This window comes from Aurantiacibacter flavus (assembly GCF_039710615.1).
Taxonomy (GTDB): domain Bacteria; phylum Pseudomonadota; class Alphaproteobacteria; order Sphingomonadales; family Sphingomonadaceae; genus Alteraurantiacibacter; species Alteraurantiacibacter flavus.
Window position 1 is genome coordinate 52356 of the sequence record NZ_JBDLBR010000006.1, and the last position, 55931, is coordinate 108286.

55 protein-coding genes, 1 tRNA gene and 3 pseudogenes (2 of these 59 cut by a window edge) are annotated in these 55931 nt (G+C 62.2%); 27 read left to right on the plus strand and 32 right to left on the minus strand.

Annotated features, from left to right (window positions below):
- Together ABDJ38_RS15385 and ABDJ38_RS15390 are read right to left on the minus strand one after the other, a co-directional pair.
- Window positions 1–1423, minus strand: the 5' portion of a protein-coding gene (locus tag ABDJ38_RS15385) for a glycerol-3-phosphate dehydrogenase (RefSeq protein WP_346786020.1). The gene continues 53 nt to the left of window position 1, outside the view; only the first 1423 of its 1476 coding nucleotides appear in the window; it begins with the start codon at window positions 1421–1423; the stop codon falls past the left edge of the window.
- The gene (locus ABDJ38_RS15390; RefSeq protein WP_346786021.1) at window positions 1420–2670 is read right to left on the minus strand and encodes a multidrug effflux MFS transporter; all 1251 of its coding nucleotides are present in this window, start codon (window positions 2668–2670) and stop codon (window positions 1420–1422) included. Before ABDJ38_RS15390 ends, ABDJ38_RS15385 begins: the two co-directional genes overlap by 4 nt.
- A 68-nt stretch (window positions 2671–2738) precedes the next feature.
- Between ABDJ38_RS15390 and dinB the strand changes: the two genes are divergently transcribed.
- Entirely contained in the window at window positions 2739–3851 is a 1113-nt protein-coding gene (gene dinB / locus ABDJ38_RS15395; protein ID WP_346786076.1) for a DNA polymerase IV, read from the plus strand.
- Here dinB and ABDJ38_RS15400 read toward each other — a convergent pair.
- The 5 genes from ABDJ38_RS15400 to ABDJ38_RS15420 all read right to left on the minus strand — a co-directional run bounded on the left by ABDJ38_RS15400 (window position 3848) and on the right by ABDJ38_RS15420 (window position 7077).
- A complete protein-coding gene (locus ABDJ38_RS15400; RefSeq protein ID WP_346786022.1) occupies window positions 3848–4309 on the minus strand; it encodes an NUDIX hydrolase in 462 nt (153 codons plus the stop codon). The genes dinB and ABDJ38_RS15400 overlap by 4 nt on opposite strands.
- Window positions 4297–4917 (minus strand): 6-phosphogluconolactonase, encoded by a 621-nt coding sequence (locus ABDJ38_RS15405; protein WP_346786024.1) that lies wholly within the window; start codon window positions 4915–4917, stop codon window positions 4297–4299. The genes ABDJ38_RS15400 and ABDJ38_RS15405 overlap by 13 nt, the downstream gene beginning before the upstream one ends.
- Before the next feature lie 69 nt (window positions 4918–4986).
- Window positions 4987–5448, minus strand: coding sequence for a Dps family protein (locus ABDJ38_RS15410; RefSeq protein ID WP_346786025.1), 462 nt, complete (start codon window positions 5446–5448; stop codon window positions 4987–4989).
- A 107-nt stretch (window positions 5449–5555) separates the two neighbouring features.
- Entirely contained in the window at window positions 5556–6110 is a 555-nt protein-coding gene (locus ABDJ38_RS15415) for a hypothetical protein (protein WP_346786026.1), read from the minus strand.
- A gap of 52 nt (window positions 6111–6162) precedes the next feature.
- Window positions 6163–7077, minus strand: a complete 915-nt coding sequence (locus tag ABDJ38_RS15420) for a hydrogen peroxide-inducible genes activator (RefSeq protein ID WP_346786027.1) — start codon at window positions 7075–7077, stop codon at window positions 6163–6165.
- A 102-nt stretch (window positions 7078–7179) separates the two neighbouring features.
- Between ABDJ38_RS15420 and ABDJ38_RS15425 the strand changes: the two genes are divergently transcribed.
- The 3 genes from ABDJ38_RS15425 to nhaA all read left to right on the plus strand — a co-directional run bounded on the left by ABDJ38_RS15425 (window position 7180) and on the right by nhaA (window position 9046).
- Window positions 7180–7335 carry a DUF465 domain-containing protein gene (locus ABDJ38_RS15425; RefSeq protein ID WP_346786028.1) on the plus strand — a complete coding sequence of 52 codons (156 nt, stop codon included), beginning with the start codon at window positions 7180–7182 and terminating at the stop codon, window positions 7333–7335.
- A 349-nt stretch (window positions 7336–7684) separates the two neighbouring features.
- Window positions 7685–7873, plus strand: coding sequence for a hypothetical protein (locus ABDJ38_RS15430; RefSeq protein WP_346786029.1), 189 nt, complete (start codon window positions 7685–7687; stop codon window positions 7871–7873).
- A 3-nt stretch (window positions 7874–7876) separates the two neighbouring features.
- A complete protein-coding gene (gene nhaA, locus ABDJ38_RS15435; RefSeq protein WP_346786030.1) occupies window positions 7877–9046 on the plus strand; it encodes a Na+/H+ antiporter NhaA in 1170 nt (389 codons plus the stop codon).
- 263 nt (window positions 9047–9309) lie between these two features.
- Here nhaA and ABDJ38_RS15440 read toward each other — a convergent pair whose 3' ends face one another.
- Window positions 9310–9900, minus strand: a complete 591-nt coding sequence (locus tag ABDJ38_RS15440) for a TetR/AcrR family transcriptional regulator (RefSeq protein ID WP_346786031.1) — start codon at window positions 9898–9900, stop codon at window positions 9310–9312.
- 132 nt (window positions 9901–10032) lie between these two features.
- On the opposite strand from ABDJ38_RS15440, the gene ABDJ38_RS15445 reads away from it, so the two are divergent.
- Window positions 10033–10788 (plus strand): SDR family oxidoreductase, encoded by a 756-nt coding sequence (locus ABDJ38_RS15445; RefSeq protein WP_346786032.1) that lies wholly within the window; start codon window positions 10033–10035, stop codon window positions 10786–10788.
- Between the two features lie 162 nt (window positions 10789–10950).
- Here the strand turns inward: ABDJ38_RS15445 and ABDJ38_RS15450 are convergent, their stop codons facing one another.
- From ABDJ38_RS15450 to ABDJ38_RS15470, 5 genes and pseudogenes are all read right to left on the minus strand, one after another.
- Window positions 10951–11505, minus strand: coding sequence for a tyrosine-type recombinase/integrase (locus ABDJ38_RS15450; protein ID WP_346786033.1), 555 nt, complete (start codon window positions 11503–11505; stop codon window positions 10951–10953).
- Between the two features lie 18 nt (window positions 11506–11523).
- Window positions 11524–11607: pseudogene (locus ABDJ38_RS15455) on the minus strand (hypothetical protein); the annotation flags it as partial.
- Between the two features lie 49 nt (window positions 11608–11656).
- Window positions 11657–12142 carry a VOC family protein gene (locus ABDJ38_RS15460; RefSeq protein ID WP_346786034.1) on the minus strand — a complete coding sequence of 162 codons (486 nt, stop codon included), beginning with the start codon at window positions 12140–12142 and terminating at the stop codon, window positions 11657–11659.
- Between the two features lie 128 nt (window positions 12143–12270).
- Window positions 12271–13668, minus strand: coding sequence for an amidohydrolase family protein (locus tag ABDJ38_RS15465; RefSeq protein ID WP_346786035.1), 1398 nt, complete (start codon window positions 13666–13668; stop codon window positions 12271–12273).
- Window positions 13669–13828: 160 nt separating this feature from the next.
- On the minus strand, window positions 13829–16204 hold the full coding sequence (locus ABDJ38_RS15470; RefSeq protein ID WP_346786036.1) for a TonB-dependent receptor: 2376 nt from the start codon (window positions 16202–16204) through the stop codon (window positions 13829–13831).
- A gap of 386 nt (window positions 16205–16590) precedes the next feature.
- On the opposite strand from ABDJ38_RS15470, the gene ABDJ38_RS15475 reads away from it, so the two are divergent.
- The gene (locus ABDJ38_RS15475; RefSeq protein ID WP_346786037.1) at window positions 16591–17670 is read left to right on the plus strand and encodes a TauD/TfdA family dioxygenase; all 1080 of its coding nucleotides are present in this window, start codon (window positions 16591–16593) and stop codon (window positions 17668–17670) included.
- Window positions 17671–17739: 69 nt separating this feature from the next.
- Here the strand turns inward: ABDJ38_RS15475 and ABDJ38_RS15480 are convergent, their stop codons facing one another.
- Entirely contained in the window at window positions 17740–18342 is a 603-nt protein-coding gene (locus tag ABDJ38_RS15480; protein WP_346786038.1) for a nitroreductase family protein, read from the minus strand.
- Between the two features lie 6 nt (window positions 18343–18348).
- On the minus strand, window positions 18349–19347 hold the full coding sequence (locus tag ABDJ38_RS15485; protein ID WP_346786039.1) for an oxidoreductase: 999 nt from the start codon (window positions 19345–19347) through the stop codon (window positions 18349–18351).
- 19 nt (window positions 19348–19366) lie between these two features.
- On the opposite strand from ABDJ38_RS15485, the gene ABDJ38_RS15490 reads away from it, so the two are divergent.
- From ABDJ38_RS15490 to ABDJ38_RS15505, 4 genes are all read left to right on the plus strand, one after another.
- Window positions 19367–20269 (plus strand): ribokinase, encoded by a 903-nt coding sequence (locus ABDJ38_RS15490; RefSeq protein ID WP_346786040.1) that lies wholly within the window; start codon window positions 19367–19369, stop codon window positions 20267–20269.
- Between the two features lie 180 nt (window positions 20270–20449).
- Window positions 20450–21703, plus strand: coding sequence for an MFS transporter (locus ABDJ38_RS15495; protein ID WP_346786041.1), 1254 nt, complete (start codon window positions 20450–20452; stop codon window positions 21701–21703).
- An 84-nt stretch (window positions 21704–21787) separates the two neighbouring features.
- Window positions 21788–23083: an MFS transporter gene (locus ABDJ38_RS15500; RefSeq protein WP_346786042.1), complete on the plus strand. Its 1296-nt coding sequence runs from the start codon at window positions 21788–21790 to the stop codon at window positions 23081–23083.
- A gap of 152 nt (window positions 23084–23235) precedes the next feature.
- Entirely contained in the window at window positions 23236–25569 is a 2334-nt protein-coding gene (locus ABDJ38_RS15505; RefSeq protein ID WP_429771122.1) for an acetamidase/formamidase family protein, read from the plus strand.
- Between the two features lie 180 nt (window positions 25570–25749).
- Here the strand turns inward: ABDJ38_RS15505 and ABDJ38_RS15510 are convergent, their stop codons facing one another.
- The 11 genes and pseudogenes from ABDJ38_RS15510 to ABDJ38_RS15555 form a co-directional block, all read right to left on the minus strand.
- The gene (locus ABDJ38_RS15510; protein ID WP_346786044.1) at window positions 25750–26097 is read right to left on the minus strand and encodes a serine hydrolase; all 348 of its coding nucleotides are present in this window, start codon (window positions 26095–26097) and stop codon (window positions 25750–25752) included.
- Window positions 26098–26201: 104 nt separating this feature from the next.
- On the minus strand, window positions 26202–26489 hold the full coding sequence (locus ABDJ38_RS15515; RefSeq protein WP_346786045.1) for a hypothetical protein: 288 nt from the start codon (window positions 26487–26489) through the stop codon (window positions 26202–26204).
- Window positions 26490–26506: 17 nt separating this feature from the next.
- Window positions 26507–27364, minus strand: coding sequence for a TauD/TfdA dioxygenase family protein (locus ABDJ38_RS15520; protein ID WP_346786046.1), 858 nt, complete (start codon window positions 27362–27364; stop codon window positions 26507–26509).
- Window positions 27309–28310: a bile acid:sodium symporter family protein gene (locus ABDJ38_RS15525; protein WP_346786077.1), complete on the minus strand. Its 1002-nt coding sequence runs from the start codon at window positions 28308–28310 to the stop codon at window positions 27309–27311. The genes ABDJ38_RS15520 and ABDJ38_RS15525 overlap by 56 nt, the downstream gene beginning before the upstream one ends.
- A gap of 82 nt (window positions 28311–28392) precedes the next feature.
- Window positions 28393–29394 carry a helix-turn-helix domain-containing protein gene (locus tag ABDJ38_RS15530; RefSeq protein WP_346786047.1) on the minus strand — a complete coding sequence of 334 codons (1002 nt, stop codon included), beginning with the start codon at window positions 29392–29394 and terminating at the stop codon, window positions 28393–28395.
- Window positions 29375–30466 (minus strand): acetamidase/formamidase family protein, encoded by a 1092-nt coding sequence (locus ABDJ38_RS15535; RefSeq protein ID WP_346786048.1) that lies wholly within the window; start codon window positions 30464–30466, stop codon window positions 29375–29377. Before ABDJ38_RS15535 ends, ABDJ38_RS15530 begins: the two co-directional genes overlap by 20 nt.
- A gap of 15 nt (window positions 30467–30481) precedes the next feature.
- Window positions 30482–31291 (minus strand): 4,5-DOPA-extradiol-dioxygenase, encoded by an 810-nt coding sequence (gene ygiD / locus ABDJ38_RS15540; RefSeq protein WP_346786049.1) that lies wholly within the window; start codon window positions 31289–31291, stop codon window positions 30482–30484.
- 199 nt (window positions 31292–31490) lie between these two features.
- On the minus strand, window positions 31491–31976 hold the full coding sequence (locus tag ABDJ38_RS15545; RefSeq protein WP_346786050.1) for a VOC family protein: 486 nt from the start codon (window positions 31974–31976) through the stop codon (window positions 31491–31493).
- A 146-nt stretch (window positions 31977–32122) separates the two neighbouring features.
- A complete protein-coding gene (locus ABDJ38_RS15550; RefSeq protein WP_346786051.1) occupies window positions 32123–33325 on the minus strand; it encodes an aromatic ring-hydroxylating oxygenase subunit alpha in 1203 nt (400 codons plus the stop codon).
- Between the two features lie 472 nt (window positions 33326–33797).
- Window positions 33798–33929, minus strand: a pseudogene (locus tag ABDJ38_RS17000) (IS6 family transposase); the annotation flags it as partial.
- A gap of 3 nt (window positions 33930–33932) precedes the next feature.
- Window positions 33933–34087 (minus strand): annotated as a pseudogene (locus tag ABDJ38_RS15555) (IS3 family transposase); the annotation flags it as partial.
- A 277-nt stretch (window positions 34088–34364) separates the two neighbouring features.
- Between ABDJ38_RS15555 and ABDJ38_RS15560 the strand changes: the two are divergent.
- Both ABDJ38_RS15560 and ABDJ38_RS15565 read left to right on the plus strand, forming a co-directional pair.
- Window positions 34365–34718 carry a hypothetical protein gene (locus ABDJ38_RS15560; RefSeq protein WP_346786052.1) on the plus strand — a complete coding sequence of 118 codons (354 nt, stop codon included), beginning with the start codon at window positions 34365–34367 and terminating at the stop codon, window positions 34716–34718.
- An 8-nt stretch (window positions 34719–34726) separates the two neighbouring features.
- Window positions 34727–35665 carry an AEC family transporter gene (locus ABDJ38_RS15565; RefSeq protein ID WP_346786053.1) on the plus strand — a complete coding sequence of 313 codons (939 nt, stop codon included), beginning with the start codon at window positions 34727–34729 and terminating at the stop codon, window positions 35663–35665.
- Between the two features lie 11 nt (window positions 35666–35676).
- On the opposite strand, the gene ABDJ38_RS15570 is transcribed toward ABDJ38_RS15565, so the two are convergent.
- Window positions 35677–36564 (minus strand): LysR family transcriptional regulator, encoded by an 888-nt coding sequence (locus tag ABDJ38_RS15570; protein WP_346786054.1) that lies wholly within the window; start codon window positions 36562–36564, stop codon window positions 35677–35679.
- An 81-nt stretch (window positions 36565–36645) separates the two neighbouring features.
- Here ABDJ38_RS15570 and ABDJ38_RS15575 point away from each other — a divergent pair, with 81 nt between their 5' ends.
- From ABDJ38_RS15575 to ABDJ38_RS15585, 3 genes are all read left to right on the plus strand, one after another.
- On the plus strand, window positions 36646–37671 hold the full coding sequence (locus ABDJ38_RS15575) for an aldo/keto reductase (RefSeq protein ID WP_346786055.1): 1026 nt from the start codon (window positions 36646–36648) through the stop codon (window positions 37669–37671).
- A gap of 132 nt (window positions 37672–37803) precedes the next feature.
- A complete protein-coding gene (locus ABDJ38_RS15580) occupies window positions 37804–38430 on the plus strand; it encodes a TauD/TfdA family dioxygenase (RefSeq protein WP_346786056.1) in 627 nt (208 codons plus the stop codon).
- The gene (locus tag ABDJ38_RS15585; protein ID WP_346786057.1) at window positions 38372–38785 is read left to right on the plus strand and encodes a TauD/TfdA family dioxygenase; all 414 of its coding nucleotides are present in this window, start codon (window positions 38372–38374) and stop codon (window positions 38783–38785) included. Before ABDJ38_RS15580 ends, ABDJ38_RS15585 begins: the two co-directional genes overlap by 59 nt.
- A 185-nt stretch (window positions 38786–38970) precedes the next feature.
- Here the strand turns inward: ABDJ38_RS15585 and ABDJ38_RS15590 are convergent.
- Window positions 38971–39044 (minus strand) — tRNA-Gly (locus ABDJ38_RS15590).
- A 284-nt stretch (window positions 39045–39328) separates the two neighbouring features.
- Between ABDJ38_RS15590 and ABDJ38_RS15595 the strand changes: the two genes are divergently transcribed.
- The 8 genes from ABDJ38_RS15595 to ABDJ38_RS15630 all read left to right on the plus strand — a co-directional run bounded on the left by ABDJ38_RS15595 (window position 39329) and on the right by ABDJ38_RS15630 (window position 50351).
- A complete protein-coding gene (locus tag ABDJ38_RS15595; protein WP_346786058.1) occupies window positions 39329–41014 on the plus strand; it encodes a BCCT family transporter in 1686 nt (561 codons plus the stop codon).
- 373 nt (window positions 41015–41387) lie between these two features.
- On the plus strand, window positions 41388–44027 hold the full coding sequence (locus tag ABDJ38_RS15600) for a TonB-dependent receptor (protein WP_346786059.1): 2640 nt from the start codon (window positions 41388–41390) through the stop codon (window positions 44025–44027).
- Window positions 44028–44109: 82 nt separating this feature from the next.
- Window positions 44110–46062 (plus strand): sulfotransferase, encoded by a 1953-nt coding sequence (locus ABDJ38_RS15605; protein WP_346786060.1) that lies wholly within the window; start codon window positions 44110–44112, stop codon window positions 46060–46062.
- 198 nt (window positions 46063–46260) lie between these two features.
- Entirely contained in the window at window positions 46261–47148 is an 888-nt protein-coding gene (locus ABDJ38_RS15610) for a class II fructose-bisphosphate aldolase (protein WP_346786061.1), read from the plus strand.
- On the plus strand, window positions 47148–47873 hold the full coding sequence (locus tag ABDJ38_RS15615; RefSeq protein ID WP_346786062.1) for an HAD-IA family hydrolase: 726 nt from the start codon (window positions 47148–47150) through the stop codon (window positions 47871–47873). The genes ABDJ38_RS15610 and ABDJ38_RS15615 overlap by 1 nt, the downstream gene beginning before the upstream one ends.
- A gap of 23 nt (window positions 47874–47896) precedes the next feature.
- The gene (dhaL, locus tag ABDJ38_RS15620; RefSeq protein ID WP_346786063.1) at window positions 47897–48559 is read left to right on the plus strand and encodes a dihydroxyacetone kinase subunit DhaL; all 663 of its coding nucleotides are present in this window, start codon (window positions 47897–47899) and stop codon (window positions 48557–48559) included.
- Between the two features lie 22 nt (window positions 48560–48581).
- Window positions 48582–49574: a dihydroxyacetone kinase subunit DhaK gene (gene dhaK, locus ABDJ38_RS15625; RefSeq protein ID WP_346786064.1), complete on the plus strand. Its 993-nt coding sequence runs from the start codon at window positions 48582–48584 to the stop codon at window positions 49572–49574.
- Between the two features lie 285 nt (window positions 49575–49859).
- Window positions 49860–50351 (plus strand): septal ring lytic transglycosylase RlpA family protein, encoded by a 492-nt coding sequence (locus tag ABDJ38_RS15630; protein WP_346786065.1) that lies wholly within the window; start codon window positions 49860–49862, stop codon window positions 50349–50351.
- Between the two features lie 9 nt (window positions 50352–50360).
- Here ABDJ38_RS15630 and ABDJ38_RS15635 read toward each other — a convergent pair whose 3' ends face one another.
- On the minus strand, window positions 50361–51314 hold the full coding sequence (locus tag ABDJ38_RS15635; RefSeq protein WP_346786066.1) for a TauD/TfdA dioxygenase family protein: 954 nt from the start codon (window positions 51312–51314) through the stop codon (window positions 50361–50363).
- 141 nt (window positions 51315–51455) lie between these two features.
- Between ABDJ38_RS15635 and ABDJ38_RS15640 the strand changes: the two genes are divergently transcribed.
- The 4 genes from ABDJ38_RS15640 to ABDJ38_RS15655 all read left to right on the plus strand — a co-directional run bounded on the left by ABDJ38_RS15640 (window position 51456) and on the right by ABDJ38_RS15655 (window position 53804).
- Window positions 51456–51731, plus strand: a complete 276-nt coding sequence (locus ABDJ38_RS15640) for an I78 family peptidase inhibitor (protein WP_346786067.1) — start codon at window positions 51456–51458, stop codon at window positions 51729–51731.
- Window positions 51724–52128 (plus strand): Rid family hydrolase, encoded by a 405-nt coding sequence (locus ABDJ38_RS15645; RefSeq protein ID WP_346786068.1) that lies wholly within the window; start codon window positions 51724–51726, stop codon window positions 52126–52128. Before ABDJ38_RS15640 ends, ABDJ38_RS15645 begins: the two co-directional genes overlap by 8 nt.
- Before the next feature lie 133 nt (window positions 52129–52261).
- Window positions 52262–53005 carry a 3'(2'),5'-bisphosphate nucleotidase CysQ gene (locus ABDJ38_RS15650; protein ID WP_346786078.1) on the plus strand — a complete coding sequence of 248 codons (744 nt, stop codon included), beginning with the start codon at window positions 52262–52264 and terminating at the stop codon, window positions 53003–53005.
- Between the two features lie 4 nt (window positions 53006–53009).
- Window positions 53010–53804 carry a sulfite exporter TauE/SafE family protein gene (locus ABDJ38_RS15655; RefSeq protein WP_346786069.1) on the plus strand — a complete coding sequence of 265 codons (795 nt, stop codon included), beginning with the start codon at window positions 53010–53012 and terminating at the stop codon, window positions 53802–53804.
- Here ABDJ38_RS15655 and ABDJ38_RS15660 read toward each other — a convergent pair.
- From ABDJ38_RS15660 to ABDJ38_RS15670, 3 genes are all read right to left on the minus strand, one after another.
- Complete coding sequence (locus tag ABDJ38_RS15660) at window positions 53801–54271, minus strand: low molecular weight protein-tyrosine-phosphatase (protein ID WP_346786079.1); 471 nt, start codon at window positions 54269–54271, stop codon at window positions 53801–53803. The genes ABDJ38_RS15655 and ABDJ38_RS15660 overlap by 4 nt on opposite strands.
- Window positions 54259–55587, minus strand: a complete 1329-nt coding sequence (locus ABDJ38_RS15665; protein WP_346786070.1) for an alkaline phosphatase PhoX — start codon at window positions 55585–55587, stop codon at window positions 54259–54261. The genes ABDJ38_RS15660 and ABDJ38_RS15665 overlap by 13 nt, the downstream gene beginning before the upstream one ends.
- Before the next feature lie 61 nt (window positions 55588–55648).
- A protein-coding gene (locus ABDJ38_RS15670; protein ID WP_346786071.1) for a phytase crosses the window boundary here: on the minus strand, window positions 55649–55931 show its 3' end. The gene runs 749 nt beyond the window's last position; the window shows 283 of its 1032 coding nt (coding positions 750–1032); its start codon lies off the right edge, out of view; the stop codon is at window positions 55649–55651.

The window sequence follows — 55931 nt, forward strand, 5'->3', positions numbered from 1 at the left end:
GCCCCAGCTTGGTGCGCCGCCAGAGAATGTCCTCGGCGGTCTGCGCCCATTCTTCGCGGTGCAGGTAGTCCACCTCGGCCTCGCTCAGCCCGCAGCCGAAATCGCGGCCCAGATCGGCGCGGGTTTTCGCCTCGCCCAGCCACAGCACCGCATCGAGCCCATAGGCGCGGGCGATACGCAGGGCCTCCGCCTCGCTGAGAAACGGATAATCCGCCTGCAATTCGCGCACGAGGATCGGCTGCGCGAGCTTCGGAAAATCTCCCCCAGGCAATGGCGCATCGGCGGTCCACGCGGGCTTAGCAAGGCAATCGAGGCGGGTGCCGAGCATGTCCACCGCCTCCTCCGCCACATGGCGATAGGAGGTGATCTTGCCGCCATAGATGCCGAGCACCGGCGCGCCTTCGCTCTTGGCCGACAGCGCAAGGCGGTAGCCGCGCGTGGCCGCCTCGGGCCGGTCTTCGCCCTCGTCAATCAGGGCGCGCACCCCGGCATAGCTGTGCACCACGTCAGCACGGGCGATGGGATCGGCAAAGTTCGCGTTGAAGGCCTCTATCAGATAGGCGATCTCGGCCTCGCTCGCCTCCACATTGTCAAGCGGCCCGGTGTGATCGGCATCGGTGGTGCCAATCAGGGTGAACTCGCCTTCGTAAGGAATGGCGAAGCAGATGCGCGTGTCGGGCAGTTGCAGGATATAGGCGCGGTCATGCCCGAAGCGACGACGCACCACGATATGCGAGCCGCGCACCCGGCGCAGGCCGAAGGCCGGTTTGCGGCCCATCGCACCGGCCACCTCGTCTGCGCCCGGCCCGCCAGCGTTGACCACGGCCCGCGCACGATAAGTGCCCTGCTCGGTGACAACCTGCCATTGCCCGTCGGCATCGCGGCGGGCGCTGGTTACAGGCTCACGGGTGCGGATTTCGGCGCCCTTGCGCGCGGCATCCAGCGCATTGAGCACCACCAGCCGCGCATCGTCGACCCAGCAATCCGAATATTCGAAACCGTGGGTCGGCCCCAGCAGCAGTTCCTTGCCCGCCGGATCGCGCTTCAGCCGGATCGTGCGCGTGGCCGAAAGGTCTTCGCGCTTGCCGATGTGGTCATACAGAAACAGGCCTGCGCGCAGCATCCAGCGCGGGCGCATCCCGTCGCTCACCGGCAACACGAAGCGCATCGGCCAGACGATGTGCGGGGCGATGGCCCACAGCCTCTCGCGCTCGACCAGCGCCTCGCGCACCAGCGCGAACTCGGCATATTCGAGATAGCGCAAACCGCCGTGGATCAGCTTGGTCGACTTGCTGGAGGTGCCGCCTGCAAGGTCGCCAGCCTCCAGCAGCAGCACCTTGGCCCCGCGGCCAGCGGCATCGCGCGCCACGCCCGCGCCGTTAACCCCGCCGCCGATCACGATGAGGTCGTAAAGCGCGCTCACCTCACGGGCACCGTTTTCTGCGGAGGATAGTGCAGGCGGCGGAACAGCACGCCCCGCTCGCTGAACAGCACCAGCAGCAGCGCCAGCACGGAGGTGCCGAGCAGCGACCAGGCGAAAGGCAATGCCGTGCCATCGTAAGCCTGCCCGATCAGGACACCGACCATGGCCGCGCCGAACATGCGGAAGAAGGTCTGCACGCTGGAAGCCGCGCCTGCGATGGTCGCAAACGGCTGCATGGCTATCGAGCTGAAGTTCGCGCCGAGGAACCCGAGCAGCCCAAGGTTCACGCTCATCAACGGGAGGAACCAGTAGATGTTGCCGGGGTGGGCATAGGATGACCACACCTGCGTCGCGCTTACCCCGATGAACATCAGGGTGCCCGCATGGCTCACCCGGCGCGCGCCGAAGCGCATCACGATGCGCGAATTGACGAGGCTGGAAATCGCCATCATCGCCGCCGTCCCGCCGAACAGCACCGGGAACCACGCGCCCACGCCGAAGAAATCCTGATAGAGCTGCTGCGCCGAGTTCACATAGCCGAACACCCCGCCCATCAGGAGTGCCGCGCCGAACACGTAGCCGACCGCCTGCCGGTTGATCAGCGCGAGCCGCATGTTGCGCACAATCACCGGCAGCTGGATATGCTGGCGGTTATCCTCGGTCAGCGTCTCGGGCAGGCGGAACCACACCCACACGGCCGCGATCCCGCCCATCACGGCCAGCCCCACGAAGATGAAGCGCCACCCGGCGAGCAGCGCAATGGCCGAGCCGAGGCTTGGCGCCACCACGGGCACAGTTATGAACACCGCCGAAACCAGCGACATCAGCCGCGCCATGGCATCGCCGTCGTAAATGTCGCGCACGATTGTCATCGGCATCACCATCAGCCCCGCGCACATCAACCCCATGATCCCGCGCATCCACAACAGCACTTCGAAATCGGTGAGGAAGGCGCTGATCAGCGACAGCGTGCAATAGGCGGCCAGCGAGGTGAGGATAACCGGGCGGCGACCGAAGCGATCGCCAAAGCTGCCCGGCAATAGCGCGCCGATCCCCATCGCAATGGTATAGACCCCGACCACCAGCTGCCGGCGGTTTGCGTCAACCACGGCAAGGTCGCGCGCAATCTCGTCGAGCAGCGGCAACATGGCGTCGATGGCGAGCGCGTTAAGGCTCATCATCAGGGCAAGGAGGACCACCAGTTCGCGGCGGCCAATTTGAATGTCGGAGGTTTTGCGCTTGGGCATCGCATAGCCCTTATCGGCTCTGTTGCATTGCCGCAAACGACAAAACGCACCATACTTGACCCGCCATGATGGACGACAATGCCGAAGCGCCCGACGAGAGTCAGGGCCTGCGCAAGATCATCCATGTCGATATGGATGCCTTCTTCGCCAGCGTCGAACAGCGAGACGACCCTGCGTTGCGCGGGCTTCCGGTGGCGGTCGGAGGGGCGGGTGGACGCGGCGTGGTGGCTGCGGCCAGCTATGAGGCGCGCAAGTTCGGGGTGCGCAGCGCCATGCCCTCGGTCACAGCCAAGCGGCGCTGCCCCGAGCTGATTTTCGTAAAAAGCCGGTTCGACGTCTATCGCGAGGTGTCGGCACAGATCCGCGCGATCTTCGATCACTATGCCCAGGAGGTCGAGCCGCTCAGCCTTGACGAGGCCTATCTCGATGTCACCGACGATATCCGCGGAATTGGCTCGGCCACGCGCATCGCAGAGCTGATCCGGGCACAAATCCGCCAGGAAACACAGCTCACCGCTTCGGCCGGGGTGTCATACAACAAGTTCCTCGCCAAGCTGGCAAGCGACCAGAACAAGCCCGATGGGCTGTGCGTGATCCGCCCCGGCGAAGGCGCGGCGTTCGTCGCCTCACTGCCGGTGCGCCGGTTCCACGGAATCGGCCCGAAGGGCGCGGAGAAGATGGCAAGGCTGGGCATCGAGACGGGCGCAGACCTCGCGACCAAGGATCGCGCATACCTCACGACCCATTTCGGCAGCTTCGGCGACTATCTCTTTCGCGCCGCGCGCGGGATCGACCTGCGGCCCGTGCGTTCGAACCGGGTGCGCAAGTCGATCGGCGGCGAGCGGACCTTTTCCGAGGACATCTCCGTGCCCGAAGACCTGCGCGAAACGTTAGCGCGGATCATAGATATCGTGTGGGAGCGCATCGCTGAAAAGCAGGCGCGCGGGCGCACGGTGACGCTCAAGCTAAAATACCGCGATTTCCAGACCGCAACCCGCTCGCGCTCGGTGCCGCAATGGGTGAGCGGGCGGGAGGAATTCACCCAGCTCGCCGAAGCGCTGCTCGAGGCGGAACTTCCGCTGGCCCAGCCAATCCGGCTGATGGGCCTGACGCTTAGCAACTTGGAGCGCACGCAGGAGCAGGAGCCCGCGAGCGACGACGCCCAGCTGAGCCTGCTCTAGATCCGAGCGACGCGAAGGCAGTCGTCGATGGTAGCCTTACGCCCTGCCGGAAGCTGCCTGCGAGCGAACCATCCGGCCTCCACGATCTCGCAGCCATCGACCCGGGGCCACCCGTCGGCCTCGCCAATCACGATATGGAATACGTTCGTAGCACCATGGAATTCGCGCCGCTGCGGCCCGAGCGAACGAGCGTGGTGGAGGGTGAGGCCGGTCTCCTCGGCAAACTCTCGCCGCGCGGCCTCGAGCGGGTCTTCCCCGCGCCCTCTGCCGCCGCCGGGGAATTGCCACTGCGACCCGCCGTAGCTCGGTCGGACCAGCAGCACCTCGTCCGCGTTGTTACGCGCGATGACCGTGCAGCCATTGACCGTGGGCTTGCGCAAGCGCCAGTACCACACTCGCAAGCGGTGGGCGATGCGATATGCAAGGCGCCCCAGTGCCCGTCGGATCAGGCGAAACATGTCACCGGCTGCCGCGCCGCGCCCAGCAACCGCGCCACGGGCAGGTCGTGCGCGCCGATCCGCGCTTCGTCGAACACCTTCCGCTTGTCGTCACCGCGGATCACGAACATCAGCTGGTCGGTGTCGAGCAGCGCGGGGATAGTCAGCGTCAGGCGGTCAAACGGGGCTTCGGGCGGGAGCGGATCGGGCGTGAGGCGGCGAACCGTGGCGGGATCGTCGACCTGCGGATCGGTGTTGGGAAACAGCGAAGCGATGTGGCCATCGGCACCCATGCCGAGCCAGACCAGCGAGAAATGCGGCGGCGCAGCGCCCTCTTCCAGCGCAACCACGCGCGCACCCAGCGGTTCGAGCAGCGCGCGAAGCTTGCCGGTGTTGCTGGCGGGATGATCTTCGGGAACGATCCGGTCGTCGCCCGGCCAGACCTCGATCCCGCCCCAGTCTGTCATGGTCTCGGCCAGCCGTTGCAGGATCGGAAACGGGGTCGAGCCGCCGGGCAAACAGATCGCTACAGGCCGGTTCTCCTCGCGCAACCGTGCCTTGAGGACGCCTTCAAGGAAGGCGGAAATGGCGGCATCGTCCGCCTGCTCGACAAGTTCTACGGTCGTCATGGGGCGGTGCCTACACCGCGGCGCACGCAATGGCGAGCCGCGGTGTGGACGCTCAGGCTGAAGTGAGGCTCAGCCGAGGAACGATTTGAGGAACCAGACGCGCTCTTCGGCCAGGTCGGTCCAGTCGTCGATCAGGCCGTCGGTGGCGTTGTCGCCTGCCTTGTCGGCCGCTTCCTTGAGCGCCTTCAGGCTAGCGACCAGCGCTGCGTTATCGTCGCGGAGCTGCTTGACCATGGCATCCGCATCGAGATCGGTGCCGTTCTCTTCGGCAACGTTGGTGGCGGCGATGATCGACGATAGCGAGGTTAACGTGTTTGCATCGTTCTTGCGCACGCGCTCGGCGATCACGTCGATCTGGCCCTGAATCTCAGCCGCCTGCTCGTCGAACAGCAAGTGCAGGTCGCGGAAGCGCGGGCCCTTCACGTGCCAGTGGAAGTTCTTGGTCTTGATATAGAGCGCGAAGTGATCGGCCAGCAGGCCGTTGAGTCCCTCGACCAGTGCCTGCTTCGAATTGTCGCCAGTAGTAGCCATTTGATAGTCCTCTTCTTCCTGGGTATGTTCACTTCATCAACGCGGAACCGGAGACGGCGTTTCCGCCAAATCGGCGATTGCACTGATCGGAATATCCGATTTTTCTTTCAGAATAATGCAAACCATCCAATAACCACGCCCGCGACCAAGAGTGCAACTCCCACACCCGGCCGCACGATGCCAAGTGGCAACCGCTCCCAGTCCTGGCCCGCAATCGCCGCCGCCGACAAGACCGCGAGCGCCCCCGTGAGGCCACCAGCGGCAATAAAGGCCGCGGGCGCCGTTCCGCGCGCAGCCAGCGCCAGCAACACAAAGCCCGAGGCGCCGGAGACCAGCCGCACGGCCAGCACCAGCGCAGTGGCCACAGTCGAGTGCGTAGGCTCGGCGGGTGTCGGCGCGGGACGCAGCACCAGCAGTTCCGTCCCGGCCACCAGCAAGGCCACGGCCACGAACAACCGCCCCGCCCCACCCGCGAGCAAAGCCGCCACCGAGCCTGCCAGCCAGACCGGCAGCGCGGCAAAGCACAATGCCGCGAGCGCAATGGCAGCATGGAGCCCCGGCGCACGGTGATGCGCCTGCGACAGCCGGGCCACGAACAGGGCATCACGACCGCTGGCGATCACCAGCGCCGAGGTCAGAAAGGCAAGGAAAAAGGCCGACATTCCGCAAGGTCCATAGCTGCCCAAGCCAAGGCGGACTAGGCCGGATCGCGGCTCATCCGGCGGGCCTTGTCATCGCTTCGCGCGCCGCCTTCCCGATTGCGGCGGCGACCACCCGGAACATCTCGGCGGCCGGCGAGCTGCGCCGCCAGATCAGGCCCACCGAGCGATAGGCTGACCAGTCGATTACATCGAGCCGCACGATTGACCGCTCGCCTCCCGCTTCCGAGCGCAGGTAGAGTTCAGGCAGCAGCGCCAGCGCGATCCCCGAAGCGACCATCTGGCGAATGGAATCGAGGCTGGTCCCCTCGTAATCCTTGAGCACTATCGCGCCGAGCCCGTCGCAGATTTCGCGAACCTGCCGGTGATAATGGTGGCGCAGGTCGAGGCTGAGAAACGCCTGGCCCGCAAGGTCAGCCTGCTTCACCGCCTCCCTGGCCGCGAGCGGGTGATCGGGCGGTGCCACCACGCTCAGAGGCTCGCGAAACAGGGGCTCGATCTCGAGGTCATCGCCAGCCACCGGCAAGGGCGAGAGGAGCAGGTCAAGCATCCCGTTGCGCAGATGTTGCACCTGCTCGTCGGGAATGCCGTCGCGGATATGCAGCTTCATATCCGGAAAGTCGCGATGGAGCCGGGCGATCACCTCGGGCAGCAGATAGGGACCGAGCGTCGGCGAGACGCCGAAGCGGAAGGTGCCCGCCATCCGCTCGGCGCTGCGTGCGGCAATCCGCTTCACATCCTGGACCTCGGCGAGGATCGCACGGACCTTGCCCACCACATCGCGCCCGATCGGGGTGAGCGCCACGCCGTTCGGCCCACGATCGACCAGCACCGCTGCCAGCCGCTCCTCAAGCTGCTTGAGCTGCTGGCTGAGCGTGGGTTGCGAAACGTGCAGCGCGGCAGCCGCGCGGCCGAAATGGCCGTGGTCGTCAAGCGCGACGAGATATTCGAATTGGCGCAGTGTTGGCATTACAGCGATAGGCTAGCTCTATTGAAACACTTATGCCAGTTCGATTGGCGTAAACGCTCCGAAACAGCCAGCTTGTGATCAGGCAACAGAAGGAAACGCACCATGGCTGATATGCACCTCGACCATCTGCTCAAGCAGCATCGCGCACTCGATCGCCTTATCGACACGACCAAGGCTCTCGCGCGTCAGGGAGACCTGCCACGGTTGAAACGCAAACGGTTGCGCCTGAAGGATCGCATCGCGCAGTTGTCCGCCTGAGACGACCGGCCGAGCGATAGGCTAAGCCGTTATTGCTTGATAGCTTTTGTCTATCGAGCGCCCTTGACCAACCAGCCGATCTGGAAATCCCCTTAAATTTCATTTGGATAATCCAGAAAGGCCACACATCGCCGCTTCGAGCGCCGCGCGGCAAAAGCGCGGTGCGATTGAAACCAACTCGAAGCAGCGTCATTGTTTTCATGCGGACCGGGCCCCTCTGGCAAGCGACTTCCTGATGCTTGCGATGTCGGACCGCATCGGACGGCCGATGCATGGGACCTGGCCTGCCCCTCTATGCCCCCGCCTGTGAACGGCCGTCCGATCGACTTTCCCCTGTTGGAGACACGATATGAAGGCCCGGATTTACAAGCTTACCGAATACCTGCAGCGCGTTGAGGAACGTCTGTCGCTGGAACAGCAGCGCAAGCAGCCAAACAGCCTTGCGCTGTTGCAGCTGCGGCATCTACGCCTGCGCATCAGGAACGCCCTGAGCCGCACGTTGCTGCGCCTTGCCAAGCCACATGCGCGGGCAACCTGATCGATGTTGGCGCGAGCAACCATTGCCCTTCGCGACTTCCTGAAACAGGAAAGCGCCGGCGGAATCGTCCTTATCGCATCGGCTGCCCTGGCGCTGGTTGCGGCCAACAGTGCGGCGGCGAACAGCTATTTCGGCGCGCTGGAGCTGCCCGTCGCGGTGACGGCGGGCGACTTCGCCATCGACAAGCCCCTGCTGCTGTGGATCAACGACGGGCTGATGGCGGTGTTCTTCTTCCTCGTCGGCCTCGAAGTGAAGCGCGAGGTGGTACAAGGTCAGCTCTCGAGCTGGAACAAGGCCTCGCTGCCGCTGTTCGCGGCGATCGGGGGCATGGCATTCCCCGCACTGGTGTTCCTCGCGCTCAATTCCGGCAACCCGGAAAACGTCGCCGGCTGGGCCATTCCCGCCGCGACCGACATCGCCTTTGCCCTGGGCGTGCTGACGCTGCTCGGGCCGCGCGTGCCGATCGCGCTCAAAGCGCTGCTGCTGGCGATCGCGGTGATCGACGATATCGGCGCGATCACCATCATCGCGCTGTTCTATTCGGGCACGATCGACATCGCCATGCTGGGCGGCGGCGCGCTGGCACTGGCCGGCCTGATCGCGCTTAACCGGCTGCGGATCGGTTCCTCGATCCCCTATGTTATCCTGACCGTGGTGCTGTGGGTTTTCGTGCTGAAGTCGGGTGTTCACGCCACGCTCGCGGGCGTTGCTGCGGCCATGACCATTCCGCTTTCCGCGCGCGACGGTTCGGAGCCGCTTGAGCATATGGAGCATGGTCTGCACCCGTGGGTCGCCTTCCTCGTGATCCCGATCTTCGGCTTTGCCAATGCGGGCGTGAGTCTCGCCGGCCTCTCCCCTGCCGACCTGCTGGCACCACTTCCGCTGGGCATCGCGCTTGGCCTTCTGATTGGCAAGCAGGTGGGTATCTTCGGGCTGGCCTACGTGGCGGTGAAGCTGAAGCTGGCGAGCCTGCCGGAGAACGTCGGCTGGCGACAGGTGCATGCGGTTTCACTGCTGGCCGCAATCGGCTTCACGATGAGCCTGTTTATCGGCAACCTTGCCTTTGCCGATCCGGCGCAGGTCGATGCGGTGAAGCTTGGCGTGCTTTCGGGCTCGCTGGTTGCTGCTCTGGGCGGCTATGCGCTGCTACGGACATCGCTGAAAAAGGAGTGAAATTAGCGCGGGTGAAGGGAATTTAATTGGACCGATTTTATCATTGCAAATCATCTGATTAATCATAGCCCGTCAGAAAAACCCCCATTTCAGGCCCGGGAATTTCTTGGCTGTAGTTGGATTGCCACGGACCGGGATGGCTGTGATTCGCGTTCGGCAATGACTGACAAGAAGATAACCGAAGCAAGGCACGGATGGAGCGTCAGCACCCGCCAACATTTCTGTCGTTGGGACCAGCTTACGGTCTTTCCGATAGCTGCCGATCATTCATCTGACGGACACAGGGGGCACGCGGACATTTTGAGGTAGCCCAGACAGGCCCGGGGCAATTCCTGGCGCAAACGCTCAAGGTCATCCTCCGAGGAGCCCGCCTCCATGACAACGCGCACCGTCCCGCCAAGCAGCGCAGCGAGCATGAAGGCCGTCACATCGGGATCGGCAAAGCGCGCATCGGGAATTGCTCTGAGCAACGGGCTGATCGCCTCAACCATGAGATTCTTGGCCCGGCTCATCAGTTCGGCCAGATCGAACTCGGCGGCGATGGCGTAAATGGCGCGCGACGAGACGAGGTCGGCCATCTTTGCGTCCAGCCATGCCGTCGCCAGCCCGTCCGAAACGGTCCGCAGATCGCACCCTTCCAGACGCTCAGCGGCCTCCAGCATGGCTCTTACTATAAGATCAAGCTGCCGCTCGACGATTGCGAACAGCAGTGCCTGCTTGTGCGGATAATATTGGTACATCGTCCCGACCGAAACACCCGCTCGTTCCGAAACGCGCGTTGTCGTGAGCCGTCCGACTCCGTCCGCCAGCAAAACCTGAATGGTTGCCGTGTGGATCGCTTCGATCGTTGCCATTGAGCGCGACTGTTGCGGCGCTTTCCGGGGCTTCAGGAGGTCAGGTGCTGGTCGGTTCATATGCGAATTCCAAACCTGAAGAATCCTTCATATCCTTAGCGCTGTAAACAAACGATCACAAGGACAGGCCCCATGAAAACCGTCTTCATCACTGGTTGCTCGACTGGCTTCGGCCGTGAAACCGCTTTGTACTTCCTTGAAAAGGGCTGGAGCGTTGTCGCGACCATGCGAGATCCCGCCGCCAGCACCTCGCCGCCCTCAGAGCAGCTCCGGGTCCTCCCGCTCGACGTCACCAGGACCGAGAGTATCGCAGCTGCCGTGGCAGAGGCCGGCGAGATCGACGTACTCGTGAACAATGCCGGTATAGGGTGGTTGAACGCCATTGAAGGAACGCCGATGGCTGTGGTGCATGGCATTTTCGACGCCAATCTTTTCGGCACCATCGCGACTATGCAAGCCGTTCTGCCAGGAATGCGCAAGCGGGGCTCGGGGGCCATCGTCAACGTGAGTTCGAGCTCGACTTACAAGCCCTTGCCGCTGCTCTCCGTTTACCGGGCGAGCAAGGCCGCCGTGACATCATTGACCGAGTCGGCGGCGCTTGAGCTCGCTCCGTTCAACATTCGCGCCAGGGTCGTCGTTCCCGGCATGGCGCCTTCCACCAGCTTCGCTTCGAATGCGCAGGAGCAGATCGCAAGGGGAGGCTGGTTCCCGCAAGCCTATCAGGACTTCGCCGATCAGACGATGGCTGCGATGCAAGCCGCCGGATCAGGTGACGTCACGACGGCGCGCGATGTAGCCGAGGCGGTTTTTCGCGCCGCGACCGATCCTGACTGTCCGATGGCACTTCCGGCCGGAGCCGATGCGATCGCATGGGCGAGGGGCGGGTGACGCCGACATTGGCGACATCGAGGCGTCAATCTGGGGATCGTTCTCTCGGCGAGGACAGGCTCTCCAAGCCAACCCGATCATCGCTATCAGTGTCGCACTCTGCGATGATCCTTGCGCATCTTCGTTTTCGTTGCGGGAATCGTCCAGAGCGCACCATCCAGGTCAAATTTTTCCCATTCTGCATGCCCGCAATTCACCGGGACGGACGAAGACATGCGGTGCAAGCTGCATGGCAAGCTTCGTCATCGGCAGCCCCTCATACCCGTCGATTGCGCGGAGCAATTGGCCCACTCGCTCAGGTTCGATGATCGCACCACAAGGAGTCACTGTGGGCGTCGTCAGCGCACCGCGAAGATTACACGTCGGGTCGGACGGTTTGCGCGCGGCCGCGACAACGTAGCGGAAAACCGCCCCTGCAAGCTGCAGGGTTCGTCGGGCGCTTTCCAATTGGCCCTTGCTCTCAATTCTTCGGACAGCGGCGAGTACATCGATCGGGAGGATATCTACGATCGGCATGTGTCCGATTGTGCCTCTGAGCAGCGAGAGCAGATATTTACTGCGCGTGGCGGTAGCCGGCGCCCAGCCCTTGGTACCATCGCGTTTGCGCTTGTCGCAGAACGCGGCAGCGACGGCGTTGAACGTATTTGCCGCCTGCATCTGAGAACGGATCTTGTCGCGCCGCTTCTCGACAGAAGGATCTTTCCCGTTGGCGAGCAACGTACGCGCATCGTCGCGTCGACGACGTGCCGCCGCGAGGCCAACGCCGGGATAGATGCCGATGGCGAGGGCCTTTTCCTTGCCGCAGATGCGGCAAGACAGCGCCTCTAAGACTGTCTATTCCGCAGTCAGCATTCCTGCATCGGCCCGCTCAAACCGAAACCTGCCATTTATCGCGCGCAGTTTCGAAGACGCCCTGATCGTACGAAAACTCGATTGTGTTCCCGTCCGGGTCCTTCAGGAAGCAGATGTAGCCGACATCTTCCTTGGGGAACTGCATCGGGCCGAGCGCCAGGCATCCGTCTTCCTTGCCCAATGCCGCCACGGCATCGACCGCCTCACGCGTCGGCAGTTCGATGCCGATATGCGCGAAAGGCCCAAGCGGAGGATGGGGTTGCGGAGCGAAAGGGTCCTTGCCTTCGAAGAACTGGCCGATAACCAGCACAAATGCGCGTTCCTTCTCGTCCGGATCGGCCAGCCAGGCATTCTTGCCATCATCATCCTCGCGCCGCTGCAGCGTGCGCATATGGGTAAACTTTTCGTACCACGCGACCGTGGCATCCACGTCTTTCACAGCGAGCGCAATATGGGTCCACATTGCACGCTTGGGGCCAACGGAATGGACAACCTGGATCACCGGCAAATCTCCTGACTGGATGAATTGTGCAAACAAACTAGCACCCCGCCAGAAATCTCACTTGGCTGCAAATGCCCCAATTCTGAACTCTAGGCGCACAAGGCACCGTTCGGCTCTTCGACCAGTGCTCAGGCAACCGGCCAGGGCGTGCGTACAGGCAGCCCGGTCCGCTCGACCAATGCCTTGCCGGCCTGCACGGCATCTGCGAGCAGTTTCTCCTCGTCCAGCAACAGGTTACGTCCGGCATCCAACACCTGCCGACCATTGATCCAGACGTGATGGACACCAGCTGGTGGAGCACATAGCGCAAGCTGGCCGACACTGTCGAAAACCGGCCCCCATTCCACGCGGCGCGTGTCGTGCATGACGAAATCTGCCTTGAAGCCCGGCGCGATCGCACCGATGCGGTCCTGCCAGCCCATGGCCTTTGCACCGTTGACGGTCGCCAGTTCGAGCAAGCTCGTCGAAGGCAGCAAGTCCTGATCGCCGCGTGCATCGCGATAACCGGCGGCCATGCGCCGCGCCGAGCTGAGAATGTCGCTCGCCATGCCATCGGTGCCCAGCATCACGGTCACCCCGCGGTCGAGCATTTCGGGGTGCAGACCTTGCCGGGCGAGGCCCATACCGCCCAGAAAAGCAGCATCGGGACAGTGAATGCAGCCAGCGCCGCTTTCGGCCAGCACCTGCAACTCGCTTTCATCGATCGCCGCAAGATGCGTGAGGAGCACGTTCGGCCCCATAGCACCGATGTCGGCAAGATGCTCGAGCGGGCGCCGGTTGTAGCTTTGCAGGAACCAGTCCGGGTCCGACTGGCGCGGGCTCATGTGGGCCGAAAGCTTTAGGCCTCTCTCGTCCGCAATATGCCTTGCGGCGAGCCATACTTCGTCGGGGTTCGTCGAGTGCCCGACCAGAACGGGCCAGGCCGCAAGCAGGCAGTCGCCATCATCGGGCCATGCCTCCACCTCTGACCGCAGCAAGCCGATGGCCTCGTCGATCTTGGCGCTCTCATTGCCGGTCGAGCCCCAGTCGCGCCCCTCGACCCATTGGCCCACGCGCCCGCGAATCCCTGTTTCGCCCAGCGCTTCCATCACCGCCTCCATCTGGATTACGGTTCCGGCTTCGAGAAAGGTCGTCGTGCCGTAGCGGATCATGGTCGCCGCCGAGAGTTGCGCGGCCAGCCGCTCGTCCTCGGCGGTCTGGCACTTGAACAGCGGGATGACCCATTTCGCTAGGTTATTGCCCCAGCTATCTTCGGGCATGCGGCGCACGAAACCGCGCGTGAGCGGATCGGCGGTGATGTGGATGTGCCCGTCGACGAACCCCGGCGAGATAACGAAGCCGGTGCCGTCCACGGTCTTTTTCGCGCGCACCGTGCGGGCAGCCTGTGCGCTCTTGCCGACCATGACGATACTATCGCCACGGGTGGCCAGCGCGCCATCGCGGATAACCTCGCGCGCACCGTTCATGGTGATAATCTCTGCGCCAGTGACAAGAAGGTCCGCTTCGATCATCTGCTGCTCGCTCATCGCCTATCTCCGCAAGGGCCTGCAGAGGCCATCACTGCCGCAACCTGCCTAACGACTCTTGATCGCAAGTGCACAGAATGCTGACGGTCCCTCTCCACTTCGAGGCAGAGAGGGACCGAAGCTCATGCCGGACGTGCCGGCCGACGCAAGAACGAAAGGATCAGAAGTTGAAGCCGACCGAGAAGATCACCTGCCGCGGCGGAATGTAAGTACGGAAACCCTGCGCGCTGCCATAGGGGTCCGAGAAGCTTGAGTTCACCCCGGCCTTGTCGAACAGGTTGGTGACCGAAACCGAAGTAAACAGCGGCGGGCCATCCAGATCGTAACGCAGGTAGAGGTTCACCTGCTCGTATGACGGGGTGAAGTCGTAAACCGGGTTGTTGAACACCCGGTAGTAGAAGTCGCCGCGATAGATGTATTGCGCCCGCGCGGTGAGCTCACCTGGCCCCACGGGAGCGTTGTAGGTGAGCGCCGCCGAGCCCTGCCACTCGGGCAGTTTGGGCACATCGTTCCCGTCGATGTCGGCGCGAGCAGCTTCGCGTGCCAGCACCGCATTGTAGAAGTTCACCCAATACAGGTAGTCGGGATAACCGGCAGCAATCTGCGCGGCCGAGGCGTCCGCCGGGTCGAGAGCCAGATATTTCTCCGTGAACTCACCGTGGAGATAGGCGACGGTTGCATCGAACCGCAGGTTGGGAGTGATGTCCCAGAAGCCTTCGAGTTCAAGACCATAGATCTCAGCGCTCGGCGCATTGGCGGTGCCTTCACCGAACAGCATCGCGTCCTCATCGAGGAACTGCATATTGGAATAGTCATAGTAGAATGCCGAGGCGTTGAGCTGGACCGACCCGTCGAAGAACTGGTTCTTGGCGCCCAGTTCAAAGGAGTTGACCGTCTCCGCCGCATAGGTCGGCCTGATACCGGTTTCGAAGCCCAGCGCCGAAAACGAAGTGTCGTTGCTGTTCAATCCGCCCGGTTTGTAGCCACGGGTGTAGCTGGCATAAATCATATTGTCAGGCGTGAGTTCATACTCCAACGCCAGCTTCCCGGTAACGTGATCTCCTGAAAGACCCGGCGAGTTGCTGGGCTGCAGGAAGGCTCCGGAGGTATAGGGAACCGTGCCGCCGCTCATCGAATCCGAGGTGCCGGAATACTTGTCGTAATTGTAACGCAGGCCAGCCGTGAGTGAGAGCCTGTCGGTCAGATCATAGGTTCCCTGCCCATAAGCCGCCCATGCCTCGCGCGTAACTGACTGGAGGGTAGCATAGGTGAGGTACTGGATCGCATCATCGTCCCAGGCCGTGTCCGAGGGAATGATCGGGCGCAGCAGATTGTCATCGCTGCCACGGTATTCGAGAACGTACTGCTCGTTCTTGGTCCACAGATAGACGCCGCCGACAATCCACTGGAACGGGCCATCGCCGTTCGAGGTCAGGTTAAGCTCCTGCGTCCAGCTTTCGTTGTTGCTCTGCCAGGTGGCGACGTGGTCGTACCTGATGCCGCCGAAGACCAGGGGATTATAGGTCAGATCGTAGAACAGGTCGGCAGTCAGGCCGTCGGCATCCCAGCGCTGGTCGCTGAACAGCTTCTGATAGCTGGTGATCGACTTGATCGTGGCGAAGTCGAACTCGTACTCCAGGTTGGCGTAGTACAGTTCGGTATCGATGATCGAGAGGCCCGGGAAATCCTGCGACAGCACCCTCGGATCGGGCTCCGGGTCCTCGATGTTCTTCTGCGCCGGTCCATGCGTGTCGCTATGGAACTGGATGGTGTTGAGTTGGGCAGTGAAACGATCGGTCGGCTGCCACAGAAGCGAGGCGCGCCATGCGGTCTCGTCCTGATCGTCAAGATCGTATTCGCCGATGCCCACGACATCGGTCGCCTTGGAATAGCCGGAGTGTTCGTAATGCTGCCCGGCCACGCGAACGGCCAGGGTGTCGGAAACCGGCAGGTTCAGACCTGCTTCAAACTGATAGGTGTCGTAGTTGCCGATACCCGCACGCCCGTTGGCCTGCACCGCCGTCAAGGAAGGCGCTCGTGTCACAACGTTGATTGTCCCGCCGGTCGAACCTTGCCCGAAGGTCGTGCCCTGCGGACCGCGCAGCACTTCGACCTGCCCCACATCGATGAATGCGGCATTCGCGGCGATCGAGTTGAAGATATAGACGCCGTCGACGTGATAGGAGACGCCGGGTTGGGCATTGAGGTTCTCGGGCGTTTCCGAACCGATGCCACGGATCGACACCATGCGTTCGCCGCCCCCGCTCTTGGCGACGACCAGGCCGGGAACCGTGCCGTTCAGGCCTGTGATCTCGGTGATGTTGGCGGCCTGCAGATCCTCGACAGACACAGCACTGACCGAGATCGAGGCTTCCTGAAGCGAAGTCCCCTGCTTGGTGGCGGAAACGATGATCGCATTATGGTCGGGCTCGGTCTCCGCAGCATCTTCGGCCCAGGCGGTCGCCGGGACGAGCATGGCAACGGCGACGCCAGCAAGCAGGCTCTTGCGGCAAGTCTTAAGATAGTAGTGATTCATGGCGTACCCCCAATGGTTTCGGTCCGCTCAAGGCACTCTCACCCCAAATGTGCGTGTTGTTGTATATTCCCGCCGCCGGTTGTCCCGATGTGCCCCTGCATTGAGCCACCAAGCGGTTTTCCAATCTTGAGGATGGGCGCAGAACTTGTTGACGCGGACCGGTCATATTCGCCAGATTCCGGCAGCGAGACGGCTGGATCGTCAGCCGGTCCCGTTCGGCACGCATGATCGTCGGTCAGGCCGATTCGCCGCCGGTACATATAATCTGCATGCCACGCCAAGACCGCCTGCCTGATCGCGCATATTGCTGACCAAGAAGGCGCATAGGAAGGCTCGCATCACCGGCCAGGTCCGGGCGCCAGACTGTTCGATCAAGGAGTAGCCGAATGTCCGTGATTACCGCACTCGAGCCCGTCCAGAGCGAAGCGGCCTGGCGCGGAGATGAGATCAAGGATCGGTCAGACTGGATTTACCGGCTTTCGGATGAACAGGTCGCCGAACTGGAGGCGCTGGGCGGCAAGTTCGTGAAGGACGATCCCGATCTGAGGTTCGTCCAGAAGGAAGACTATCCGCTGGTTGCCTGTGCCGAGGCGGTGAAGGAATGGGGCAAAGATGTCGACTACGGTCGCGGCTTCGTTCTCGTGCGGGGCCTGCGCACTCATCTTTATTCGGATGCCCTGTCCGGGGCGATCTATTACATCCTCGGGCTCTACATGGGCGATCCGATCCGCCAGAATGAAATGGGCGACCTGATCGACCACGTTTACGCCACCTCGGACAAGACCATGGACGATCCGACCGCAAAGTCTTCCAAGGTGCGCGGCGAGCTGGTCTACCACTCCGACAGCTCGGACGTGGTCGCGCTGATGTGCCTGCGCCCGGCCAAGGAAGGCGGCGCCTCCTGTCTCGTCTCCGGCGCGCAGATCTACAACGAAATCCTTGAGCGGCGACCCGATCTCGCACCGCTGCTGCTCGAACCGTTCCACTGGGACTGGCGGCGGCAGGACCCCGACGCACCGTCGGACACATACACCTCGCCCGTCGTCTCGATCGAGGGCGGAGTTTTTAGCATGTATGCCGGATCGCTCTATATCCTTACCGCGCAGGACTATCCGGGCGTGCCCAAACTGACGCCCGAACAGGTCGAGGTGCTCGAACTCTTCGACAAGATCACCTACGAGCCGGGCATGGCGATCGAGATGGATTTCCGTCCAGGCGATATCCAGTGGTTGTCGAACTATGCGGCGCTCCATGCCCGCACGACCTTCTACGATCACCCCGAACCGCAAAGGCGGCGCCACCTGCTGCGCCTCTGGCTGCATCGCGATGCGGGGCGCCCGGTGGTGGAGGGCTTCGGCAAGAACGGCGTCGTCCAGGTGCGGGAGGCTCCGCGCGATGGTGCCGCCGAGCATCCGGATGCACAGTTCAGCATTCGCGATATGGTGGTTCCACGTCTGCTCGACTGACCGCGGCGTCAGGGCACGCAAAAAGGCCGGCCACGGATAACCGCGCCGGCCTTTTACCATGCCGCTCGCTCAGACTTCGGGGAAGCTCCCGGCAAAGGCGAGTTTCGCGATCGGCATGCGATCAGACGGCACCTCGCGTTCGCGCAAAGGTTCGGGCAGGCCATCGACTTGCTCGTGCGTCCTGCCGACGGCGACCGCCATCTCGATCCGGTAGCCGTCCGGAACGCGCAACTCGGCGGTGGCTTTTTCGTAGTCGAGCCCCGCAATCCCGTGCGTGTGCAGGCCATCTTGCACCGCCTGCAAGGCCAGCTGCCCCCAGGCCGCCCCGGTATCGAAGGCATGGCTATAGGCCGGCTCCACAGCCTTGCCTGTTTCATCCCGCATGAAGCAATCCGACAGGATGAATACGATAGCCGAACAGTTGCAGGCCCATTCCCGGTTGGCCGGGACAAGCAGATTCAAAAAGCGCTCCCAATCCGGCCCGTCGCGAAGAGCAAACAGGAAACGCCAGGGCTGGATATTGAAGGCCGAGGGCGCCCAGCGTGCGGCCTCGAACAGGCGCATCAGATCCGCCTCCTCGATCTGGCTGCAATCGAACGCTCGCGGCGACCAGCGCCGGGTGAACACGTCGGCAATCGGATATTCGGTGTTGCGATAGGTGTGTTCGGTCATACGAACCTAGGCATCTGCGGTTTCGGGGAACGCAATGCTGGTGGAATATTCCTTCCAGCGCTCCATCTCGCGCTGCAGCAGCTCGATCTGTCCTTCGGCATAATGCAGAGCGTCGTCACCGAGAAGCAAGTGCATGGGCGGCTCGTCCATGCCTAGCGTATCGATGATTGCCCTGGCGGCCCGCTTGGGATCGCCCTTCTCCTTACCCTGCCCTGAGATAAGGGATTGTTTAGCAAAATGGGCTGTCTGCGCATAAGCGGCGATGTCCTGTTCCGCCAGACGCAGCGATCCGCCGGCAAAATTGGTCCGCATGCCGCCCGGGGCGACATTGGTGACCTTGATACCCATGGGGCCGACTTCCTGAGCCAGGGTCTGGCCAATGCACTCCAGCGCATATTTGCTCGCCCCATAGATCGCGGTACCAGCCCATGGCGCGAGACCGCTGACCGAAGTGATGTTGACGATATGCCCGGCCTGGCGTTCGCGCATGGATGGCAGGGCCGCCTGGATCATTGCGATGGCACCGAAAACATTCACATCGAACAGCGCGCGCATCTCGGCAGAAGAAACCTCTTCGATCGCGCCAATCACGCCATAGCCCGCATTGTTCACCAAGATGTCCACCGGCCCCATCGCGCCTTCCGCCATGGCGAAAATTCGCGCCGGAGCACTCTCGTCCGAAAAATCGAGCACGCCAGCATAGGCACTTCCGGGCGCAAGCTGCTCGAACTCTGCGCAGCTTGCCTCGCTTCTTGACGTACCGAAAACCTGGTCTCCGCGATCGAGCGCGGCGCGCGCCAATTCCCGTCCCAATCCTCCACTGATCCCGGTGATTAGCCAGTTCGTCATGTCTGCAATGCTCCTGTCCTGATATCCTCCTTGTCTAGCCCCCCTACGCACAGGCGCTTTGCAGCGCTCGCCGCAATTCTTGTCATTCGACGCACAAGCAGCGGTTCGCCTTGCATCCCGGCGAAGGCCTGTGCTGTCAGAATGCTGACGCCGCATTCCAGGAGATCAATCGCGCATGGCCGTTGCAGTTGTCGGATCCATCAACGTGGACCTTGTGCTGACCGTAGATGCCCTGCCCTCTCCCGGTGAGACGGTTCTGGCCAGCCGCTCCACTCGCCTGCCGGGCGGGAAGGGGGCAAACCAGGCTGTAGCAGCGGCTCGCTTCGGCGCGACGACGCGGCTCACTGCCGCAGTCGGCGACGACGAGGGTGGCCAATGGATGCGCCAAGTCCTCAGCAGCGAAGGCATCGATACGTCCGGCGTCGAAAGTCTGAGCGGACAGGACACCGGGCTCGCGACAATTGCGGTGGACGCTCGGGGAGAGAACCAGATAATCGTCAGCTCAGGCGCTAACGCGCTACTATCGCCGGATAAGGCCGCGCTTCTGAAAAGCGATACAAAGGTCGTATTGGCCCAGCAGGAAGTTCCACCGGAAGCGATACTGGCCGCGTTTACGGTTGAATTGCCGGCCGGCGCAATCAGGATGCTCAACGCAGCGCCTGCCCTGACCGGTGCCGCAAACTTGCTGGATCACACAGACATCCTGATCGTGAACCAGCACGAATTGGCCGAATATCTGGGTTTGGCGCAGGCGCCCGCGAATGCTGCCGAAGCGCTGATTGCCCAAGACCTCCTGCGCTTCGAGGGCCAGACCATTATCGTCACGCTTGGGGCAGGCGGCGCCCTTGCCGTTTCTTCCGCTGGACATTTCTATGCCCCCGCAGTGGCAGTATCGCCACGCGACACGATCGGCGCAGGCGATTGCTTCTGTGGGGTTTTGGCCGCCTTGCTCGACACTGGCGCTCCGCTTGAGAAAGCCATTTCCTCGGCAAACGCGGCTGCCGCGCTGTGCACACAAAGGCAAGGCGCAGTCCCGGCAATGCCGACCCGTGCCGAGGTCAAGAAGTTCGTCGGCTGACAACATCGGCCCCGCACATTGTTCGTGTACGATCAAGACCGCTGCTTTCCTATCGCTAAGGTGCGAATCTCAGCAAAGGCAAAGGCGAATGTTGCAACGCACCATAGCAAATCCAGCACTCGGGCCCTTCGGATCGCATAACGGCAAAAAATGCCGAACTTCAGGCGCGGGTCCTCAGCTATGACCATGCTTGGCCTTGATCGGCGGCGTGGCGGAGTACTGTTCGCCGCCACGCTCGGAAGCGCCCTGTCCACCACGGCAACGGTGCATGCGGTGTTCGGAACCTTTCTGGTACCACTCTCGGAGACATTCGACTGGAGCCGCAGCAGCATTTCCGTAGTGATGGCGATCATCGCCCTGGCGAGCGCGATCACCTATCCGCTGGCCGGCCGATATGCAGACGCTCATGGCTCGCGCCGGATGATCTTGCTGGGCAACCTGGCACTTGGGCTGTCGATCGCGGCGCTGGCGCTCACCAGTGGCAGCCTTGTGCAGTTCTATCTCACTTTCCTGGCCATCGGGATTTTTGGTTCATTGCCGGCAACACCGAATTTCGCCAAGCTGGTCGCCGAATGGTTCCGCGAAAGCCGGGGTTTCGCGATGGGTTTCAGTTCGGGCCTCGGCAACGGACTGGGCGCAGTGTTCATTCCCATTGTCGCGGCGGTCCTCGTCACCAGCGCAGGTTGGCAGGCGGGCTATCTCGGCATTGCAGCCATCGTCCTCTGTCTCGGGTTTCCGATTTTTTACTTCCTCTTGAAGGATGTTCCGCCGATTGAGAAGGAATTGACCGAGCAGGAAAGCGATGACGAAACCGGCGGGGCTACGCTCGCGCAGGCCGCCAGGAGACCCACCTTCTGGCTTTTGATGGTGGCCATCGCTGCCGGTGGCGGGATCTCTACCGCAATCCTCAGCCACGTCGTACCCATCGCTGGCGATCGGGGCTTCAGCCTGGCGACAGGCACTGCGGTCGTGAGCGTCTTCGCTCTGATTGCAAGTGGTTGGCAGATGGCCAGCGGCGCCCTGCTCGACCGCACGAGCACGCCACTGATCATGCCGCCGATGTACGCACTGGCAATTCCCGGCATGCTGTTGCTCGAGTTCGGCGGCAGTACCGGACTGCTCATCCTTGGCGGTGTTGGCATGGGCATTGCCCTGGGTGCGCAGTTCGGCTCGCTGCCATTCTTTATCGCCCGCTATTTCGGCGTACGGCACTTCGGCTCCATTCTCGGCGTGATGTATTCGGCCGTGATCGTCGGTCAGGGGATCACGCCTGTTCTGCTCGACATCTCCTTCGATAGTTTCGGGAGCTACCGCGAGGCTATCCTGGTTGCGGCAAGTGTGATGACGGGCGGCACGCTACTGCTCCTGCTCCTCCCGCCATACAGAAAGAACGTCGAGGTGGAGTTCAGCGGCCTGCGGCCCGCAACGCACTGACAAAGCCGAGGGCGCGACAGATCAAGACTTGGGACGAAGAAGCCTGGAAGCTGCAAAGTACGGCAGCATGAGGGATTCTTAGTCATGACATTCGACGGTCGCCTGCGCTTTGTAGTCCTCGGCGCGCTCTGCGTGCTCTTCTTCGTGCTGAACGCGGCCACTTTCAACGCCTTGGGCGTGGTGCTGCCGTATATGGTCGAAGACCTCGGATGGACCTGGGCTATTGCCGGGGTCGGCTTCACCCTGCTTGGTGTGGCCTGTGGCCTGTCGGGCCTTATGCCGGCGATTCTGATCCGCCGCTTCGGCGTCTCGCGCACGATGCTGGCAGGCGGAGCGCTGGCCCTGGCTGGCTTCGGGTGCATGGCCGTTACCACCACGGCCATCGTCTATTTCGCCGGGACGATCCTGCTCGGCATCGCGTTCACAGTCTGCGGGCAGGTCCCGGCCGTCAGCGTCATCTCCCACTCCTTCAGCAAGCATTCGACGGCGATGGGCATCTACTTCACATCGGGCAGCCTGGGTTCGGTGGCGGGGCCACTGATTGCCTATTCGACGCAGGAGTTCATGGGCAACTGGCGCATCTACTGGGTCGGCGCCGCCATCGCCACGGTGCTGCTTTCGGTCTTCACGGCCATGGTCACGGCGAACCGCTGGAACAATCGTGATGCCTCGTCCGATGCCGCAAGGGCAGCCGCCCAGACAGGCTGGAGCCTGCGCAATGCCATTCGCACGCCGCAGTACTTCATTGTCGTGGGGGCCTATTCCTCGTTCCTTCTCATCAACACCACGGTCCACGGGTTCGCTGTTCAGCATATGGCGGATCTCGAAATCTCGATGGGAGCCGCCGCCTCTGTCATGAGCATCATCGCGCTGATCAGCGCGGGAGGGTCGATCGTCGCCGGCGTTGCTGGCGAACGAATAAAGCCGATGAACATGGTGCTTGTGTCGTTGGGATCGACTCTCATCGGCGTGATCGCGCTCGCATTCGGCGCCAACTTCGCAGTTCTCGCGCTTGCATCAGTGGGCCTGGGAATTGGATTTGGCTTCAGCTACGTCAGTATTGCCGTGCTGCTGCTGGACTTGTTCGGCAAGCGGCCCAACCTCGAGCTTTATTCCACGATGAGCCTGATCTCGACCAGCGCCGCGATAGGGCCGGCGCTTGGCGGATATGTTCGAGACCAAACCGGCAGCTTCTCCTTCGTATTCCTCGCTTGCGCGCTGGTAGCGCTAATTTTCTTCACCACCTTGCTATTCATGAAGCGACCGAAGGAGCCCAACGAAGACAAAAATACGGCTGACAGCGCAATCGACACCCCGAACGTGCATCAGGCGTTATTGCAATCTGAACGGCATCAACGCAGGCCAATTGCCGAATTGTAGCGTCACGCCCCCGCTACGCCAGATTGTGCCTTCCAGGCCGCTTCACCGACCCGCTTCGCAGTTGCAGCATGAATTGATTGACGTTTGAGAACGCGCGCGGCACCTTGGCTCATCAGGTCCGCGCTTCCAGAACAAGCATAATCGGTGAACCCGTGCGCTTCACGACGAACACATATCCGAAGGAGCAAAGGCTCGACGCATGGCGCTTCGCGCTGCAGCGCGCGTCGCTGAGTCTGGAAAACACCCCCGACACAAATATTTATGGCGAGCTGGTTCAGGTCGAAAGCGATTCAGGCATCACCTTCACGCGCTTGGTCGGCACGCCCCAGGATTACACCTTCGACTTTCGCGAAACACCGGGAAGCTTCTGGCTGGCCGTGATTCTCGACGGGAATTGCCTGTTGCGCGGCGGCAGTTCCCTCATCGAGATGGACGAAGGCGACATGATCTGCGCTCCGGGTGACAAGCCAGCCTCGCTGCAACTGCTCGGCGATCATCGTCTGCTCCTGCTGAGGATACCGGCCACGTCGGTCGATCAGCGGTTGAAAGCGCCGATGCCGCAGGAGCCGCGCAAACTCTCTGCGGATTCCGGGCCGACACGCCTCCTCTTCAGCCTTCTGGCTTCGCTCGCAGATATGAGCATGGAGCTGACCCCAAGCAACCTGCGCCCGGTGGAGCTTTCCCTGCCGGAGTTTCTGCTCGCCAGCCTGATGAGCGATGCCCCGCCCCGCGCGCTTGGCGGCGCTGCGGGCATGCGCGCGGCCCTGCTGGAACGCATATTCCAGACGATCGAGATGAAGCTTTCCGATCCCGATCTCAACTATCAGCAGGTCGCCAGCGAACACGGGATTTCGCCGCGCTACCTCCAGAAGTTGTTTGAATCGATCGACGACAGCTTTGGGCATTACGTAAAATTGCGCCGGTTGGAGCGGTGCCGGCTCGATCTTATCAGCCCGTTGCATTCGCAGAAGTCGATTTCCGACATCCTGTTTCAATGGGGCTTCAACGACTCCGCCTCATTCAGCCGCGCCTTTCGTGAACAATACGGCATCTCTCCCCGCGAATACCGCAAGCATGCGCAAAGCGACGACCATGCTGGAAGCGAAAGCCTGCGTCGCGGCCGCCCCGCTTCACGCCGCGACATCGCCAGCAGCAAGGCGGCAAGCGATACTTTCGCAGAGGACATGGAAGCAGCCAATGCTGCTGCCCAGAATGTCGTCCCGATCGACGACGACGGATCTGTACGCCACCACCACCTTCCGGTCAGCCCGCAGACGGTCCACTGGGGCTATTTCAGTTCGCTGCTCGCCCCGGCGCTCACCATCAAGTCTGGCGATTATGTCACCGTTGAAACCCTCACCCATCACGCCAACGACGATGCCGAGCGCATGGTCGTTGGCGATGAGGGAGCTGAAAGCGTTTATCATTGGGATGAACATGGCAAGGCCGTCGAACGGCGCGGTGCTGGTCCGATGGACGCCAGTGCAGTGGGGCGCGGCGCTGGCGAAGGGTTCGGCGTGCACATCTGCACCGGCCCGATCGCCATCCAGAATGCAAGGCCGGGTGACATTATCGAGGTCCGGATCCTCAGCCTGGAACCCCGCCGTAGCTGCAATCCCCGTTTCCTCGGGCGGTCCTTCGGCAGCAACGCGGCCACGTTCTGGGGCTTCCATTACAACGACTTGCTCACCCCGCACGACCAGCGCGAAGTGATCACGATCTACGAGGTCGACAACGGGAAGGAACGCCTGCCCACCGCCCATGCCGTTTATTCCTACCGCTGGACGCCGCAAACCGATCCATCGGGCGTCGTGCACGAACGCTACGATTATCCCGGCGTACCGGTCGACCCGGCGACCATCGAAAAGAACTACGATATCCTGCAGGGCGTCGAGATATCGGTTCGCCCGCATTTCGGTGTGATCGCGCTGGCTCCCAGCCACGCGGGGCCGGTCGATTCCATTCCCCCCAGTTCCTTTGGCGGAAACCTTGACAACTGGCGCGCCGGACCGGGATCGAGTGTCTACCTGCCGGTCCAGGTAGCAGGCGGCCTGCTATCGCTGGGCGATCCCCACGCCTCGCAAGGCGATTCCGAAGTGTGCGGCACGGCGATTGAGTGCTCGATGACCGCCCTGATCCAGGTGATCCACCATCCCCAGGGCGACATGCCCAAAATGCTGAAGGACCTCGATTATCCGTTGATCGAGACAGAGGATGAATGGGTCGTGATGGGGTTCAGCAATCCCGACTACCTCAAGGGGCTTGGCGAAGACGCGCAAAGCGAAGTCTACAAGCGAGCCTCAATCGACCATGCGATGCGCGATGCCTTCCGCAAAGCGCGCCGCTTCCTGATGACGACCAAGAACCTGAGCGAGGACGAGGTGATCTCACTGCTTTCCGTCGCGGTCGACTTCGGCATTTGCCAGGTCGCAAACGGCAACTGGGGCGTCCATGCGGTGATCCGCAAGTCGCTGTTTATCGCCTGACAGCTTTATCCCGCACTTGCACGGCGGCCCTGCTCAACAGTTCGCGCAGGCGAACGGTGCGATCGACAAAATCGTTACCGGTCAGTACGTTGGCCATGGCGATCGCGACAAGCTTTGCACGCGGATCGGCGAAAACATTGCATCTACTGTTTCGGCCAAGAACAACCGCCGGTCGTTCCACTAACCGTGATTTGCGAGCATTTGCGCGAAATGGAGGTGGTCCTCCATCGTTCCTGCAAGCGCTCCGCCGCCATCGAACGTGCGATTGCCGTCCCGGAATTTGGACCGCTCCGCCGTTTCGATGGCGTCTAGGCCCTTTTCGCTGGCAGTATAATTCGTCACCACTCTCGGCAGCTGTGCGTCGGAAACCAAGAACATCGTGTCCGTCATTTGCAGCGGTGCGAATATGCGCTCTGCAAGGAACTGTTCGAAGGGCATTCCGGATGCCCGCGCGACCACCATGCCCACCTGACCACCGCGCATGACGCCGTGGGCGTTGTAGTATTGATAAACCGGGCTGTCGCCCATGAAGCTTTAGGTAAGACCGCTGCTGTGGGTCAGCAGGTCGGCAAACTCGGTCAGATAGCGGCTGACCGGTGCCTACAAGGCGATCTTGCCCTCTTCCACCAGCATCATGGTCGCAACGCTAGTGATAGCAAATAGAGGCGATAGATCGCATCGTTCGGTAACTCTCGCCCACTTTCGACATCGAGCGAGCCGAACTTGAGATTGGCCAGGACCTGGCCATCAAGCATGATAACAGCATGCGCATTGGGAAGGAGGCCTTCGGACACCATCTCTTCAAGCCCCTCGCGCAGGTCGATAAGTCGGTCCGGAGAAGAAACGGCAACATCCTGCGCCAAAGCAGAGGTCGGCATCGAGGGGGCAACAATACCGAGGCTGATGGTCACCCCAGCCATGAACGTCTGCATATGCCTTAGAATGGCTTGTCTCCGGCGATGGTCACCCGGGTCCCGGATCGCGTCTCAGGGAAATAATCCCAAGTGGCGAAGTGTTGCGTGCAACGATTATCCCAGAATGCAATCGAATGCGGTTGCCAGCGAAAGCGCACCTGAAAATTGGGATTTTCGACGTGGGCATTGAGGAGGCCGAGCAAGGCGTTACCCTCCGCCTTCGTCAATTCGTTGATCTTCACGATCTTCGACTTGGACAGGAACAGGCACTTGCGCCTCGTCACCGGATGGGTGCGCACCAGCGGGTGGGTGTTGCGCGGGTATGTCTTGTCGACGTCGGGGAAAAGCTCGCGATAGATGTGGTTCGAATCATGTACCGCAGTGAGCGGGGCCAGGAATTCCTTCATCGCAGGCGATAAGGCGTCGTAGGCCGCATACATGCTGGACCACAGCGTATCGCCTCCTGCGGGCGGCACCGTGTGCATGTACAGGATGCTGCCCATCGGCGGCTCCGCATCTTCGGACAGGTCCGTATGCCAGTCTTCACCGGCAACGAAGGTGCTGTTCGCATCGGCATGAATGGCCACGATCTCCGGGTGATCCTCGAGACCTGATACACCGCTGTGATAGGCAAGCTCGCCGAAATAGCGCCCGAACCGCTTGTGGCTTTCGTGGTCGATGTGCTGATCACGGAAGAACAGGACCTGATGCCGCGCCATTGCTGCGTGAAGCTCGTCCACCACCTTGTTCGAAAGCGGCTGGGTCAGATCGAGGCCCGAAACCTCGGCGCCGATGTTCGTCGTGAGAGGCCGAACGTCCAGAGCGTCAAATTGCACTTCGCACATCCTTGACAGAAGCAGTCGCATCGCTGCGGCGGGCATAGATTTGTGCCAACGCAGAGCAGACGATCAGCTGCAGTTGGTGGAAAAGCATCAATGGCAGGACCACGACGCCGACTTGCGCGGGCGGGAACAGCGCACCCGCCATCGGCACACCGCTGGCGAGGCTCTTCTTGGAACCGCAAAAGACCAGCACAGCCTCGTCTTCCTTGGGCAGCGAGAGCAGCCGCCCCACCTGCCAGGTCATCAGAAGGACAAGCGCGAGCAACGCGCTGTCCAGAACCATGATCATGGCCAGGTCACCTGCCGAAAAGCGCGACCAGAGCCCCTCGACGACCGCCGCGCTGAAGGCTCCATAGACAACCAGCAGGATCACCCCTCGATCGGTGCGACCGATCAGCTGCTTGTGCTCGTCCACCAGCTTGCCGATCAGCGGCCTTGCCAGATGCCCCGCGAGGAACGGCAGCAAAAGCGTGGTCGCCACCTTCGTCAACGCGGCAAGAAAGAAGCCGTCGGTTGCGCCGCCGTCACTAATCAAAAGCGTTGCGAGAAGCGGCGTGAAGACGATGCCTAGCAGGTTCGAAAGCGAGGCGCTGCAAACCGCAGCCGGGACATTACCGCGCGCAATCGATGTCATGGCAATCGAAGACTGCACCGTGGACGGCACGATGCACAGGAACAGAAAGCCATCGGCAACAACCGGCTCGATATCATCGCCCAAGGCAATCACGGCGCCCAAGCCTAGCAGCGGAAAGACGATGAAGGTGACCGTCAGTACGAGCAAATGCAGCTTCCAGGCGCCGATGCCGCCGATAATCGCCTGCCGGGAAAGCTTGGCGCCGTGCATGAAGAACAGCAGGACGATCCCTGCATCGGTAAGATGATCGAACCATACGGCTGCATCACCGCGCACCGGAAGCAGGGTGGCGAAGGCCAGAACAGCGAGCAGCAGCATCAGGAACCCGTCCGGGCGAAAGCGCGTCAGCATGCGACCCACAATGCGTCAGCCCCTGACCCGAGTCTTGATCGCCAGCGCCAGCTTGATTGTCGCCCGAGGCGCAGCGCTCGCATCACGCATGCGACTGCGCCCGACGGCGCGTTTCCCGCGGGGATTCCCCGAAGCGTTCCCTGTATGCGCGGCTGAAATGGGCTGACTGGCTGAAGCCCCAACGGAAGCCGATCTCGGTAATGCTCAACTGGCTGTGCAGCGGGCTTTGCAGTTCGGAACGCGCCCGTTCCAGCCGACGTCCCTTGATGTAACCGCTGACCGTCTGCCCCGAACTGGCGAACAATTGCTGCATGTAGCGTACCGAAACGCCCTCCATGGCCGCGACCTTGCGCACGCCCAGGCAGGGATCGCCCAACTGAGCTTCGAGCAAGCGGCACATCCTCTCGAACTGGCGCGCGCGCGACGCGGTCGCTCCGCCCCGCGCGACCTTGCCGCCTGCTTCCGCAAGCACAGGCACAAGCAGCTCCACCAAGGCACTGTCGACCGGGGCCGGGTTTTCGACACGCCCGATCTCGAGTGACGTGGCCACGCTCTGGAGAATAGCGAGAAGGGCGTGACTGGTGACATCGGCAGGCCTGATGATGCCGACACGTGCCGCGAGGGGTGTAAGCAACCTGGCATCGATGGCAACGCTGGGAATACGGACGAAAAGCTGCCGGAATTCGCTTTCGAAGCTCAGCGCAGCGTCGATGCCGGTCGCTCCGTAGATCAGTGTGCTGCTGTCCAGAGGACTTTCGCCCTCCTCCGCCTGCAGCCGTGCCATGCCCTCGATCAGCAGGCCGAGCCACAATCCTCGTTCGACACCCGGCGTGCGGCCCGAAATCGTCTGTGCGGCACCGGAAACCAGCGCGAAGTCGAATCCCATGGGCGATGTCCGCGCGACAACTGTGCCCTCGGCGCCGCCGCCTTCTGCCGGCTCTGCAAAGGGCAAATAGAGGCGCCGCATCGCCTGCGCCCACGCCTCTGCCCGGCGCTCTGGCGCAATGCGCGCGGCATCGAAGGACCAGGCCGCTCCGGGATTCGGTGCGACCTGGCCGGACGGATCACTCGGGGTCTTTGACACTGCCCTTGGACGGGAAAATGCCGCGATCGATCTTGACGTGGATGCCCTGCGTGCCGTCAACCACCTGCGTCACCCCGAAGTCGGCGGCGACGCTCATCAGCGAATAGGCATCGGTCTTCGACAGGCCCTGCTGCTCGTTCAGCAGTTTGATCATGTCGAGCGAAGCGCCCTTCATGGCCTGGTCGAGATCGTCGCCAAAGCCGTGGACGATCCAGTGCTCTGGTGTTTCCAGCAAGGGCGAAGGGAATTCGAAGTCCTTGCGCACGATCACCTGGAACAGCACATCGAGCGAAGCCTCGATCGCGGTGCCGCTGATCTCGCCGTCGCCCTGGCTGACATGCGGATCGCCGATGGAGAACAGCGCGCCCTTCACCTGCACCGGATAATACATCCGCGAATTGGCACCGATCCGCCAGTTGTCGATGTTGCCGCCATGCACTCCGGGCGGGATGGTGCTGACCGGCTCATTGACGGCAGGCGCAACCCCCGCCGTGCCCAGATGCGGACGGGCAGGAATGGTAATGCCTTTCAGCGCCGGTTGGCGGTCGCACGTCGGGCAATGGGTGATGCGGCCGGGCACGAGGTATTTCTCCTCGACATCGTAGGCATAAAGCGCGCGGGCCGTGTTGTAGTTCGGGTCCAGCTCGTAGATTGTCACCCGCTCGGTCTCGCCGAATTCCTCGTAGAGATGTCCCCAATTCGCCTGCAGGTTGCAGCCGTAGTTGAAGCGCGGGACCATCTGGAAATAGCGGACTTCCAGCATGTCTCCCGGCTCGGCATCCTCGATATAGATCGGGCCGGTCATGATGTGGACACCCGGCGCGCGGGTCGAGGGATCGATCTCGGTGAAGATGCGCTGGATGTCTTCGTCGAACATCAGTTCGGGATCGTCGCCAGCATGGTGTGTGACAGCCTGAGCCTGGATCAAATCGCCGCTCTTCACGCGCAGGGCAGGTTTGAGGTCGGGGGAGAAAAAGCCCCAATGCACGGTTTCCGGAACTGCGCGCAGGTAATGCAATGCCTTCGGCTGCACTTCTGCCCGCCGCAAACCGTGTTCGGTGATCAACGCCATGTGTATCCCCTAGAGTTAAGCTGTGTGGTCGACGGGTGCAGGCTCGCCGACGCCGATCAGGATGCTGGTCATCCCGAGCGACTTGTGATGGATGAAGTTGGGCCCCAGTTGCGCGCTTTCCCCGGGGTGGCGGGCACCAAGAACATAGAGAATGGGCCAGAAATGATCGGGGGTCGGCACCGAAAGGCGCGCGGCGTCCCCCATCGATTCAAAATCGATCACCGTCTGCGGCCTGTCCTCGACCACCGCATCGAGGATCGTCGAGTTGAACCGCTCCGCCCAGTCGTAGGGCGGCGCATCGGGGTGATTCCAATCCATCGCCGGCAGATTGTGGACGATGTTGCCGCTACCCATGATCAGCACGCCTTCATCGCGCAGTGGGCGCAAGGCTTGGCCAAGCTGCCAGTGCTCGGCGGGGGATTTGGCGACATCCATGCTCAACTGCACAACCGGAATGTCGGCTTCCGGATAGGCATGGCACAGCACCGTCCAAGTTCCATGGTCGAGCCCCCAGTTGCTATCGAGCGACACCGGCATCGGAGCGAGCAGATCGCGCACCCGCGCGGCCAGCTCCGGATCGCCCGGTGCAGGATACTGCATGTCGAACAGCGCCTGCGGGAAGGCCCCGAAATCGTGGATCGTGCGCGGCTGCGCCATGGCAGTCACCGCCGTGCCGCGCGTCTGCCAGTGAGCGGAGATGCACAGGATCGCCTTGGGCTTGCCGATCCTGTCGGCGATCCCTTTCCAGGCTGCCGTCGTGTCGCTTTTCTCAAGTGCGACCATCGGGCTGCCGTGACCAAAGAAGACGACCGGGAGGCGGCTCATTGCTCACACTCCCCGACCGCCGCCGAAACGACGCGACAACAAATGCGGTGCACAGATTGGATGTTTGCAATGCCCATTTCGAAAAGCCCTGTCTGCCCGTCTTGACTAGGATTGAGGCTATGAAGTTGCGGCGAGCCATTCTTGCACGCTGACGCACAAGATGTTGGTCGAAGATCGCTTCACGGACGCTTTTTCACGCCTATTCGCGCGTGTAATCGTCTGGGATTACGGGATTTTCCCCAGCCTTACCCCACAGCAGGATCTCGTTACCCCAGGGATCGACGAAACAATGGTTGTAGCCGTTGAATTCGGACCAATAGTGGTTGCGCCAAAGAATCTTGGCGCCCAGTTCCTCGGCCGTAGCAAGAATGCGTTCGGGGGTGTCGTCGTCGCCGATCAGGATCCAGATTCGGGGCTTACGGCCCTCCTTCGCCATCGTGCGCGGCTCAATGCCTGCGGGATCGGGGTGCGGGCGGACATTGGCGACATTGCTGATGCCCATGTGGAGGTTGCCAATCTGGCTATCCGAGCCGTCCTTGTTCTTGAAGAAACCGCCGGGAACCATGCGGTGATAGACACCCTTGGGCCGCGGGTCGTTTTCCCAGCCAAACACCTTGGCGTAGAACTCGCCAGCGGCATGGGGATCGTCGCTCGGCAGGTCGAAGAAAATGAGGGAGTTGGTCATGGTCAGCCTCGTGTTCGCAGGAATGTTCGTCTGCTGGCGGGCTAACAAAATGGGCGGCTAGAAGGATGTTGTGCAGGCGCACAATTTCTTGATTTGGCCGGTCGCGCGAGGGCCTTGCCCTACCCTCGCGCGACCGGGAAAAATCATCAGGACGTAGCGTGCAGCTTTGCAACCGGGGCGGACGGGCCACGCTGACGATCCCACTCCGCCATGTAGCGATCGACCAGCCAGACGTTGAACTGGCGCTGCGCATCTTCCTGCCAGCTGTAGCGACCACGCGGAGCAAACTTCGAACCCAACCCGCGCTGTATGAGCAGATCGGTGTGCAGATCCTGCGCGAAGATCGAATTGGTGTAGTCCATGGTGACCTTCGCCTTCGTCTCGAACAGCGGGTCTTCCATGGCTTCTGGCATGTAGAGGCTACCGAATGTCACCGTGTGCGTGGTAGCCGACTCTGCATTCATGATGATGTAGATCGCCACGTCATTGGTGATGACCAGCGAGAGGCTGGGCGGAAGGTTCACGAACAGAAGGCGATTCTGTTCTTCTTCGTTGAGCTTTGGAAACACTGGAAAGAGCGCCTTTTCCGTCGGGTTGAAGGCCGCATTCGGGTGCGTGGTCCCGTTCAGGCGATAATAGCCGGCGGTTTCCTTCGGCACTTCCGGGAAACTTGCCTTGGAGCTGGGGATGTAGTCATGCAGGCCGTGATGCAAACGGCTCGCATGATAGCCATCGTTGTTGTTCTCGAACTGGACTTTCCAGTTCCAGGCGAATTCCTCCTCGATCGGGTCCGGGCCGCGAAGATCCTTCAGCCCGTAGTTGGCGACCACCGAATCGAGAGGGCCTAGCCGCTCGACAAGCGAGGGAGCATCTTCATCGAAGTTGACGAAGACGAACCCCTGCCAGCTTTCGACCTTCAGCTTGGGCAAGTTGTTCTTGGCTTTGTCGAAATCGCAGGTCCTATTCATGGCCGGCGCACCTACCAGCTTGCCGTCGAGATCGTAGGTCCAGTGGTGATAGGGGCAGATGAACGCACGAGCACTGCCCCTGCCCTCCGCCACCAGCATCGCGCGGTGCTGGCACACCGCCGACATCGCCTGCAGATTGCCGTCGCGATCGCGCGCAACGATGATCGGCTCGTTCGCATGGCTGGCGGTAAAAAAGTCGCCGGCTTCGCTCGCCCATTCTTCACGCCCGACACAAAGCCACTCGCGATAGAACAGAGCTTCTTTCTCGAACCTGTAGAACTCGTCGCTGGTGTAGATTTCCGGGGGCAGCGTCTCGGCTTCCGCAGTCGGCTTCACCGAGGATGCGAAGCTGTCGAAGAACTGGTCGGTGAGAAGTGTCATGGTGAGGACCCTATCATCTCGGTATCGCCATTGTGCATCGCACAATGGCGCCCGTCGATCAAATTCGATCCGCAAGAATGGCGCGGATCCGCGATTAACCTGAGAACATTAGACCTGCCCCCACCCTTTTGCTTTGCAATCAGCGTGCGTTTTTTTGCACCTGCACGCTTGGGCTTCTTCCGCTTTTGACATTCTGAACTGCGCTTTGCAGAGCAGGATTGCGTTAGCCCGAACGTAAACAATTTGGGGTCAGCGCCTGGCTTGCCGGAAATTGGAAAGACCCCACGATCGAGGTCATTGTCGTGCAAGACGGGTTCGGCTGGAACGGGACGACCCAACGCGGCCTGACGGCAGCTGTGCGTGATCGCGGGAAACAGGTGTTCCGGAGCCGCGTGTTAGGGCTGTGCGGTGCTGTCAGCCTAACGGCAACTTGTCCCCGATTGGCATAACTCACCCCACCCTAGTTCCCGGTTCAAGCCACAAGATTTTGCCACTCAGCCAAGGCGGCCGAACGGACAGCTTTGTAGGTCTGGCGCTCTACAAGGTGGCGTTGAGCGTCGAAGTGGTTGTGCAAATTGGCGTGAACTGAGGTGAATTTCTGCAGCTATTTCATACGCCGGGCCTGATCCACCTTCAGGCCGCCATATTCCTTGCGCCAACGGTAATAGTTTTGTTCGGTGACACCGTTCCGCCCTGCGCGAGCCCGATCTCGGCTTCATGCATCTCGCCAATGGTCTCTTCCGGCTTAGGCTTCTTCGCCATTCCACTCCTCCTTCGTGGCCAATCCTAAAATGGAAACTGGGACACTCAAAAGGCGGCAGATCACCTTCGCATCCTATCCGCAAAGCAACGCCGGCCAAGAAATAGCCGGGCAATAATGCTCTTTCGCGAAAGTGCCGGTGCATAGCGGATCAAGAGAAGGGGGCATGAGCATCAAACGATCCCGTGAACGCTTGAAGTAGGCTGCCGACAGCTCGGTGCTGATCATCTGCCGACAATCTTATCGCTGCGAGACAGCCAATTGTTGGAGGTGCAAGCGATGGCTTGGGCGCGGGGCACGAGCCATGAGATAGCCGAGCGAGGGCCGAAGACAGCCTTTGCCAGGCCAACATTTCACTCGCACCTCGACCGCCGCATCGGCGGCGTCATGGCGTCAACGGTCGGCAATGCAGTTAGCCTGTCGCCGGTTTTCCTATCTGTCTTCGGTGTTGCGATGGTGCCGATCGCCGAAGAATTCAGCTGGCCAAGATCGCTGGTGGCCGGAGCGATGGCGCTCTCGATCCTGAAGTCGCTTGCGCTTGCACTCGGAACGGGAGCGGGCTCGGTGATGTTGCCGATCCTCGCAGGACTGTTCCCCTCGCCAAGAACACCAATGAATAACGGTGCAGGTTAGGTAGCACCTTGCTTTTCCTCGACATATTTCTCGTCATACTGCCGGTTTTTCTCGTAATCGGGGCCGGTGCAGCGGCCGCATCCTTCGGTCCGTTCACGAACGACTTCATCGAAGGGCTGATGGCGTTTGCCCAGTCCATCGCTATCCCCTGCCTGCTCTTCACTACGATGGCGAGGATCGATCTGTCGCAGAGTTTCGATACCGGGCTGATCGTGTCTTTCTATCTCGCGGCAGGGGTGTGTTTCCTTCTCGGCATCTTTTCGTCGAGAGCTCTTTTCAACCATCAGCCGGGCCGTTCGGTAGCGCTTGGATTCTCATCCATGTATACGAATGCTCTGCTGCTGGGCCTGCCCATCACGGCAGTGGCGTTCGGCAGAGACGCCACTACAAGCAATTTCGCCATCATCGCCTTCCAGGCGCCGGTCTGCTACCTCATCGGGGTCAGCGCAATGGAAGCTGCCAATTCGGGCGGGCGAGGACTGCTGCGCACGGCGACCACAACGGTATTCCGAATTCTGCGCCAGCCTCACATATTTTCGCTATTGGCGGGGCTGGGATTGAACCTGATTTCCGTCAGCCTTCCCGACTATCTGGCAAAACCCCTCAATATGTTGGGCGATGCCGCGCTACCGGTCGCGCTCTTTGCGCTTGGCGGAGTATTGACCCGCTATTCGCTACGCGGTTCGTGGCGTGAGACGGGAATGGTGGTGATCATCGCGCTGGTGATCAATCCTGCCCTGACCTTGATATTCGGGCGCTGGTTCGGGCTTACCCAGGCAGCACTCAACTCGGCGGTCCTGACCGCAGCGATGGCGCCGGGCATGAACACATACATGTTCGCCAACATCTACCGAACCGCACGCGATGTAACGGCAAATGCGCTGCTCGTGGGCACCGCCATTTCCGCAATTACCACTCCGCTATGGATCATCATTCTGACGGTCTGAAGCTGCGGTGGCTAAGTAGCCTGCGCGGTGGCCGGTTCCAGCCCGGGAAGATCGAGAAAGGCGGACACGGCCGCATCCTCTTCCTTCCGGTGCATCAATACCATGCCCCAGCGGATCGGCGCACCGATCAGTTCCACCGCAGCCAGAGAGCCGTCGGCCACCGCCGCGTTGCGACGAGGAACGATGGCGACACCCAGACCGCGCCGAACCAAATCCAGCATAGTGTCGAGATCGCTCACCTCGAAGACTACGCGCCGCTCGGCGAGATCTTTCCAGTGGCTATCGATGATCGGCCGTGTTCCCCATCCGGGTTGGAAATCTACAAAATCCAGGCGCGAAAGCGCTTCGAAACCGATGCGCTTATGCCGCGCCATTTCATGGCCGGCCGCACAGACCAGCACCATCGGTTCATCGCCGAGCACACGCGTTTGCAGGCGCCGAGGGCAATCCATCATTGAGGTTATGGCAAGGTCCAGTTCGCCGGCCAGCAATTGCGCCGGCATATCCAGCTTGTTTCCCTGTCGCAGCCGCACCTGGATTCCGGGATAGGCCATATGGAATGCAGCCAGGATCGCGGGCAGATCGAGGAAGGCAGGCAGCGTTTGCACCGTTCCTACGACCAGACTGCCTGACTGCAAATCACGTACCGAAGCCACGGACCTCCTTGCATCCCGTGCAGCGCTGAGCGTCAGGATCGCCTTTTCGTAGAATGCCTCGCCGGCCGGCGTGAGCCTCACCTGTCTGGTTGTGCGATGAAACAGGCGTACGCCCAGTTCCTCCTCCAACATTGCGATACTGGTGGACAGTGCCGACTGCACGATGCTGACCCGCTCGGCCGCTCGGGAGAAATGCATCTCCTGTGCCAGCGCGACGAAGTGCTGAAGGTGGCGCAGTTCCACGGACTTTCATCTCTCCATTAGATAAGTCCTATCTTATGATAGAATTGGATTGATGAATAGGTGCCGTGCAACATCGCTTGCATGAACACAACGGCAATACCCGCAAAGCAGCTTCCTGTTCGTCCGCTCGGCCACACGGGGATGGACATCACCCGCGTAGGATTCGGCGCCTGGGCAATTGGCGGACCGGACTGGGCCGTGGGATGGGGACCGCAGGACGACGAGGCCTCCATCGCGGCAATCTGCCACGCAGTTTCGCGAGGGATAAACTGGATCGACACCGCGGCGATCTACGGCCTGGGGCACTCGGAAGAAATCGTTGGCCGTGCCCTGACGCAGATCCCCGCAGGCGAGAGGCCCTTCGTCTTCACCAAATGCGGTCAGGTCTGGGACCCTGAGGATCGGAACAGCAAATTCCGGGTGGGCAAGGCGGCCAGCATCAAGGCCGAGTGCGAGGCATCGCTGAGGCGGCTCGGCGTGGAGCGGATCGATCTCTACCAGATGCACTGGCCTGCCGAGGATGGGACCGAAGTGGAAGAATACTGGCAGGCGATGCTCGACCTCCAGGCCGAGGGCAAGGTCCGGGCCGTCGGGCTGTCGAACCACCAGGTGCCGCTGCTCGAAAGGGCCGAGGCGCTGGGCCATGTCGATACCCTGCAACCCGGCCTGTCCGCGATTCATCGCGGCGCTGCCGAACGGGAACTGGGATGGTGCGCGGACCATGGCACCGGCGTCATCGTCTATAGCCCGATGCAGTCGGGCCTGCTGACCGGCAAATTCAGCGCGGAGCGGGTCGCCAGCCTGCCCGACAGCGACTGGCGTTCCCGCCATCCCGATTTCACCACTCACCTTCAGCGCAATCTTCAGGTCGTCGAGGCGATGCGGCCGGTGGCTGAGCGCCACGATACGAGCGTCGCTTCGGTCGCGATCTGTTGGGCCTTGGCATGGAAAGCGGTGACCGGAGCCATTGTCGGCGCGCGAGGCCCAGAACAGGTCGATGGCTGGCTCGATGCGGCGTGGCTTGAACTGACCGAAACCGACCTGCGCGAAATCGGCGAAGCGATAACCTCCAGCGGAGCGGGCGAAGGTCCGGCTTTCCCCGCCTGAGCAACAAGGTACGCGGCATGAACGGCAGCACGATTTTCGACCCCATTCCCTCTCCCGTTGCGTGGCGTGGCGTGGCGTGGAGACGAAATTGCAGACCAAACGGACTGGATATACCGGCTTTCGCTTGCCGAGTTGACCGAACTCGAAGAGGTCGGCAGTCGTTTTCTCGACGATAACCCTGATCTTCGCACGGTGCAGGCGGACGACTATCCTCTGCAGATCGGCTTGGCGGGACTCCGCGAATGGGGGCAGACAATGGATCGCGGTCGAGGCTTTCTGCTGGTCCGCGGCCTTCGAACGACACATTATTCCGATGCTCTGAGCGCCTCGATTTTCTTCCTGTTGGGGCTGCACCTGGGCCGGCCCATGCGGCAGAATGAAGTCGGTGACATGGTTCAACATGTGTTGGCGACATCGGACCGTAAATATAACGAGCCGGGCACCAGCAGCCTGAGGATTCGCGACGGCCTCAGCTACCATTCGGACAGCTCCGATGTTGTTGCGCTGATGTGCCTGCGCCCGGCCAAGTCTGGCGGAGCGAGCAGCCTCGTCAGCGCGGCAACGCTGTATAACGAGGTTCTGCGTCGACGACGGGATCTCACCCCGCTGTTCTTCGAGCCTTGGTACAATGACTGGCGCAAGCAGGATCCCGACGCCCCTGAAAATACCTATACATCTCCGATGATGAGCCGGGTGGACGGTGTTTTCTCGGCTTACATCGGGGGCACCGATCATCCGCTCGGCGCAGCGCTATCGTGAGGTTCCGCGACTGACCCGCGATCAGCTCGATCTGCTAGACCTGTTCGACGAGATTTGCTTGGAACCGGGAATTGCTCTGCACATGGATTTCCAGCCGGGCGATATGCAGTGGCTTCTCAACTATGCAGCGCTTCACAGCCGCACCGAGTTCGACGATCACCGCGAACCGCAAAGGCGCCGCCATTTGCTGCGTCTATGGCTCAAGCGTGAAGTTCAGCGTCCGCTGGTGCCCCACTTCGGACGCCACGTCGTACGCGACCGCGGACAGATGCGCGGTCAGGAAGTTCCAGCCGAGAAGCAGAAGTTCCGCATAACGCAGGCAGCAATCCCCAGCCTCGATTGGGGCAATGTCTGACACCGGTCCGCCGATGGCGTTGGAGTCTTCAGCCGGTCAGTTCTCGTACCGTTGCCGCAGACGAACATCCCAGGTTTGTCCAGCCTTGTGATCAACTCACTTAGCTCCCGCAAAACCCTGCGCGAGAAACCCTCTGATTTCCAAGGGTTTTATAGCGCTTCCGGGATGTTGTGGGAAGGCGGCGCTGGAGCGGGTGAAGGGAATCGAACCCTCGTCGTCAGCTTGGGAAGCTGCTGCTCTACCATTGAGCTACACCCGCAAGACGCTGGATTGGCCAGATTTTTCTCGAACGCATATAGCGCCATGTCCAGCCAGTCTTCGCGATGGCGCGACCTAGCCTGCTTTTTCAGCCGGATCAATCGCGGCTTTGTCGGGCACGCCATGATTGCGCGCCGAAGACAGTCAGCCAGCGCCCCGCGCCTGCCGCCAAGTTGCATTCGGCGCGCCGCGCCCTATGTAACAAGGCTCTCGACCGACACTGACAATCGACGTCGCCACGTGCACCAACAGTGCATCGGTTGGGCGACCGCAAGACGGGTACTGATGCCGGAAACCAACGAAGCGCCTATTTCTCCCCCTTTGGTGGACCTGCCGATCAACACACATGATCGCGGCTTTTACGACGGTTTCAGCCGCGAGGTGACGATCCCGTCCAAGATCATTGTTTCGCTCATCATCATGTGGGCAATCTTTTTCCCGGTTTCGGCAAACGAAACGCTCACCGTCGTCAACTCCTCGATCGTCGCGAACTTTTCCGGCTGGTACGTCTTCCTCGTCGCCGCGCTGATGATCACCTGCCTCCTTCTCGCCCTCATCCCGCAAGCCGGTTCCCTGCGGATCGGCACAGCGGGAGAAAAGCCCGAGTTCGGTTTCTTCAGCTGGTTCGCCATGCTGTTTGGCGCTGGCATCGGCATCGGTATGCTTACCTATTCGACCGGTGAGCCGCTCGCCCACTTCCAGAACAGTCCGGACATCATACGCGGCACAGTCGCCGCCGCTTCGTCCGAAGCGGTGCGGCCCGCCTATATCTACACTTTCCTCCACTGGGGACTGGCAGCCTGGGGCTGCTACGGGCTGGTGGGCCTCGCCATCGGCTATGTCTCCTATCGGCGCAATCTGCCGCTTACGATCCGGTCAGCTCTCGCCCCGCTGTTCGGCAAGACGATGTCCGGCAGCCTCGGGCACGTGGTCGATGTCGTGGCGGTCGTGGCGACGATCCTTGGCGTTGCGGTCACGATGGGGCTCGGCGTCGAACAGTTCATCGCAGGTCTTAGCCGGCTGGGGCTGGGTGACTGGCTGCTCGACGCGGAGGGCACGTCTACGCCTACCGCAATTTTCGTCTCGCTGGTGCTGCTGGTCGGGGCTTCCACGCTCAGCGCGCTGTCGGGCGTGGGCAAGGGCATCAAGTGGCTGTCGAACATCAACCTGGGTCTCTCGCTTGCGCTGCTGGCCTTGTTTGCCGTGGTCGGGGTTGGTCTGGCCGGGCTCGAACTGCTCGGAGTGGCAATTTTCGACTATATACTCAGCCTTCCGCGCACGGCCCTGACGCTCTTCCCCTCCGACGGAACCGAGATCGGCGAGGCGCTGGTGCGCTGGCAACTCGACTGGACCGTTTTCTATTGGGCCTGGTGGATTGCCTTTGCCCCCTTTGTCGGCATGTTCATCGCGCGTATCTCGCGCGGGCGGACGGTGCGCGAATATGTGCTGGGCGTAATGATCGTGCCGTCGCTGATGTGCTTTGTTTGGATGACGCTCCTCGGCGGCACGGCGATCGACCTCGAGTTGAGCGGACAGGCTCAGGGCACGATCCTGGCGGCACCGATTGCCGATCAGCTTTATGCAACGCTTAACGTCCTGCTCGATCCCGCCGTTGCGGGGATCGTCTCCGGTCTCGTGGTGATCCTGCTGATGACCTACCTCATCACAAGCACCGACAGCGCGATCCTGATTGTGAACACGATCAACGGGGCGGGCGAAACCGACGGCCAACGCCGTCGCCACATCTTGTTCTGGGGCGTAGCGCTGGCGGTCATGGTCGGCTCGATGCTCGTTATCGGGGGGATCGATGCGATCCGGACCACCATGATTATCGGCGCGTTGCCGTTCTCGGTGGTGGTCGCCCTGATGGGGGCGGCCATTGTAAAAGCCATCGTCTTCGACATCGTGCGCAAACGCCACGGCGTGCCGACGACTGCCGACGACTGCGAAGGCTGGCCCGACGGGCAGTAACGCAACAAGTTACCGGGAAGTCCGCAGGGAAGTCCTCAAAAAATCTGGATTTCAATAACTTGCAAACTCATGCCAATTTTTAGAATAGAGTTCTTCTCTATATAAATATTTTCAAGTGAAAATTTAAATATATTTTCATGTGCAAATGAGTACCTCCTGATTATTTCCTTTCGACTTTTAGTGTTGCGATATTGCAACGCAATTATCTCGACTCGTCGATCCTCATCTCATCCTGTGGCAAGCTCACCCTCTTCCCGCTAGTTGGCACGAATTCCGCGCATCATGCTTTTGCCGGATGACGCCTTTTCGGATCGCGCCGGCCAAGGAGCATAGAGCGCGATCGCAGGAACTTATTCCTCTGGGGGTTTTACAAATGCTGAAGTATTCTACCGGCGCGTCTATCAGCGCCATTGCCATTGCCCTGACCGCACCCGCAGCTGCTCAGGACACCGCTGCGCAGCCACGGGCAGAACGCACCGGCGGCCTCGACACCATTCTCGTCACCGCAACCAAGCGCACCGAAGACCTGCAGGACGTGCCGGTTTCGGTTCAGGCCCTCGGCGAAGAGGGGCTGCAGCAGCTCAACATCGCCACCTTCGACGATTACCTCGACCAGCTGCCGACCGTGACCGCAGGCGGCAGCGGGCCGGGCCAGTCGACGATCTATATTCGCGGCCTCGCCTCGACCACGCCGAACCTCACCACCGCAGGCGTTGCGGGCCTTGCCCCCAATGTCTCGCTCTATCTCGACGAGCAGCCGCTGGCGCAGCCGGGCCGCAATCTTGACGTCTATGCCGCCGACCTTTCCCGCATTGAGGTTCTTTCCGGCCCCCAGGGAACGCTGTTCGGCGCCAGTTCGCAGGCCGGTGTGGTGCGCCTGATCACCAACAAGCCGAGCCTTGCCGGGTTCGACGCCAAGGCCAGCGCCGGGGTCTCCTTCACCAAGGATGGCGAGACCAGCTACAAGGCCGAGGTCATGCTCAACGTGCCGGTCACCGACACGCTCGCCCTCCGCGGCGTCGCCTATCTGGACGATCAGGGCGGCTATATCGACAACGTGGCGGGCACACGCACCATGCGCGACAGCGCCCGCTTCCGTCCGGAAGGCACCGTGCGGGCGAACGGCGTGCCGGTCAGCGCGCGGCGTGCCGGCTTCCAGTCGGACGCAGCCTCGCTCGATTACATCGATAACGAGGTCACCTTCCAGGAGGCCAACAACGCCGCGCTGGTGGAAGACAACTTCAACGACACGCAATATGCGGGCTTCCGCGCCAGCGCGCTGTGGGAAATCAGCCCCGACTGGACGGTCACGGTCTCCCACGCGCGCCAGAGCATCGAATCCGATGGCGTGTTCTTCGCCGATCCGGAGCTGGGGCTCGACAATCTCGACATCCAGCGCTTCTCCGACGACCGGATCGAGGACAATTTCTCGAACACCAGCTGGACGATCGAAGGCCGCCTGGCGATGCTCGATATCGTCTACACCGGTGCCTACACCGATCGCGAGACGCAGCAGAATGTCGGCTATTCCGACTATCTCTTCGTCGGCCAGTACATTCCCTATTACATGTGCGACACGGCCGTTGCCTATCCCGACACCGTCACCACGGCCCCGGCTGACCCGACCTGCTATGCCCCGAACCTGTCGGTCACTTCGGACACCGACACCACCGTATTCACGCAGGAATTCCGCGTGAACACGCCGCAGGAGGCCCCCATCCGCGCGACCGTTGGCGCGTTCTACTCCAACCTCGTGCTGAAGGAACGCAACGACTACTACTATGCCTCGGAACTGGTGCGCGGCTCCGATGGCTCCACGCGCGGTTTCTCGCCGATCTATCCTTTCACCAACACCGAGGTGACGGGCACCACCGGCAACGCGGCACCGGGGTACTTCAGCGATCCCGGCCCCCTGCCCGCAAACGTGGGCTTCCGTAACGACGTGAAGCGCACCGACGAGCAGTTCGGCCTGTTCGGCGAAGTCTCGCTGGACATCGTGCCCGACGTGCTGACCGTCACCGGCGGCCTGCGGTACTACGATGTGAAGGTCGACATCGAAGGCGCGGCGACCTCCGCCTTCTGCAAGCTCAACTCGCCGATCTTCGGCGCCAACGCGGGCGTGCCGGTGGAAGACCAGGTCAACATTCCGGGCTGCGGCGGCACGAACATTTCGGACAAGTATGCCGCGGACAATCCCTATGGGAACCCCGACAAGGCCGAGACCAACGGCGTCATCTTCAAGGGCACGCTGACCTTCACGCCGACCGAGGACCTGCTGTTCTACGCCACCTATTCCGAGGGCTTCCGCCCCGGCTTGCTGAACCGTCCGGGCGGTGTCCAGGGACCTGGCAACTATACCGTGCCCTACGCGCTCGATACGGATGAAGTGAAGAACTACGAATTCGGGTGGAAGACCCAGCTGTTTGACCGGCAGCTGCGCCTGAACGGCAGCGCCTTCTTTGTCGATATCAGCCGTCTGCAGACGACGATCTTCGATCCGGACATCACCAACCTGTTCTTCTCGGACAATGCCGCGAATGCCGAGATCATGGGGCTCGAAGCGGACTTCACGTTCCAGCCCTATGCGGTGCCGGGCCTGACCCTGGCAGGCGCGATGTCGGTTCTCGATACCGAGATCACCGAAGTGCTCACGCCGACGGACGATGTCGTGCTCGGCTCGCCGCTGGCCTATGCGCCGGAATTCCAGGGCAACCTTCGCGCGCGCTACGAATGGGACGTGTCGAGCGAGCTGGCGATGCATGTCCAGCCGCAGGTCACGTACTCGGCCTCGAAGTTCACCGACATCATCGCGATCAATCGCCTGCAGCTGGATAGCTACACGACCTTCGATCTTGCCGCCGGTGTGACCAACGACACCTGGGCCTTCGAAGTGTTCGGCGAGAACCTGTCCGACGAGCGGGCGCAGATTGCCGGGAACTTCAACTTCGACGTCGCCCGCGTGACGGTGAACCGTCCGCTGACTGTCGGCTTCCGGGTCTCCTACGCCTACTGATCCGGCCTGACAGCTTAAACGCAAGCGGCGGGAGCGGACTTGAGGGTTCGCTTCCGCCGTTTTGCTTTGTTAAGGCGCGCATATGAGCGAACGCGACGAACACCTGGCGCTGGCGCAAAAGGCTCTGCAGGCGGGCGATTTTGCCAAGGGCCTTACGCTTGCCGAGCAGCTGCTGGCGAGCAAACCTGACGACGGCGAAGCCCTCTACATGGCCGCTGTCGCCCTGCGCTATCTGCAACGGCATGACGAGGCGGCAACGATGCTGGCACGGCTTCATGCGGCGATGCCCGAATATGGCCGCGCCTGGCAGGAGGCCGGGCACCTCGCCCGCGCGCAGGGGCACAATGCGCAGGCCATTGCCGCCTTTCAGCGCGCTACACGGTTCAACCCCGCGCTCGATGCCAGCTGGCGGGCGCTGGCCGAATTGCAATCCGGCCCCGAAGCACGCCACGCAGCCGAACAGGCGCAGCGCCTCGCGAGCCTCCCGCGAGAGCTGGTCGCGGTCACGCACCACCTCCACGAAGGACGGCTGCTACGCGCCGAAGAAATCTGCCGCCACTATCTTCGGACCAATCCCAAGGACGTGGAAGGGATGCGGCTGCTCGCCCGCATCGGCATGAAGCTGGGCATTCTCGACGATGCCGAATTCCTGCTGGAAAGCGCGCGCGTGTTCGAGCCGGACAACGTGCAGGTCCGCCTCGACTACATCGAGGCGCTGCGCCGCCGCCAGAAGGTCGACCGGGCGCGCGAGGAGGCGGAGAGCCTCTACGATACCGATCGGGCCAACGTGCTGTTCCAGTCGCATCTGGCCATCGAATCCATGCAGGCGGGTGACTACGACCGCGCCTTCGCCCTGTTCGAACAGGTGCTGGAAAAGGTGCCCGACGATCCGGCCACCCTCACCAGCCTTGGCCATGCGCTCAAGACGACCGGCGAAACCGAACGCGCCATCGCGAGTTACCGTGCTGCCTGCACCGCCAAGCCCGATCATGGCGATGGCTGGTATTCGCTCGCCAACCTCAAGACCTATCGCTTCACCGAGGAAGAGATGGGCGCGATGGAAGAACAGGCCGCGCGGCCCGACCTCGCCTTCATGGACCGGGTCCACCTCGCTTTCGCCCTCGGCAAGGCACACGAGGACCGCGGCGACTACGCAGAGAGCTTCGCTCACTACGAACGCGGCAATGCCCTGAAGCGCGCGCAGACCCGCTACGATGCCGACACGATGAGCGCCGAGCTGGCCAAGCAGCGCGCCGTCTGCACGCCCGACCTGTTCGAGAAGCAGGCCGGCGGCGGCCATACGGCGCCCGATCCCATCTTCATCGTCGGCCTGCCGCGCGCCGGATCGACCCTGCTGGAACAGATCCTCGCCAGCCACAGCCAGGTCGATGGCACGCTCGAGTTGCCCGACATCCTCGCGCTCGCGCATCGCCTGCGCGGGCGCAAGGCAGGCCAGTCGCTCTATCCGCAGGTGCTGCACGATCTCACCGCCGATAAGCTCGCCGAACTTGGCCGCCAATATATCGAGAACACCGCAGTTCACCGGCAGGGCGCACCGTTCTTCATCGACAAGATGCCGAACAACTTCCGCCATATCGGGCTGATCCATCTGATCCTGCCCAATGCCAAGATTATCGACGCCCGCCGGGCGCCGATGGATTGCTGCTTTTCGGGCTTCAAGCAGCTGTTCGCCGAGGGGCAGGAGTTCACCTACGGTCTCAAGGAGATCGGCCGCTACTACGCCGACTATGTGGACCTGATGGCGCACTGGGACGAGGTGCTGCCGGGCAAGGTGCTGCGCGTGCAGCACGAAGACGTGCTCGACGATCCAGAAGGCCAGATCCGGCGGATGCTCGATTACTGCGGGCTGGACTTCGAAGAGAGCTGCCTCGCCTTCCACCAGACCGACCGCGCCGTGCGCACGGCCAGCAGCGAGCAGGTACGCCAGCCGATCAACCGCAAGGGCCAAGGGGCATGGCTGCCTTTCGATCCCTGGCTGGGTGACCTGCGCGACGCGCTCGCTCCGCCGCTTTAGGCGATCCATCCGCCACCACGCCTCTTGGCGAGAGCGCTCCAAGCTGGCACAGCGCTTCTCACATTTCGGACTTTTTCAATCTCGAAGCTGCCTTCAGCATGCAAACACGGCTGGTTTGGCTGGCGATGGGTCGCTATGGAACCGATTCGAGAGGGGCTGAAACGCCCGCAGACATTTTCAATTTAGGGGAGCCCTCAGATGCCACTAGTCAACATGAAGCCGCTGCTGCGCCACGCGATGGACAACGGCTATGCTGTCGCCGCCTTCAACCTGGTCGATTACAACACGACCAAGGCCATGGTGAAAGCCGCCGAGGGTCTCAACGCTCCAGTGATCTGCCAGACCAGCTCGAAGACCATCGACTATTACAGCCACGAGGAAATCGTCAGCTGGGTCCGCACCTGCGCGGAAAACTCGCCGGTGCCCGTCGTGCTGCACCTCGATCACTGCAAGAACCTCGACATGATCGAGAAGTGCGCGGCCAGCGGCTGGACCTCGATCATGATCGACGCTTCGGAATTCCCGTTCGATGAGAACCTCGCGATGTCGAAGCAGGTCCGCGAAATCGCCGAGAAGTATAACGTCGGCATGGAAGCCGAACTCGGCCAGATCATGGGCGTGGAAGACGACATGGTCGTCGACGAGGCCGACTCCGTGCTGACCGACCCGGCCGACGCCAAGACCTTCTGCGACGCGCTCGACCTTTCCGCCTTCGCCTGCGCCGTGGGCACCGCGCATGGCTATTACAAGGGCGATCCGGTGGTCGACTTCGACCGCATCGAGGCGATCAACAAGGCCACCCGCACCCCGATGGCGCTGCACGGCGGCACCGGCCTTTCGGATGAGACCTTCGCCAAGGCCATCGCGCGCGGCGCGGCCAAGGTGAACATCTCGACCAACCTCAAGCACGTGTTCATCGAAAGCGTGGATGAATACCGCAAGGCCAAGCCCAACGACTACGAGCCGCTGCGCGTGATCGACGCCCAGTATCAGGCCTGCAAGGAGCTGTTCGCTACCTTCATCGAGAAGTTCGGCGGCAAGGATCAGGGCGCGGCCTTCCTTGCCACGCAGCGCGAGAACGCCTGATGATCAAGGCCCTGATTTTCGATTGCGACGGCGTTCTGGTCGATACCGAGCGCGATGCGCACCGTGTGGGCTTCAACCGTGCCTTTGCCGAGTTCGGCATCGACGCAGAATGGAGCGTCGAGCTTTATGAGCGCCTGCTGCTGACCGCTGGCGGCAAGGAGCGGATGACGGTCTATTTCAACGAATTCGGCTGGCCTGAGGACAAGGTGGCCGAATATGGCGGGCAGCAGGAGCTGATCGCCGCGCTGCACAAGGAAAAGACCCGCATCACCTCCGAGATCGTGACCGAACTGCCGGTTCGCCCCGGTGTGCTGCGGATCATCGACGAGGCGCGCGCGGCGGGCGTGCGGCTGGGAGTCTGCACCACGTCGAACGCCAAGTTCATCGACGCGGTGCTTGATCTGTTCGGGGCGGAGCGGAAAGCCGCTTTCGAGTTCGTCCATGCGGGCGATGTCGTCAGCAAGAAGAAGCCCGATCCCGAGATCTACAACCTCGCGCTCAAAACGCTCGGCCTTCCCGCCAGCGATTGCGTGGTGGTGGAAGACAGCCGCAACGGCCTGCTCGCCTCCACCGGCGCGGGCATTCCCACCCTGATCACCACCAGCACCTACACCAAGGAGGAGGACTTCTCCGAGGCGGCGCGCGTGGTGCCCGAACTGGGCGATAATCCCGCCCTCATCACCTTGGCAGACCTGAACGCGCTCAACGAGGCGGCCACGGCCTGACGCGCACCACCGGAGAGGATTCAATGACTACGCTTACCATCGACCAGATCGCCGGGGCGATCGACGTGACCTGTGACACGGTGATCCGCAACGAGAAGTATTTCTCCGATCTCGACGGCCTCGCCGGAGACGGCGACTTCGGCACCTCGCTGGCCACCGGGTTCAAGGTCATCAAGGCCGAACTGCCCACCATCGACCGCAGCGCCGTGGGCGCCATGCTGCTCAAGATCGCGATGGTCTGTTCCAAGCACGTCGGCGGCTCGTCGGGGCCGATCTGGGGTACGGGCTTCATGAAAGCCGGGATGGCCTCGAAGGGCGAGACCGAGGTGAGCTACGAGAAGCTGACCGAAATGGTCGGCGCAGCGCTCGAAGGCATCGTGGCGCGCGGCGGGGCCCAGCGCGGCGACAAGACCCTGATCGATGCGCTGATCCCGATCCACGAAAAGATGCAGGAAATGGACGGCTCCGACCTTGGCGCAGTGCTCGCCGCCGTCACCGCCGAGGCCGACAAGGCCATCGACGAGACCCGCACGCTGGTCGCCCACCGCGGCCGCGCCTCGCAGGTCGGTGAGCGCAGTGCCAACACGCCCGATCCGGGCATCGTCGGCATCGCCACGATCCTCTACGACTGGTGCAAGCACTACGGCGTCGACTACGCGCCGCAGGCCGCCGAACTGAACCGCTGATTTCCAACCGGGAGAGACCACAATGAAGAAATTCGTCAACGATCCGGCCAACTTCGTGCCTGAATTCATGGCCGGTGTGATCGCCGCCAATGGGGACCTGCTCGAAGCCGTGCCCGAATTCCAGCTGATCAAGCGCAAGAATGTCGATGCCAGCAAGGTCGCCATCGTGCAGGGTTCGGGCTCGGGCCACGAACCGGCGCACGTCATGGCCGTCGGTCCCGGCATGTTGACCGCCGCCTGCCAGGGCCCGGTCTTCGCCGCGCCGCCGGTCGATGCCTGCTACGAAACGATCAAGGCCGTCGCCACCGATGCCGGTGTGCTGGTGCTGGTCAACAACTACCAGGGCGACCGCATGGCCTGGGACATGGCCAGCGAAATGGCCGAGGCCGAGGGCATCAAGGTCGTGCAGTTCCACATCAACGATGACGTGGCCGTGCAGGACAGCCTTTACACCGTCGGCCGTCGCGGTGTGGCGGGCAACTTCTTCGTGATGAAGGCCTGCGGCGCGGCTGCCGAAGCTGGCGCGAGCCTCGAAGAAGTGGTCGCCGTGGCCGAGAAGGTGAACAACAACGTACGCACCATGGGTGTGGCTCTCACCAGCTGCATCCCGCCGGCCAAGGGCGACGTGATCTTCGAGATCGGCGACGACGAGATAGAAATCGGCGTGGGCATCCACGGCGAGCCGGGCCGCGAACGTGCCAAGATCCAACCGGCCGACGCAATCGCCAAGATCCTGTTCGATGCCGTGGCCGACGACCTGCCGTTTGCCTCGGGCGACCGTGTGGCGCTGATGATCAACGGCCTTGGCGGCACCCCGCCTGCCGAACTCTATGTGCTTTATAACAAGGCCGCCCAGCTCTGCGCCGATCGCGGTCTGACCATCGCGCGCAACTACGTGGGTGAATATTGCACGGCCATCGAAATGGCCGGCGCCTCGCTGACGCTGCTGAAGCTCGACGACGAGCTGGAGAAGCAGCTCGCCGCTCCGGCGGAAACGGCCTGCCGCATCTTCTAAACGGCTCCATTTAGATCAGGCAAACAACAATACGCCCGGCCCTCCTCCACGAGGGTCGGGCGTTTGTTTTGGGCCTCGGCACATTCGAAGTGGCGTAAATGGAACGGCGATCACCCTCTCTTTTGCCATATCGGTTATTTCGGAACAGGAGCGCGTTCAATTCCTTGATTAGGTATGACAAACCTTGCTCCAGCGCCGCCTGACCATACCGATACAAAGTCGCTGCCCAGCCGCAGAGAACGGCTTCGAGCCCTGGTCAGCCTTCGTTCGCAGCGGCGCGGCCTGGTGGTAGCGCTTGCCACGGCAACCGGGGCTGCCGGCCTGCTCGCGGCTTCCACACTTTACAATGCCGGACAACCCGATGTGGTGTCACTCGGACGCGGCAAGGCCAGCGTGGAGACCATACCAGTCGCGCAATTCGCGTCAGCCGATTCCGTTGAGGGCGACCAGCTCACTCCCATGCCTTCGCCCAGCGCAAGCAGCATGGGTTCGGGCGAAGCAAGTTATTACGGCAGCAGCGACGGCTTTGCCGGGCGCCGCACCGCCAACGGCGAAGTGTTCAATCCGCAGCGCTTCACCGCCGCTCATCGGACCCTGCCGATGGGAAGCCGTGTGCGCGTGACCAATCCAAGCAATGGCGACAGCGTGGTGGTCCGCATCAACGATCGCGGGCCGTTTCATGGCAACCGGGTGATCGACCTTTCCTACGCCGCCGCGCGTGAAATCGGCCTCATCCACGCCGGACGCGGCAACGTGCGGCTGGCGCTGTTGACCTGATAAAAGGGCTCAGCGCCCCGCATCCCGCGCCTTGTTGATGTCGACCGTCTCGGGCGATCTGGAAAACAGCTCGGTATAGGGATCGTCGCCCGTTTCCATCGTATGCGGCTCGGTGCCCTCGCGCACGGTAGTGCGGCGCATGTCGCGCTTTTCGTTGGCGGCATCGAAGTCGCCGCCCCGGTGCATGGTGCACAGGTTGTCCCAGATCACCATGTCGCCCACGTTCCACTCGACATTGAAGACATATTGCGGCTGGGTGCAGTGCTCAATCAACTGCTTGATGAGGGCGCGCCCCTCCTCCTTGTCCATCCCCTTAACGTCCATCGTGTGCGCGGCGATAAATAGCGCCTTGCGGCCCGAACCGCGGTGGACGTGGACCAGCGGATGCTCGGCCTTGAAGCGCTCGTTGATCTCCTCCTCGGGAATGTCGGCGCCAGCCTGCTTGCGGCTCCACCACAGGGAGTTGATGCCGGTCTTGCCTTCGAGCAGCTCCTTCGTCTCTTCCGGCAAGTCCTCATAGGCCTGGCGGGTATCGGCAAACCAGGTCTGCCCGCCCTCGCTGGGTACCTGATGCGCCATCAGCAGCGAGTAGGACGTGCGCTTGGTCATGAAGGCGGTGTCAGTGTGCCAGAGCCGGTCGCCCTTGCGGTATTCGATCGCTGCGGGGTCACGCGTGATATTGCCGTCCAGATCCAGGTTTGAAGCGTCGAACAGCTCGCGATAGGGCAGCCGCGTGCGCTGGCCTTCGGGGCGCTTGGGCACGCGCTCGAGATAGCCGAAATTGCGGCTGAAGGCGATGTGCTGCTCGTCGGTCATGCCCGTGTCGCGCCACACGGTAACACCATATTTATCCATCGCATCAGTTATTTGTCGCAGCTGATCCGATGAAAGTGGCTGCGTCAGATCAAGCCCCGAACACTCGGCGCCGAAAGCAGGCAGGATGGGTTGGACGGTCAGCGGCATCGAGTTTCTCCAATTGGGTTTGCAGCCAATATAGATAGCTTACTAAGTATTTCCAGCGCCAATTGGGCCTGCCGGCCAGTGCTGGCGATAGGGTGCAGCGTGGCTGGCGCCCCCGGGACGGCTCTGATATGCTTGGCCTATATGCGAGCGTACATTCTCACTCTCGTCGCCCTGCCCCTGCTGGCGGCCTGCACCTCGGTTCCCGAACAGCCAGACACCTGCGATGCAGGGCCCGCCCAGTCTTATCTGGGCGAGCCTTACAGCGAGGCGCTGGGCCAGCAGTTGCAGGAGCTGACCGGAGCGACGATCCTGCGGGCAGTGCATGAAGGAGACCCCGTGACGATGGATTTCCGGCCCGAGCGGCTGACCGTGGTCTGGAACGATGCCGGGCAGATCGTGAAGATTTCCTGTGGCTGATCCGAACGATGGCCGCCAGCGCATCGCCCCCCTCTCACCTTTCGAGGAGCAGGCCGGGTTTACCCGCGCGATCCGCGTGGGCGAGCGCATCATCGTGTCGGGCACCGTCGGGGTAGAGGAAGACGGCAGCGTTTCGCCCGATGCCGGACGGCAGGCGGAACGCTGTTTCGAACAGATCCTCGCCTATGTCGCCGAACTGGGTGGCCAGTCGGGCGACGTGGTGCGCGCCCGTATGTTTGTCACCGACATCAAGGATGCCGACGCAGTCACCGCCGCCTTCAGCAGCGCACTGGGGCACGCCCGGCCAACCGGAACGCTGGTGGCGATCTCGGCGCTCTACAACCCGGAATGGAAATGCGAGATCGAGGCCGAGGCCGTGATCGGTGCGATGCAGTGAGCCCGCCGCGGCGCGATACCGCAGATTACAAAGCAGATAGCAAAGCCTTCTTGTGCGAGCGCTGGGCAGGCTACAATGCACATGGATACCTGAAGGTGCAGCAACAGGGGGCAAATCACCGATCATGACCACCATGTCCGACGCAGAACTGGCCGCGCATCTGGCGCATTGCGCTGGGAAAATCCTGCTTGAGGTTCGCGAGAGCGGGATGTTCGAGGGCAAGGCATTGGGCAAGGCGGGCGACCAGACCGCTAACCAGTTTCTCGTCCATGCCCTACGCCAGCAACGCCCCGACGACGGCCTGCTGTCGGAGGAAAGCAAGGACACCGACGAGCGCCTGTCGAAATCGCGCGTCTGGATCGTCGATCCGGTTGACGGCACGCGCGAATATGGTGAGGCCCGCTCCGATTGGGCAGTCCATGTGGCACTTGCGATTGACGGGGTACCGACCATCGGCGCCGTCGCGCTGCCTGGTCTCGATGGTGGGCTGGTACTGCGCTCGGACACGCCGATTGCGCTCGCCGCCGCCAACGAAAAGCCTCGCCTTGTGGTCAGCCGCACCCGCCCCGCCGCCGAGGCTGTGGCCGTGGCTGAAGCGATTGGCGGAGAGCTGGTGCCGATGGGCAGCGCCGGGGCCAAGGCCATGGCCGTGGTGCGCGGCGAGGCGGAAATCTATCTCCACTCGGGTGGCCAGTACGAATGGGACAGTTGCGCGCCAGCCGCCGTGGCCGCCGCGCATGGCCTGCATATCAGCCGCATCGACGGCAGCCCGCTGATCTACAACCAGCGCGACACCTATATGCCTGACCTCCTGATCTGCCGTCCGGAATGGGCCGAGCCCGTTCTCGCGCAGGTAGGGACCATGGCGAGCGCCTGACCCCGTGCTCACGCACATCGACCTCGGCTATACCGCCGCTGGGGCCTTCGTCAGCTTTCTCGTCGGCCTGACCGGCGTAGGTGGCGGTTCGCTGATGGCACCGATCCTGATCGTGCTGCTTGGCGTGCCGCCCGCGATGGCGGTGGGCACCGACCTGTGGTTTGCCGCGATCACCAAGACGGTGGGCGGGGCCACCCATCACAAGCTGAACTCCGTCGACTGGAAGGTGGTCCGCCAGCTTACGCTGGGGAGCGTGCCAGCCGCAATCTTCGCCATGCTATGGCTGTGGCTGTTCGAAGGCGGTGCTCTCGATGCCGAGCCGTTGATGCGCCTGCTCGGCGGTGCTTTGTTGCTGACCTCGCTGATGATGCTCCTCAAGCCGCGAATCCAGCCAGCGCTGGTCCGCCTGGGCAGCAGGATGGGAGGCTCGATGCGGTCGCACCAGCGTCTTGTCGTCACCTGCGGGGCCGCCATTATCGGGGTGATGGTCGCGCTGACGTCGGTGGGTGCGGGTGCGCTGGTGGCGGTGCTGTTGGCCACGGTCTATCCGCTGCGGCTGGGAACCAAGACGATTGTCGGCACCGATATCGTCCACGCCGTGCCGCTGACGCTGGTGGCGGGAATGGGCCACTCCTTCCTCGGCAATGTCGATGGGTGGATGCTGGGAAGCCTCCTGTTGGGTTCGATACCCGGGATCGTCGTTGGCTCGCTGGTGAGCGGCAGAATCAGGGAAGACCATGTGCGTTATGCGCTGGCCGCGATGCTGTTGGTGTCTGCGCTCAAGATGCTGGCGGGCTAGAGTGTCTCCACCAGAGCCCGCGCGGCAAGGCTGACTTCGTCCCACGTGCGGGCAAAGCCGCTGTCGTCGCCAAAGTACGGGTCCGCGACCGAACGCCCCTCATAGCCGGGCACGATATCGAGCAGCAGGCTCAACCGCGCCTTCGCATCTGGCCTTGCAACGCGGCCCAGATCCGCAAGGTTCTTCTCATCCAGCGCAAAAATATGCGTGAAGCGGCTGAAATCCTGCGGCGCAACCTGCCGCGCACGCAGCCCCGCGATGTCCACCCCGCGCCGCGCGGCTTCGGCAATGGCGCGCGGATCGGGCGGATTGCCGACATGCCAGTCACCAGTGCCCGCAGAATCCACCTCCCAGCCGAGCCCGCGACCCGTCAGTTCGGCGCGCAGGGCTCCTTCGGCCAGCGGCGACCGGCAGATGTTGCCGAGGCAGACGAACAGGATCGCCGGCTGCGCGCTCACGCGGGCCAGGGACCGGTGATCGCCAGCGTCATGGTCGGCGAATAGGCGTTGACGAACAGCGTCCTGCCATCGGGCGAGAAGCAGGCCCCGGCCGGCTCGGTCTGCATGGTCAGCCGCCCGAAGTCGTAGGCCGCTCCCTGCGGCGTGATCCCGCGCAAGTGATTGTCGACCACTTCGGTGTACTGGTCCTCGCACACGATCAGGTGGCCATTGGGCGCCACGGTGAGGTTATCGCCAAAGCTGTATTCGGCGATGTCCGCGCTCTCATAGAACAGGTCCAGCATGTCCGCGCCGTGCAGCGCGGGTTTGAGGCGGAAAATCTGGCCTTCCCTGGCCGCACCGCCGCTGGTGCAGCAGAAGTACATCTCGCCCTCGCCCATCCAGATACCCTCGCCGCGCGCGAACAGGGTCGCGCCCATGGCCGCGCCACGATGGCGCAGGTCGTCCTCGGGAGCCTCTACATCGTCGAGCGTGATCCAGCGCGCCGCAGCAGGAACCCCGACCGCGATGTCGGCACCGGTCCAGTTGCGCGTCTCGGCCATGCCATCGATCACCAGCGCCTGTAGTGTGCCACCGCGCGCCAGCTCACCTGGATGCTCTGGAAGGAAACGGTAAAGCAATGAATCGTCGCGGTCTTCGGTGAGATAAACGATGCCCGTTGCCGGATCGACGCAGGCCGCCTCGTGGTTGAAGCGCCCCATTGCCTTGAGCGGCACCGGATCGACCAGACCCGGCGCAGCGGCGGGCACTTCGAACACGTATCCGTGCTCCTTGTTGATCCGGCCATTGGGCGTGCGGGTGTCTTCCTCGCACGAGAGCCAGCTGCCCCACGGCGTGATCCCGCCAGCACAATTGCGGATCGTGCCCGCAAGGCTGCGATACTCACGCTTCACCTCAAGGGTTGCCGCATCGAGCACGATCGTGGTGGTGCCCCCCGGCAGCGGGACAAGGCTGCGCGCCACGGTGTCATAGGCTGGGCCCGCGACACCGCCGCCATCTTGCTCCGGCCTGAGCTCATGGTTGCGCACCAAGGCGATCTCGCCGTTCCCGAGATCGAAACAGCCCATGCCGTCGGCATTATCAGGCACGGTCCCGCCATCGGCCATGGCATCGCCCAGCCGCGAAATCACGCGATAGGAAAAGCCCGGCGGCAGGTCGAGCACTCCCGCCGGGTCTTTCTTCAAGGGGCCAACCACACCCGAACCAGCCGCTCGCCCTGCGCCCGCAGTCATCCGCGCGGCAGGCGCGCAGGAGGCGGCCAACAGGCCGGCAAAGGCGGTAGCGGTGCTGCCGAGAAAACGGCGGCGATTGTGCGGAATCATCATGGCGAGCCTCTTAACATTGAAGCGCGCGCTCTCCACCACTTTTGCGACCGGAGTGAGACAATCAGGGCAGGTTTAGCGCGTCCTTGATCGCCTGCCAGCTCACCAGCTTGAAGTTCTGCGCTTCAGGAGCGTTGAGCCCGTCCTGCGCGATGAACAGGCCTTGCGGGAACTGCGGGCCGAAGCTGCCAAGCGCCAGTTCGATGCCGTCGGTTTCCTCGGTCGCGCCGAACTCTCCGGCAGCGACACGGAAGCGGCCAACCGGGCGCCCATCGGGCAAGGCGAAGACGGCATAGGTGTTGTCGCCCTGGCTCGAGGCCAGCAGATAGCCGCCGTCCGCGCCTTCC

What these genes read in the sequence shown, in the direction of transcription:
- ABDJ38_RS15390 (WP_346786021.1), bottom strand. Translation starts at nt 2,670, where the DNA reads ATGCCCAAGCGCAAAACCTCCGACATTCAAATTGGCCGCCGCGAACTG.
- dinB (WP_346786076.1), top strand. Translation starts at nt 2,739, where the DNA reads ATGGACGACAATGCCGAAGCGCCCGACGAGAGTCAGGGCCTGCGCAAG.
- ABDJ38_RS15400 (WP_346786022.1), bottom strand. Translation starts at nt 4,309, where the DNA reads ATGTTTCGCCTGATCCGACGGGCACTGGGGCGCCTTGCATATCGCATC.
- ABDJ38_RS15405 (WP_346786024.1), bottom strand. Translation starts at nt 4,917, where the DNA reads ATGACGACCGTAGAACTTGTCGAGCAGGCGGACGATGCCGCCATTTCC.
- ABDJ38_RS15410 (WP_346786025.1), bottom strand. Translation starts at nt 5,448, where the DNA reads ATGGCTACTACTGGCGACAATTCGAAGCAGGCACTGGTCGAGGGACTC.
- ABDJ38_RS15415 (WP_346786026.1), bottom strand. Translation starts at nt 6,110, where the DNA reads ATGTCGGCCTTTTTCCTTGCCTTTCTGACCTCGGCGCTGGTGATCGCC.
- ABDJ38_RS15420 (WP_346786027.1), bottom strand. Translation starts at nt 7,077, where the DNA reads ATGCCAACACTGCGCCAATTCGAATATCTCGTCGCGCTTGACGACCAC.
- ABDJ38_RS15425 (WP_346786028.1), top strand. Translation starts at nt 7,180, where the DNA reads ATGGCTGATATGCACCTCGACCATCTGCTCAAGCAGCATCGCGCACTC.
- ABDJ38_RS15430 (WP_346786029.1), top strand. Translation starts at nt 7,685, where the DNA reads ATGAAGGCCCGGATTTACAAGCTTACCGAATACCTGCAGCGCGTTGAG.
- nhaA (WP_346786030.1), top strand. Translation starts at nt 7,877, where the DNA reads ATGTTGGCGCGAGCAACCATTGCCCTTCGCGACTTCCTGAAACAGGAA.
- ABDJ38_RS15440 (WP_346786031.1), bottom strand. Translation starts at nt 9,900, where the DNA reads ATGGCAACGATCGAAGCGATCCACACGGCAACCATTCAGGTTTTGCTG.
- ABDJ38_RS15445 (WP_346786032.1), top strand. Translation starts at nt 10,033, where the DNA reads ATGAAAACCGTCTTCATCACTGGTTGCTCGACTGGCTTCGGCCGTGAA.
- ABDJ38_RS15465 (WP_346786035.1), bottom strand. Translation starts at nt 13,668, where the DNA reads ATGAGCGAGCAGCAGATGATCGAAGCGGACCTTCTTGTCACTGGCGCA.
- ABDJ38_RS15470 (WP_346786036.1), bottom strand. Translation starts at nt 16,204, where the DNA reads ATGAATCACTACTATCTTAAGACTTGCCGCAAGAGCCTGCTTGCTGGC.
- ABDJ38_RS15475 (WP_346786037.1), top strand. Translation starts at nt 16,591, where the DNA reads ATGTCCGTGATTACCGCACTCGAGCCCGTCCAGAGCGAAGCGGCCTGG.
- ABDJ38_RS15480 (WP_346786038.1), bottom strand. Translation starts at nt 18,342, where the DNA reads ATGACCGAACACACCTATCGCAACACCGAATATCCGATTGCCGACGTG.
- ABDJ38_RS15485 (WP_346786039.1), bottom strand. Translation starts at nt 19,347, where the DNA reads ATGCGGCGTCAGCATTCTGACAGCACAGGCCTTCGCCGGGATGCAAGG.
- ABDJ38_RS15490 (WP_346786040.1), top strand. Translation starts at nt 19,367, where the DNA reads ATGGCCGTTGCAGTTGTCGGATCCATCAACGTGGACCTTGTGCTGACC.
- ABDJ38_RS15495 (WP_346786041.1), top strand. Translation starts at nt 20,450, where the DNA reads ATGACCATGCTTGGCCTTGATCGGCGGCGTGGCGGAGTACTGTTCGCC.
- ABDJ38_RS15500 (WP_346786042.1), top strand. Translation starts at nt 21,788, where the DNA reads ATGACATTCGACGGTCGCCTGCGCTTTGTAGTCCTCGGCGCGCTCTGC.
- ABDJ38_RS15510 (WP_346786044.1), bottom strand. Translation starts at nt 26,097, where the DNA reads ATGGGCGACAGCCCGGTTTATCAATACTACAACGCCCACGGCGTCATG.
- ABDJ38_RS15515 (WP_346786045.1), bottom strand. Translation starts at nt 26,489, where the DNA reads ATGGCTGGGGTGACCATCAGCCTCGGTATTGTTGCCCCCTCGATGCCG.
- ABDJ38_RS15520 (WP_346786046.1), bottom strand. Translation starts at nt 27,364, where the DNA reads ATGCCCGCCGCAGCGATGCGACTGCTTCTGTCAAGGATGTGCGAAGTG.
- ABDJ38_RS15525 (WP_346786077.1), bottom strand. Translation starts at nt 28,310, where the DNA reads ATGCTGACGCGCTTTCGCCCGGACGGGTTCCTGATGCTGCTGCTCGCT.
- ABDJ38_RS15535 (WP_346786048.1), bottom strand. Translation starts at nt 30,466, where the DNA reads ATGGCGTTGATCACCGAACACGGTTTGCGGCGGGCAGAAGTGCAGCCG.
- ygiD (WP_346786049.1), bottom strand. Translation starts at nt 31,291, where the DNA reads ATGAGCCGCCTCCCGGTCGTCTTCTTTGGTCACGGCAGCCCGATGGTC.
- ABDJ38_RS15545 (WP_346786050.1), bottom strand. Translation starts at nt 31,976, where the DNA reads ATGACCAACTCCCTCATTTTCTTCGACCTGCCGAGCGACGATCCCCAT.
- ABDJ38_RS15550 (WP_346786051.1), bottom strand. Translation starts at nt 33,325, where the DNA reads ATGACACTTCTCACCGACCAGTTCTTCGACAGCTTCGCATCCTCGGTG.
- ABDJ38_RS15560 (WP_346786052.1), top strand. Translation starts at nt 34,365, where the DNA reads ATGGCTTGGGCGCGGGGCACGAGCCATGAGATAGCCGAGCGAGGGCCG.
- ABDJ38_RS15575 (WP_346786055.1), top strand. Translation starts at nt 36,646, where the DNA reads ATGAACACAACGGCAATACCCGCAAAGCAGCTTCCTGTTCGTCCGCTC.
- ABDJ38_RS15595 (WP_346786058.1), top strand. Translation starts at nt 39,329, where the DNA reads ATGCCGGAAACCAACGAAGCGCCTATTTCTCCCCCTTTGGTGGACCTG.
- ABDJ38_RS15600 (WP_346786059.1), top strand. Translation starts at nt 41,388, where the DNA reads ATGCTGAAGTATTCTACCGGCGCGTCTATCAGCGCCATTGCCATTGCC.
- ABDJ38_RS15605 (WP_346786060.1), top strand. Translation starts at nt 44,110, where the DNA reads ATGAGCGAACGCGACGAACACCTGGCGCTGGCGCAAAAGGCTCTGCAG.
- ABDJ38_RS15610 (WP_346786061.1), top strand. Translation starts at nt 46,261, where the DNA reads ATGCCACTAGTCAACATGAAGCCGCTGCTGCGCCACGCGATGGACAAC.
- ABDJ38_RS15615 (WP_346786062.1), top strand. Translation starts at nt 47,148, where the DNA reads ATGATCAAGGCCCTGATTTTCGATTGCGACGGCGTTCTGGTCGATACC.
- dhaL (WP_346786063.1), top strand. Translation starts at nt 47,897, where the DNA reads ATGACTACGCTTACCATCGACCAGATCGCCGGGGCGATCGACGTGACC.
- dhaK (WP_346786064.1), top strand. Translation starts at nt 48,582, where the DNA reads ATGAAGAAATTCGTCAACGATCCGGCCAACTTCGTGCCTGAATTCATG.
- ABDJ38_RS15635 (WP_346786066.1), bottom strand. Translation starts at nt 51,314, where the DNA reads ATGCCGCTGACCGTCCAACCCATCCTGCCTGCTTTCGGCGCCGAGTGT.
- ABDJ38_RS15640 (WP_346786067.1), top strand. Translation starts at nt 51,456, where the DNA reads ATGCGAGCGTACATTCTCACTCTCGTCGCCCTGCCCCTGCTGGCGGCC.
- ABDJ38_RS15650 (WP_346786078.1), top strand. Translation starts at nt 52,262, where the DNA reads ATGTCCGACGCAGAACTGGCCGCGCATCTGGCGCATTGCGCTGGGAAA.
- ABDJ38_RS15665 (WP_346786070.1), bottom strand. Translation starts at nt 55,587, where the DNA reads ATGATGATTCCGCACAATCGCCGCCGTTTTCTCGGCAGCACCGCTACC.